Here is a 57,671-nt window from a genome sequence, read left to right on the forward strand (position 1 = left end):
CGGCGCGACCTTTGCTTGCGGTTTGCCGCGACCATGGATGTCAGGGAAGCATCGGATCGAAGAAGGGTCACAGATCTCTCACCCTCTGCCGACGGACGATGAAGATGAAGACCGGCGCGCCGATAAGGGCGGTCACGACGCCGACCTCTAGTTCGGACGGGCGGGCCGCAAGGCGACCGAGAATGTCGCTCGCCGTCAGCAGGATGGCCCCGCCGATGGCCGAGAATGGCAGAAGCCAGCGATGATCCACGCCAACCAGCAGCCGGCAGGCATGCGGGACAACGAGGCCGACGAAACCGATCGGGCCGCAGACGGCTGTCGTCGCGCCACACAGCACGACGGCACCGAGCGTTGCCATGCCTCGTGCCACTGCCACGCGCTCGCCAAGCCCCGCGGCAAGTTCGTCACCGAGCGCCAGAGCATTGAGGCGTCGAGCTGAAAGCAGGCACAGCAGAAACCCGACCAGAAGAAACGGATAGATGTGCTGCATCCGCTCGAAGGTGGCGCCCCCGACGCCGCCGATCTGCCAGGAGCGGATGCCGCCGGCAATGTCTGCACGCGGCAAGACGACGGCAATTACGAGTGATGAAAAGGCGATCGCGGTTGCCGTACCGGCAAGGGCGAGCTTCAGCGGCGTTGCGCCACCGCGTCCCATCGAACCGATGACATAGACGAAGACGGCTGTGGCAGCGGCGCCCGCGATGGCAATCCAGATGAAGGCATCAGCCGAGCTGATGCCGAACCACGCCACCCCCACCACAACGGCAAGCGATGCGCCGACATTGACGCCGAGGATGCCGGGATCGGCGAGCGGATTTCGCGTCACGCCCTGCATCACGGCGCCGGCAAGGCCAAGGGCCGCACCGGCGAGCAGTGCCAGAACGGTGCGCGGCACACGGGTCGCAACTGCGGCGCGGTCAAGCGTCGAGACGTCCCCGGACAGGGCCGCCAGCACCTCCGACAGGGGTACATCGCGGGTGCCGATGGTGAGGGACAGCAAGGCGACGCCGATGCTGACCCCGATTGCCGCGGAGAGCCAAACCAAGCTGCCCTTGGGAGTCTTCGCAAGAGACGGCCGTTGGGCGGAGGAAAGGGAGCGAGCAGAAATCATTCCGTCTTTCGCGCCGCGTCCGCGAGCTTCTCCACATAGGCGGGCAACACCCAGGTGATCGACAGTGGGGTGGGATTGGCGGCTGTTCCCACGGGATCGCGGCCGAGCGTGACGATGGCGTCATGCTTCACGGCCGGCATGTGGGACAGAAGAGGATTGGCCTTCATGGCGTCGATCAAGGCCTGATCGCCATAGGTCACGAGAATATCGACGTCATCGAAGAGATCGATCTGCTCGGCGCTGATCGAACCAGCGAAGCTGCCGGTCGTCGATGCCTGCATCACGCTTTTCGGCATGGAAAGCCCGAGATCGGCGAAGAACCGAACGCGGGTGTCCTGGGTCGTATAGAAATTGACGATGCTGAGGTCGGTCGCGTCGAGATGGGTGACGAACATCGCTCGTTTCCCCTTGAGTTCAGGATACTTGGCCACCTCGGCTGCGATCTTCTGCTCGATATCGGCAATCAACGCTTCACCATCAGGCGCCATGCCCATGCCGGCGCTATCGAAGCGGATCGTTTCACGCCAATCCGTCGACCAGGGCGCCTGCGGATAGGCGACAACGGGGGCGATCTGGCTCAAGGTGTCGTAGTCGGATTGGCTTAAGCCCGAATAGGCGGCGAGGATGACATCCGGTGCCGTCCCGGCAACCGCCTCGAAGTCGATCCCGTCCCCCTCGTCGAACAGGACAGGCGCGTCGGCCCCAAGGGATTTCAGGCGCTCCGAAACCCAGGGCAGCAGCCCGTCGCCGTCATCATCACCGAAATTCGCAGCCGCCATGCCGACCGGTACGATGCCGAGGGCAAGCGGGACTTCGTGGTTGGCCCAGGCGACAGTGGCCACCCTCTGCGGTTTCTGAGGTACAGTCGTCTGCCCGAGCGCATGGCTGATCTCGAGGGGAAAACGAGCCTCCTCGGCGGCGAAGGCCGTCGGGCCGGATACAGAGAGGAAGATGGCTGCAAGAGGCGCCAGGTGATGCAAACTGATCCGCATGGGTCCCAATCATCCCTTGGTTAAGTTGACTGTCCCTCTCAGCTTCAAATCGTCGGGTCAAGCAATTTGGCCCGAGCGGACGACATCGGCTCTTGATTTTCCGGGGAATTTTACAAAAAAGAGAAATTTACAATACTGGATCAAAATTATCCAGTTAAAGGCGTGCAGACCGATCCGATCTCGGTCTGCAGCGGCCGGGGCTCAGGGATAGGGCCGCAGGAGACTGCAGAGCCGGATCCGGTGTCGGTCGACGCCCGACGATGATCCTCTTTGTTCATCGTGCGGGAATGTCGGAACGTCAAATTCTGGAAACAACATGATCAGAACCATTTCCGCCCGGGGTACCACGCGCGTCTCCCTTCGCCATCGCATCAGCATCCTTCTGGGCTGCACGGCATTCGTGGCCCTGATGCCGGTATTTGCCGTCGCTCAGGACGCCGATACCGAAGGGGACACGACCGTTCTGCAGACGATCACCGTCGAAGGGGCCGGCAAGGCCGACGCGGATTCCAAATCAATCGTCGCGACCCAATCGAGCGCTGTCGGCAAGATGCCCGGCGAAATCCTGACGACACCGGCGACCGTTTCCGTCGTCACATCCAAGGAAATCGAGCAGCGCGGTGCCGACAGCATCGAGAAGGTGGTGCAGTACACCGCCGGCGTAACCACCGATTTCTACGGATCGGACGATCGTTTCGATTACGTCACCATTCGGGGCTTCTCGCCCTACACCTACCGCGACGGTCTGGCCCTCGGCAGAACCTGGCTGGGTGTGAAGGAAGAACCCTATGCCTTTGAGAGGCTCGAGATCCTGAAGGGCGCCAATTCCACCGGCTTCGGCGTCTCCGATCCGGGTGGCGCCATTAATTATGTGACGAAGACGCCGCGCAGCGAGCGGTTCGGTGAGGTCTATGGCACGACCGGATCCTTCGCTCACAAGGAGACGGGCTTCGACTTTGGCGACAATCTGACGGAAGACGACACCCTGTCCTATCGCCTGACCGGCAAGTTCCAGCGGGCCGACGGCGAGTATGATTTCTCGGAGAACGACGAGAACTTCATCATGGGCGGTTTGACCTGGCGTCCCACCGACATGACCAGTTTGACTTTCGTCTTCGATCACCTCGACCGCAACGTGACCCCGAGTGGTGGCGGTCATCCGCTCTACACCGATTTCGATCGGGACCGGTTCTTCGGAGAGCCGGATTTCAACTACGATGCGACGAACCGCAACACATACACGATGCTGTTCGACCACGATTTCGGCAACGGCCTGAGCTTCAATTCCAGTGCGCGCTACAGCAATGCCAACCGCGACACCGGCTTTGCCTATATCTATGATGCCAACGGTGCTGCCGACCTTTCGGACACCAGGGCAGACCGCATCTATTCTCTCGGCTCCAGTTCGAGCGAACAGTTCATTGTCGATGCCCATCTGCTGTACGAGACAAATTTCGATCAGGTTGAAAGCCGTACCCTCGCGGGTGTCGACTACAACAGCATCGAATCGAGCAACGAGTCCGGCTATCTCTGGGGCGCTGGCACGCCTTCGATCGATTGGCAAAATCCGGTCTATGCTGGTCTGCCGTCGGCGATCCCGCTCACGACCCGCAAGAGCAACGACCGCAGCACGCGGGCCATCTATCTGCAGCAGGATCTGATCTTCTCGGACCGCGTCACGGCCAGTGTTGGCCTGCGCAACGACTGGCTGGATCTCGAAGAGACCGATCTGGCGACCCGGGTGTCCAAGTCGCGCGACTACAGCGAGTTCAGCAAGCGCGTCGGTCTGAGCTACAAGGTTACCGAGGAGCTGGCAGCCTATGTCAGCTATGCCGAGTCCGTCGCCCCGCCGAGCACGGGCAACGAGCCGCTCTACGGCTCGCAGTACGAGGTGGGCGTCAAATATCGTCCGGACGCCTTCCCCGGCCTGATCACCGCCTCGATCTACGACCTCACGCTCGAAAACATCACCACATCCGAGGGGCCGTTCTACCTGGCGACCACGGTCGAAAAAGTACGCCATCGCGGTCTGGATTTTGAAGCAAAGGTCGAGGTCACGCCGAGCTTCGGGCTGATTGCGGGATATAGCTACATCGACTCGAAGATCGAGGATACGAGCACCACTTCGAGTTCGGTCGATGGCAAGCGTTTCGCCCAGGTCCCCGAGCACATGGCATCAATCTGGGGCACGTACACGCTCGAAGGCAACGGCGATCGCGGCGACATGACCTTCGGGGCAGGCGCGCGCTTCGTCGGCTCCTACTATTTCAACAACGCGAACACCCGCAAATCTGACGGCGCAGTAATCTTCGATGCCTCCTTCACCTATGCGATCAAGGAGAACACGAGCTTTCAGCTGAACGTCAGCAACCTGTTCGACGAAAAGCATGTCGCCAACAATGATGGCGGTGCACTCTACTACAACCCCGGTCGCGCCATCTACGCGACCCTCCGCCAGACCTGGTAAGAAACGGCGAGGGCTCGCAGCGCAAAGCGTAGCGAGCCCTCCGGCCATCTAGATGGAATGGTGTTTGCGCCGCCAGACGGCCGGGGTGTCCCCGGTGATGCTGCGGAACACCTTGGTCAGATGCGCCTGGTCGGAAAAGCCGAGTTGCGCGCTGATGTCAGCGATGCTCATCTCGGTTTCCGAAAGCATCTGCCGCGCCATGTCGATCCGGCGTGACAATTGCCATTGGAGCGGCGTCATGTCGGTGGTCTGACGAAACACCGTGGCAAACCAGCTCTCCGAGAGGCCGACGACATCGGCCATTTCCCGCACGCTCAACCGGCGTCCGCCGCAAGTGGCGAAATAGCTTGAAAGCCGGTTCAGTTGCGCCTTGGTGAGATGCCCGGCATGCGCCGCCGTTCGCCCTTCGCTTCCCCGCAGGTCGAGAAGTCCGGTGACGATGCTGCCCACCAGGTTCTCGACAAAAGCGGGATGCCTGCCATCCGTTGAAAGTTCGTCCACGACCAGCGCCGCAAGGCTGGCCAGCGGGCTGGGATCCTGCAGTTCGACCGGCTGCTTGATGATGGCGCGCGCCGCCGACGAGCCGACAGCCGGCGTGAGATAGCGCATCAGCCGTTCCGTGTGCAGATGCAGGTCGAGGTGGGAAAAGCGATGGCGGCTGCTGAACTTCGTCCACATGGGCATGCCGGCCGGCACATAGATGGCGCGTGCCATGCCCCGCTCGCCTCGGTCCAGTTCCTCCGCCCGGTCCGCCACCCGGATCTGGCTGCTGACATCGTTGAAGAAGAAGACGATCCGGGGATCCGGCGACAGATAATAGCCGTTCGCCCCTGCATGGCCTTCTGCTTCCCAATGGACGCCGACGACGCCGTCAAGGGAACGCCATCTGGGCGGCATGAGAGCGCGAATGCCCTCGATTTCGGACTGCATCGAATGGAGATATGTCAAACCAATGGCCTCTCACCCGGTTTCGGTGACCTGCACATGCGTCATGGCGCGGCGCACTATTGGCCGGATGCAGGCGCCGGGTCAATAAAGATGACTTGATAAATCATATTTTTGATCTCGACTTTTTACTGTGGCTGTTCTGTGCCACGGCTCAGATCGTGACGAAGGAGCGCAGGTCCGCCTTCGACGCGAAGCCGTAGTGTTGTTCGGTGGGCATCAGTCAATGCCAGCCGGATTGACCTCATCTGGAGTAACGATGGCAGACCTAGACTTCCCCCTGACCCGCAGCGACGCCCTTCAACGCCTGGACGATTTTCTGCCGCATGCGGGTGCTGCCTATGCACGCTTGCGCAACAAGGAACACGGGCAGGGGCAGCATGTGCATGTCTCGCGTTTGTCCGCTGCGCTGCGCAGACGGCTGATCTCCGAGCAGGAGGTAGTCGACGCGGTACTGGCACGGCATGGGCTGTCGGCGGCCGAAAAATTCGTTAGCGAAGTGTTCTGGCGCACCTATTGGAAAGGTTGGCTCGAGCAGCGACCAACCGTTTGGGAGGATTATAACGCAGCCGTCGAACGGGCGCTGGAGCAGCTGGACGCAGTCTCGGGACTGCGCAAACGCCATGCCTCGGCAATCGATGGATCGACCGGCATCGACTGTTTCGACGCCTGGACCGAGGAGCTGAATGAGACGGGCTATCTGCACAACTGGGCGCGCATGCAGTTTGCCTCGATCTGGATCTTCACACTCGGACTGCCCTGGGAACTCGGCGCCGCCTCGATGTTCGAGCGCCTGATCGATGCCGATCCGGCATCGAACACCCTGTCCTGGCGTTGGGTGGCGGGGCTGCACACGGCCGGCAAGGCTTACCTCGCCGATGCAGAACGCATCCGCTCCATGACCGATAGCCGCTTTTCGCCTGCCGGCCTGGCACGCACGGCCCGAATTCCCGCAGACAGTGTGCCGACCCCTTCACCGTCATCCATTCGGCCGACCTCTCTGCCGGATCCATCCGCAGCCACTCTGTTGCTGCTGACCACAGAGGATCTGTCCGTCGAGCAGATTGGCGCGATGCGTGCGCTGCCGGTCAAGGCCATCGCGTTTCTTCAGGGTCGCAATAAGTGGGATGACGCTGCCCTCGCCGATGGTCTCGCCCGTGCCGCACAGGTGTGGCCGGATGCGGAAATCTGCGGGGCTCTTATGCCCGCCGAACTGGCCGCGGCAGCCAAGTCGTCAGGCTGCACACAGGTCGCAAACGCTTTCCTGCCAGTCGGGCCGGTCGCGTCCTCCATCGCCCCAGTGAGAGACGAGTTCCACAGGCTTGGCATCGCCTTCACGGAGCATCTGCGCGATTGGGATCGGATGGCTTGGCCGCATTGCCGGAAGGGCTTCTTCGGGCTGAAGGAGAAGATTCCAGCCCTCCTGCAGACTGGGCACCGCTGACATGCGCTCCAATGCTCGGAAGGATAGTGATGAGTGATCGTGATCGATACAGGCCCGTGCCCCAGGGGCGTCTCAGCCGGCTGGCGGCGCTTGGCCAGATTGCCGGTGGTGTCGCCTCGGGCATGGTCGCGGAAGGCTTGAGCCGTCTGGCGAAGGGGGAGCGTCCGCACCTGAGAGACCTGCTTCTGACGCCATCGAACGCGCTGAAGGCTGCAGAGCAGCTGTCACGCATGCGCGGCGCCGCCATGAAGCTCGGTCAGATGATCTCGCTGGAACCGGGTGAATTCCTGCCGCCCGAGCTGCAGTCGATCTTCGCGCAGCTCCGGTCCTCGGCGCATTTCATGCCGCCGAGCCAGCTTTCCGCCTCACTGTCCAGCGCCTGGGGCCCGGACTGGCGACGCCATTTCAACCAGTTCGAGACGACACCGATCGCAGCCGCATCGATCGGGCAGGTGCATCGGGGTGTTCTGTCATCAGGCCGCCCGGTTGCCGTCAAGGTTCAATATCCCGGTGTGCTCCAAAGCATCGATTCCGATATCGACAATGTCGCGACCTTCCTGCGCCTGTCGGGCCTTCTTCCCGCAGGTCTCGACATTGCGCCGCATCTGGCGGAAGCCAAGCGGCAGTTGCGGGAAGAGGCAGATTATCTCCGCGAGGCGGAGGAAATGCGTCGCTTCGGCCGCCTGCTCGCCGATGACGACCGCTTCGTGGTGCCGGCCCCCGTGGAGGAACTCCTGCGGCCGACGGTCCTGCCGATGGATTTCATCGAGGGGGCTCCGCTCGAAACCCTCGCCCATGCACCCCAGACGCAAAGGGATGCGGCCATGCAGGCGATCTCCGAGCTTGCACTGCGCGAGCTTTTCGTCTTCGGTCACATGCAGACGGATCCGAACTTCGCCAACTATCTCTGGAGGCCTAAGGACGGACGGGTGGCCCTGCTCGATTTCGGCGCGGTACGACCGGTCTCCCCGGAAAGCGCCAGAGACTACCATCTCCTCCTGCAGGCGACCCTCGGTGATAGCGTGACGGCGGTGCGCCATGCGCTGATGGAGATGCGCTATCTTTCCCGGGCGCAAACGGAGCGCTACGGACGGACGCTGGATGAAATGACACGCGTCGTCCTGGATCATGTCCTGAAGGCGCCGGAGGGGCTGGTTGATTTCAGCGACCGTGGCCCGCTCGTGGAGATCCGCGAGCGCGCGGTGCCGATCTTTGCCGATCGCGCGCTCTGGGCGCTACCGGCTCCGGACAAGATGTTCCTGCAACGCAAGATCACCGGGCTTGCACTTCTCAGCATGAAGCTTCGCGTCCGCATGCCGCTTTCGGCCATGCTTCGAGACTATGCCTGACGCGGATCTCTGAGAGGCTTCCTTTTGCGCGCCTGTCTGCAGGCTGGGGGCCTGCTGCAGCAATTTTCAGTCTGCCTGCTTTGCGGTTGCCACCGGCGCCGTGACCAGCTTGAATTCCGCCATCTCCTCCGGCGTCAGGTAGTAGAGCCGGTCCGGAGGCGTTTCGAGCGCGTTGATCCAGAGCCCGTTGCCGATGCCCATTTCTTCCAGATGGCGGGCAATACGTGCCGTGGTGCTCTGTGCACCGGACATCGCCTGCTCGGGAGAGGGGCGGTCTTGCCCGGCATTGAAGACCTGGTGCACGCCGAGAATGGCATCCTCTTCTGCCTCGCGGGCCACGCCGCCGGCAAACACCAGAGGACAGGAGGAGGCGCAGAGCGCCTTGCTCGCCACCTTGGTGTTGATGCCTTTCTCCCGGATCAGCTTCGACATGGCCAGGGCATCGTTCACCGAGCCACCCGGCGAATTCAGCGACACGGCCTGAACATATTCGCCGCGAGCAGCGATCTCCTCGGCAAATCGCTCTGCAGCACCAAGGTCGATCGAACCTTCCGCCTTGAGCACGCCGCCCGTCAGCAATTCGAACCGCATCGGTTGGCGCAGGACTTCCGGAGAACTGTCAGGGTCCACCGGGGGTGCCTGAGGCACACCGTCCGTCAGCGCCGGCGGGAGCACGGGCGCGTCCGTCGTCATCGGATCATGGCCGGGAAGGGGCGCATGCGCGAGGCTCATCTCCCGGAGGTCCGTGAACAGGAAGGCACCCGCAGCCGCCAGCAGTCCGAAGAAGGCGCCGCGCATTAGCAAACCGTCGTCGGCACGTACAATGGCTGTCTTGAGGCGCAGGGCGAGCGAAGCTGGTTTCACGCCGGGGGTCCCTTGCGTGGCGCCTTGGCGGCCATGTCGAGGCTGGTGATGTTGGAATCGATCCGCCCACGCTCGTCTTCCGCTTCTGCGGAGTGGAGCGCCTGTTCGACATCGATCCCCTGTCGATTGAGCGCCCGCTGCACCTCGAGCGCCTCCAGCAGTTCGGCTGCGGTGATGCGCTGTGCGAAGGGCATCCGCTCCTCCTGTCGCCGGATCGCTCCGTGCACCACGGTCAGGATGAAGACCAGAACGGCAGGAAGAAGATCGATGGAAATCGCCCCCGCCCAGGCCGGGATGAAATCGCCTGCATACCGCAGAACAGCCTCTGCGGAGGAGAGCGGCACGAAGCGCCGCTCCGCGACCGGCTCGCGTGCGAGGATTTCGTCGGCGGCCTGCGACAGAACCTGCGACTGGGCGGAAACAGAGGTCCGGATCGTCTGCATCACCTGGTCCTGGCGCTCCGCCAGATCGGCTGCCCGACCATCGGCGACGGGCGCGATGAAGCCGAGCGACAGGTCGTCGGCTGCCCGCTTGACGGAGGGCGCAATCGACGTCTGTTCCAGTGATGTGATCACGCCCGAGAGCGCCACGACTTCGGCGGAGAATTCGTCGCTGCGGGGTGCGATTGCACCGGGCGCCGAAACCAGCGTGCGCATGGTCGCCAGATGGGCGCGCCCCTGATCGAAGAGCGTCGTCACCCGCTCGCGCGAGGCGGTGATGCCGGTTTCCAACTCGTCGAGTTGGGCGGACATCTGCGTCAGAAGCTGGACGACACTGCCGGCACCCGTGGTGCCCGTAAGCGCGCCATTTTGCCGTTCGTCTTCGGCAAGCCGCGAAAAGCGCTCCGATGTCCGCTGGATGTCCGGCAGCAGGCTTTGCGCGGCGAGCGCGTTCTGATGCGCCTGATCGAGATCCGCCGTGTAGTCCTGCACCGTTTCGGCGAGATGCTGTTCGAGCGCGGCAGAACCTGCAAGCGCCGCCGCATTCAGCCAGCTCGACATGGCGATGATCATGGCGCAGCCGAGCGCCATCACGCCCATCAGGGCCCCGCGCGAAGCGGCGCCGGTCACATGGGGGTAGAAGCGCGCCATGTAGGACCAGAAGGCATAGATCGCCACCGAGACCGAGGCCGAATAGATGATGGCGGCAAAGAAGACCGCGGTCGGTGAGCCATCGAGAAGGCTGCGGACCCCCAGATAGGTGTAGACACCGGACGCAAGGGCCAGAACGGCGAGCGCAAAGCGGGTCATGGTTTCGACGGCAAGGACGCCATCCTGCAAACGATGCGATGCGCCAAGCGCCATGGAGACCTCCGACAGGAATGAATTCTTAACAAGCTCTTAAGAAGCGGGCGAAATGAAGGCTGAGACTGAGCTGCCTTTCGTTCGGCCAGGGACCTCGTCGTTCATGCAAAGACACCCATAATCGGTGTGATTTGCAACCAATTCGGGCCTGGCGGATGCGTATAGCCGCGATGAGCACATATTTAGGAGTGGTGGATGAGCTGTCTTCTTCACCCACCTCACGAATTTGTGTCACACTAGAAGCGTAATGCGCCCTCTGTCGCGTACCGTGAGGCCCGCAATCGGGTCCCTCGGTACGAGCCCTCATTCTCTCGGTTTTGCTGCATGCGTAAGAATGGCTCGCCGCTTTTTGTCAGTGCCAGGATGGTGGCCGAGCGCGCCGGCGTGTCGCGTTCCGCAGTGTCGCGCACCTTCACCGATGGCGCGAGCGTTTCGGAGGAAACACGTCGAAAGGTTGTCGAAGCAGCCGAGGCACTTGGCTATCACGTCAATCATCTGGCCCGCCAGCTGCGCGAGCGCAGCAACATCGTCTGTCTGATCGTCTCGGATCTGACCACGCCCGTCAGGGCGGCAATGGTCGACCGCTTGACCCGCAAGCTTCAGGCGGCAGGCAAGATCACTGTGGTTCTCAACACGGAGAGTGACGAGGCAAGCATCAATCACGCCTTGAAGCTCACCTTGCACTACCGCGCCGATGCGACGGTGGTCCTGTCGGGAACGCCATCGACGGGACTGGTGAAAACGGCGCTCGCCAATGGCCAGCAGGTCATCCTGATCAACCGCGACGACGGTCTGGAAGGCTGCGACAATGTCGGGCTGGACAATGCAACGGCAGCAAGAGAGGCGCTTTTCCTGCTGAAACGGGCCGGGTGCCGACGTCTCGGGATCGTGACCTCGGCAGCCCGCACCCCGAGCCTGGTGGAGAGAGAAGAGCGCTTCCTCGAGGCGGCCGATGGTGAAGCAATCACGGTGGCCGTCGTCGAGGCGGACGCGACCAGCTATCGCGCCGGTTTCGAGGCCGCCAAACGCGTCTATGCCCGGTCGGAGCCTCCGGACGGCGTGTTCTCGGTCACCGATCTGCTGGCGATCGGCTTCATGGATGGGGCACGCCTCGAATTCGGTCTCAGGATCCCGGAGGATCTCTGCGTCATCGGCTTCGACAATATCGAGCAGGCTGCTTGGGAAGCCTATCGGCTGACAACCTTCGAGCAGCCGCTTGATCGGATAGCGGCGCATGTCGTTGGTCTCCTGACGGAAGTGCAAGACGTAACCGGGTCTCCGCAGGGGGACGGGGCCGTCTTCGAGCCGGTCGCCGTCTGGCGCCGCTCTGTTCGTCCCCATCCTGGATCGACCTGATGCACGCGTGTGCATTCTCCCAGTGTCATCAAACCTTCGTCTAACCCCTGTAGGACGGAAATGCCCGATTGAGCGTGTTGCACGCATGTGCAAGCGCATGGTGCAGACCTGTAGAGGAACCGAGGCGGCGGTCCCTCTGCAGGCGTGCCCGGGCAAGCATTTCGAGAGATGCAGGCTACAGGCCCGTCGGGGTCAATGGCGCGGTGTCTCGGGGTTTGATTGTGAGCCGACGCCGGGTGGCGCGGCAGCCAAGGGAGAAGACGATGAAGCGTCGCGCATTCCTGATTTCCACGGCCGGCACCGTTGCCGGAATGATGATCCTGCCGAAGCTGTCCTTTGCAGCCGAAGGCCAGATCGACTGGTATACCGGTTCGGATGCCAATGTGCTCGATTTCTGGACCAATACGGTCAAGCCGGCTTTCGAAGCGGCGCATGAGGGCGTGAAGCTCAATCTCGTCGATGCCGGTGACAATGCAGGCATCCAGTCGATCGCCGAGCGCGCCATCGCGGCGATGCAGACGAACACCGACCCGCAGGCCGATTACTTCGAGCATACCGATCCGCGGCTGCCGAAGGGCGCTATCGAAGCGGGCCTCTACGTCAACATGAAGGAAGCCGGACTGTCGAACTATTCGAAGGTCAATCCGCTCGCCATCGACAGCGACTACTCGCTTCCATATCGCGGCAGCCAGGTGCTGCTCGCCTACGACACCACCAAGCTGTCGGCTGCCGATGCGCCGAAGACCTGGGATGCGCTCGTTGCCTGGATCAAGGCAAATCCCGGCCAGTTCGTCTACAACCGCCCTGACAAGGGTGGTTCGGGCGGAAACTTCGTGCGTCGTGCCATCCATCAGGCAAACGGCCTCGACCCCAAGGCCTTCACGGTCGATAACTACACTGAAGCCTTCGGCAACGAGGCCCTCGGCAAGGCCTGGGAACTGCTCAAGGACATCGCCCCGTCGCTCTACGACAACGGCGCCTACTCCTCCGGCAACACCCAGTCGATCCAGCTGCTCGCCCAGGGCGTTGTAACCATGACCCCGGTCTGGTCCGACCAGGTTCTCCAGGCGATCGATCAGGGTGTCCTGCCGGAAACGACTGGCATCGTGCAGCTTCAGGATCTGGCTCTTTGCGGCAACTTCTCGCGCGCCGTGGTGCTTGCCAACGGCAAGAACCGCGACGCAGCCCTGAAGCTGGCCGATTTTATTCTGACCGAAGAGATCCAGGGTGCCATCCTCTCCGAACTCGGCGGCTTCCCCGGCGTCAGCTGGGAAAATGTCTCCGCCGATCTGCGCGAGAAGTTTGCCGACATCATCCCGAACAGCATTCCGACCTTCCCGGCAGGCGCCTGGGAAGTCGCGGTCAATGACGGCTGGTACCGTAACGTCGCCCCGACCATCGACCGCAAGTCGTGAGTTCAGGCGTGACATCGTCTGCCATGTCAATCAAGACGTCGGGCAGGGGGCTTGTTGGCCTCCTGCTCGTCGCCCTGCCGGTTTCGCTCGTCGGATGGTTGGTCATTTGGCCAATCATCAGTGCCGTTCTGCGTACGGTGTGGCGTGCCTCGCCCGACGGTGAGGCGGGCTTCGACCTGTCGAGCTACATCTTCTTCTTTTCCGACGCTTACAGCCTCAACAATCTCAGCCTGACGCTCTGGACCACGGCGGTCTGTGCCCTGCTGCTCCTGGTCGTGTCGCTCCCGATCGCGCTTTATCTGCGCTTTGCCCGGGGCGGCATCGCCTCCTATGTGCAGGCGCTTGCCATCCTGCCGATGTTCGTTCCATCGATTATTCTCGCCTATGCCCTGATCCGGGTGCTCGGGCCGAACGGCATGGTCGACCTGCTCCTGAACTTCGCCGGCCTGCCGAAATTGAGAACGCCCTATCTCACGCCATGGGGGCCGGTGATCGGCCTGGTCTGGGACAATATTCCGCTGACGGTGCTGATCCTGCTCTCGGGTCTCGGCTCGGTGAGCAACATGGCGATCGAGGCGGCGCGTGATGTCGGCGCAAGCCGGCTTCGCGTCCTCCGGCATATCATTCTGCCGCAGATCACCAATTCCATTCTGGTGGCACTGTCATTTGCCGTGCTCGGCATCTTCTCCGCCTTCACGCTGCCCTATCTGCTGGGCCCCGCCTCGCCGGAAATGATGGGTCCCTTCATGCAGCGAACATTTAGGGATCTGAATGACCCCGTTAGCGCCATTACCCAGGCTGTGATCACCTTCGGCTTCTGCATTGTCTTTGGCCTGTTCTACGTGCGCTCCGTCGCCCGCAACCAGGGGAGATGAGGCCCATGAACCTACCCATTGCCCCACCGCGCAGGATCGATGGCACCGGCATCCTGCTCGCGCTCGTGCTTTCGATCGTCGTTGTCCTGCCTTTGCTCGTCGTCGGCGTCTGGGCCTTCACCGAGGTCTGGCGCTATCCCAACGTCCTGCCACAGCAGTTCGGTCTGCGGTTCTGGGAGCAGACGCTGAACCGTTCGGACGTGTGGAACGCGCTATGGCTGAGCCTGACGCTCTCGGGCGTGGTGACGCTTGCCTCGGCGATTATCTGCCTGCCGGCGGCTTATGCCTTTGCGCGGATGCGCTTTCCAGGCCGAGACCTGTTGTTCTTCTCGTTTCTCGCAGGCCATGCCTTCCCGAAATTCGGTCTCCTCGTCGCCATCGCCGCTATCTTTCTGCAGCTCGACCTGATCGGCACTTTCTGGGGTGTGGCACTTATCCAGCTGGTCAACACGCTGATGTTCATGATCTGGATCCCGGTTGCGGCCTTCCAGGCGGTTGACCGTCGCATGGAAGAGGCCGCCCGCGACGTGGGTGCAGGCCCGTTCCGTGTCTTCTGGTCGATCACGCTGCCCCAGGCTGCGCCGACAATTGCGGCGGCCCTTCTCCTGACATTCGTCGGCACCTTCTACGAGACGGAAGGCGCCTGGCTGATCGGCGCGCCGGGCATCCGCACCATGCCCGTGCTAATGATCAGCTTCATCAACAACCAGATGGTCATCCAGTTCGGCGCGGTCCTGTCCGTCATGCTCTGGGTCCCGTCCTTCATCGCCCTGATGTTCGCCCGCCGGGTGATCGGCGGCAACGCCTTTGCCAAGGGCTTTGGTGGATGAACAACAGCCTTACAGGAATGCCAAGATGTCCAAACTGAGCATACGGGCGGTCTCCAAGGTCTTCAGGGCCGGAACCACCGCCGTCGACAGCGTCTCGCTCGATGTTGCGGATGGCGAGCTGGTTTGCCTGCTCGGCCCTTCCGGCTCCGGCAAGTCGACCTTGCTGCGCATGGTGGGCGGCTTCGAACAGCCGTCATCGGGCACCATCGCGATCGACGATCAGGACGTGACCCGACTGCCGCCGGAGCAGCGTCCGACGGGCATGGTCTTTCAGAGCCATGCGCTCTGGTCGCATATGAATGTCTTCAACAACCTCGCCTTCGGGCTGAAGTTGCGCAAGCGTCCGGCTGCCGAGATCCGGGACAGGGTCGAGGGCGTGCTCGAGCTGGTCGGTCTGAAGGGCTACGACCGACGCATGACCAACGAGCTCTCAGGCGGCCAGCAGCAGCGTGTGGCACTCGCACGCTCTCTCATTCTCGAGCCGAAGATTCTGCTGCTGGACGAGCCCTTCGCAAGCCTCGACCAGCATCTTCGGGAGCGGTTGCGCGAGGAGGTGCGCGACATCCAGCTACGCCTGAAGATCACGACGCTGTTCGTGACCCACGGGCAGGATGAGGCCCTCTCGATGGCGGACCGGATCGTGGTCATGCAAAATGGCAGGACCGAGCAGGCCGATCGGCCGGAGATCATCTACCGCGATCCGCAAACGCCGTTTGTCGCTGGCTTCATCGGCACGATGAACTTCGTCGAAGGCAAGGTCGAGAACGGCCGTTTCGTGCATCCCGACCTGTCTGTGGATATGCCCGTCTCGGATGGCCCGGTCACTCTGGCGGTGAGGCCTGAGGCACTCGACCTGGTTAGCACGGAAGACGGCGCGGCAGTCGTCCACCGTGTCACCGATTTCGGAACCCATGGTCTCGTCGATCTGCATCTCTCCGATGGCACGCGGCTCAAATCCCTGGTGCGCAGCCCCGAACCCTTCAGTTCCGGCCACGCCGTGGATCTGCGCCCCCGCGCCTTTGCCGCCTTCCGCGACAACGTCAAACTCTACCGGTCCTCCGATGCAGCCTGATCCGATCTTCATCGACCATCAGGGCCAGCGGACCCTCATCAAGTGGCACCGGGCGCGGAGAAAGGCGTCCGATGCCGAGTTTACACCGACCCGCATTCTCGAAGCCATGCGTCTTGGCGCAAGTGTCGAAGTGGATCTCGTGGTGCATGCCGACAAGGGTTTTGCGATCCTGCATGATCTCGAACTCGATCACGGGACCACCGGATCCGGCCTCGTCTGCGAGACATCAGCCGAAACGCTGCGCCAGCTTTTCTTGCGCGGCAACGACGGGGAGCCGATCGCTGACCGGGTGATGTTGCTCGAGGATCTCTGCAACCTGCTGGCTGCAAACCCTGCCCATCCCGATGCCCTATTGCAGCTCGACTACAAGGAAGACCTGTCGCGCCTGTCGCCGGCCGTCATCGCCAATTTCGCGGCGGCCGTCTCCAAGGTAGCGCATACGATGATACTCTCGGGTGGCGATAGCGCCGCCGTCGCGTCTCTGGCTGCCGCCACGCCGGGGCTCAGAACCGGATACGACCCGACCTATGTCGGGGTTCTCGATGACCTGCAAACCAGGGAGGACTTCTCCCGCTTCATAGCGACCGCCCTGAAGACGGCACCGGAAGCGGCGATGATCTATCTCGATTACGAGCTCATTCTGGCGGCGGATGCAGCGGGCGTCGATCTGATCGGCGCAGCCCATGCCGACAACCGGCGTGTCGATGCCTGGACCATCCGGTCGATCACGCCTGTCATGCTTGCAAAGGTCCGCCGTCTCCTCGACCTGTGCGTCGACCAGATCACCACGGATGACCCCGAGGGTCTTCTTCTTGCATTGGCCGAAGGAGCCGCTTGATGTCGATCGATCCCGCAATCGTTCTGGCCGACATGATCGAGGCCGCGCGGCGCGCCGGCGCACTGACGCTCGAGCATTTTCATCGCAGGGAGACGCTCGAAATCGGCGTGAAGGGACCGGGCGATTTCGTCAGTATTGCCGATGAGCAGTCCGAAACGCTGATCCGCGATCACCTGCTGACGCGCTATCCCGACTGGAGCCTGAGCGGGGAAGAATTTCCGCCGGTCAAGGGTGTCGATGACACCTACCGCTTTCTCGTCGATCCGATCGACGGAACCACCAATTTCCTCTGGGGGCTCGACTACACGATCACGATTGCCTTGCGGCGGGCCGGTGAGACGATCTGCGGTCTTGTCTACAACCCGGTGACCGACGAGATGTTCACGGCCCTCAAAGGGCAGGGTGCTCATCTCAATGGCAAGCGGCTCGAAATGCGCGACAGCGCCGATGTCAGCCATATGGTGGTCGGAACCGGTCTTCCCACGCCGAACCTCTCGATGCATCCCGGGGCCTATGCGCGGCTGGATGCGATCCGCGCACCGATCGGCGCTGTCCGCGTCCAGGGCAGTGCCGCCAATTGTTGCGCCTATGTCGCTTGCGGTCGCTTCACCGGCTACTTCGAGCAGACCGGTTTCGTCGATACCGCGGCCGGCATTCTCCTGGTGGAAGAAGCCGGGGGGGTCGTGACCGACTGGTGGGGGCGGGGGCCGGAGTATTTCGAGAAATCCGGTTTGCTGATCGTCGCCAATCCCGGCACGCACCGGTTTCTCTTGAGCCACCTGTCCAGCGTCGAACGGGCGGACTGAGGTTTCGGATCCTGTCAAGCAACCATCGAAGCGGGGCCGGAAGGCCCCGCTGATGTATCGAACGGATGGTCTCAGTTGAGACGCGCGCCGTCTGCGTCGAAGTAGTGCAGGTCCGATGCCTTCGCGCCGATCTGCACCATGTCGTCCATCTCGATCCGCGAGCGACCCGCCACGCGGAAGACGATGTCGCTGCCATCGGCAAGCGTACCATGCACGTAGCTCTCCGCCCCGACCAGTTCGACAGCAGCGACCTTGACGCTGGCGGTGAAGATCTCATCCCCCGGCACGTCCGTGATCAGGTGGAGGTCTTCCGGGCGGATGCCGAGGGTCGCGGTGCCTGACGGAACCGACGCTTCCGACGTCATCGACCAGCTACCGGTCGCCGTCGTCATCTGCAGCAGGTTCATCGAGGGTGAACCGATGAAGGTCGCCACGAAAGTCGTTGCCGGACGCTCGTAAAGCTCGATCGGCGTGCCCACCTGTTCGATTCTCCCGGCATTCAGCACCACGAGCCTGTCGGCGAGCGTCATCGCTTCCATCTGGTCGTGGGTCACGTAGACGCTGGTTGTGGCGAGCGACCGCTGCAGCCGCTTGATCTCGACGCGCATCTGCACGCGCAGCTTCGCATCAAGGTTCGACAGCGGTTCGTCGAAGAGATAAGCCGCCGGCTCGCGGACGATGGCGCGACCCATGGCAACGCGCTGACGCTGGCCGCCGGAAAGCTGGCGGGGCTTGCGCTCCAGGAACTGCTCGATCTCCAGTGCCTTGGCCGCCTGCTCGATGCGACGATCAATCTCGTCCTTCGGCGTATTACGGTTCTTCAGACCGTAGGCCAGGTTCTGGCGGACGGTCATATGCGGATAGAGCGCATAGTTCTGGAACACCATGGCAATGTCGCGCTCGGATGGTTCCAGCTCGTTCACCACCCGGTCGCCGATTGCGATCTCGCCGCCTGAAATGCTCTCGAGGCCGGCAATCATGCGCAGCAGCGTGGACTTGCCGCAGCCCGATGGCCCGACGAGAACCACAAGCTCGCCATCGGCGATATCCAGAGACACGCCTTTGATGGCTTCGACATTGCCATACATCTTGCGGACATCGTTCAAAACAATCTGGGCCATTACTTTTCTGTCTCCACAAGACCTTTGACGAACCATCGCTGCATCAGAACGACAACGATGATGGGAGGGATGATGGCGAGGATCGCCGTAACCATGACGTAATTCCAGGGCGTGGAGGCGTCGGTAAAATCGACCATGCGGCGAAGGCCGATGATGATGGTGTTCATCTTGGCATCGTTCGTGACCAGAAGCGGCCAGAGATACTGGGTCCAGCCATAGATGAAGAGGATCACGAAGAGCGCTGCGATGTTGGTCGTCGACAGCGGCAGCAGGATGTCCTTCATGAAGCGGAAGGGGCCGGCATTGTCGATGCGCGCAGCTTCAACCAGTTCGCCCGGTATCGTCAGGAAGAATTGCCGGAACAGGAAGGTTGCCGTGGCCGACGCCATCAGCGGGAGTGTGAGCCCCGCATAGGTGTCGATCAACCCGAGATCCACGATGACCTTGTAGGTGGGCAGAATGCGCACCTCGACCGGTAGCATCAGGGTGATGAAGATCATCCAGAAGAAGAACATCCGGAACCGGAAGCGGAAGAAGACGATCGCGAAGGCCGACAGGAACGAGATGATGATCTTGCCGACGGCGATCGCGATCGCGACGACGAAGGAATTGAACAGCAGCCGTTCGAGGCTCACACCGACGACGCGCTCGACGCCGCCGGACATCGCTTCGGTGTAGTTGTCGACCAGGTGGTCGCCGGGCAGCAGCGACATCGGCGGCCGAATGATCTCTTGCGAGCTCATCGAGGACGCGATGAAGGTGTAGTAGATCGGAAAGGCAACGACGATGATGCCGATGACGAGGATCAGGTGGCCAATCAGATTGGCGATGGGGCGTTTTTCAATCATGTCCGGTCCTCAGCCGTAGTGAACCCGCTTCTCGACGAAGCGGAACTGGAAGGCAGTCAGGCCGATCACGATGATCATCAGGATGACGGACTGCGCTGCGGATGAGCCGAGGTTCAGGTTGACGAAGCCGTCGTTGTAAACCTTGTAAACCAGCGTTTCGGTCGCCTTGGCCGGGCCACCACCGGTGACGGCATGGATGATGCCGAAGGTGTCGAAGAAGGCGTAGACGGTGTTGACCACCAGCAGGAAGAAGGTCGTCGGGGCCAGAAGCGGGAAGATGATGGTCCAGAATCGTCGGCTGCCGCGGGCCCCGTCGATGGCGGCCGCTTCGATCAGCGATTTCGGGATCGCCTGAAGGCCGGCAACAAAGAAGAGGAAATTATAGCTGATCTGCTTCCAGGCGGCGGCGAAGACGATGAGCGCCATGGCCTGGTCGCCCTTCAGAAGCGGATCCCAGTCGAAGCCCGTCGAGCGCAAGAGATAGGCGAGCGTTCCCATGGCCGGGTTGAACATGAACAGCCACAGCATGCCGGCAACGGCAGGTGCCACGGCATAGGGCCAGATCAGCAGCGTGCGGTAGAAGGTCTGCCCGCGGACCACCTTGTCGGCCGCCGTGGCCAGAAGCAGCGCGACCGCCATCGAGACGAGAGCCGTCAGCGCGCTGAACACGATCGTCACCTGGAACGCGTGCAGGTAATTCGGATCCGACAGAATGTTGGAAAAATTGGCAAAGCCCACGAAGGTGCTTGAGAGCCCGAACGGATCCTCCCGCAGCATCGATTGGTAGATCGCCTGGCTTGCGGGCCAGAAGAAGAACACCAGCGTCAGGATGATCTGGGGTGCGAGCAGCAGGTAGGGCAGGATTTTGTTCGGGAAGTGAACCGTGTGCAAGGTGAAGCTCCTCAGCCGGCCAGAGAAAAAGCACTGCCCGCACCTTGCGATGCGGGCAGTGTCGTCATTCGGTCAGATCAGTTGCTGGAGACGGAAGCGATGGCGGCGTTGCCACGATCGACGATCTTGTCGAGCGTCGTCTTGGCATCCTGCGAGCCGGCCAGCATGGCTTCAAACTCTTCGTTCATGATGTCGCGAACCTGCGGTAGGTTCGGCAGGCGCACGCCCTTGGAGTTTTCGGTCGGTGCCTTGCCGGTCATCTGCAGGATCGGCGTCTCGCGGGCCGGGTTCTTCTCGTAGAAGCCCGAGGCCTTGGTCGCCTCGTAGGCTGCATTGGTGACGGGCAGGTAGCCGGAAACCTGGTGCAGGCGTGCCTGGATTTCCGTCTGCGACAGGAAGTTGAAGAACTGGGCGATGCCCTTGTATTCTTCGTCGCTCTTGCCACCGAAGACCCAGAGGCTGGCGCCGCCCGGAATGGTGTTCTGCGGGCCATTGCCTTCGTAGTAGGGAAGCTGGCCGATACCGTAGTTCATGCCCGACTTGACGATGTCGCCGAGGCCACCGGAGGACTCGGTCATGATGGCGCATTCGCCCGAGAGGAACAGCTGCTTGGCTTCCGAAGTGCGGCCGCCGTAGCGGAACGCGCCGTCCTTGGCCAGATCGGCGATCGACTGGAAGTGCTGGACGTAGAGATCAGAATTGACGTTCAGCTCGACGGTGCCGCCGGCAAGGCCGTTTTCATTCGTGCCGTAGGAGACGTTGTTCCAGGCGGCGAAGTTCTCGGTCTGGATCCAGGTCAGCCAGGTCGACGTCATGCCGCAGGGAGCAGCGCCGCTGTCCTTGATCTTGCGTGCGGCTTCGAAGACTTCCGGCCAGGTCTTCGGCGGGTTTTCGGCGTCAAGGCCGGCCTTCGTGAAGGCGTCCTTGTTGTAGTAGAGGATCGGCGAGGACGAGTTGTAGGGGAAGGACAGCATGGTGCCGTCAGGCTTCGAATAATAGGCAACGATGCCGGCCAGATAGTCGGACTTGTTGAACTCGAAGCCACCCTTCTGCAGCACCTCGGCGACAGGAAGGACAGCGCCTTCAGCGCCCATCATCACGCCCGAGCCAGCGTCGAAGACCTGAATGATCGCCGGCGGCTGCTTGGAGCGGAATGCGGCGATGCCGGCATTCAGCGTTTCCGGATAGGTGCCCTTGAAGACGGGCGTTATCTTGTACTCGCTCTGGCTTTCGTTGAACTCCTTGGCCAGCTGGTCGACCACTTCGTTGTTTGCGCCGGTCATGGCATGCCACCACTGCAGTTCCGTGGCAGCAAAGGCAGAAGAGCCGAAAGAAAGCGAAAGCGCGAGGGTCGCCGCGGATGCAGCGAAACGTTTCGTGGACATGGTGCCTCCCTGATGTTCCACCTGGCCCAGCGACAGGCTGGCCAAGACTTGCCCTACGTCAGATCCTCCCAGATCTGCGTGAGCGCGCTTCGTTTGAAGCGTCCTGCATTCAAAACGAAAACATATGAACCTGCAACGAAATTGTGACAGTCGGTTGTCCGGGGCTGTGTACAATCAAAGATCGCGATCTGATGCTATTGAAAACGTGGGCGGAGAGCGGATCTGCACGGCACAAGGCTGGCCTTCTCGATCGCTCGCGGCCGCTTTCGCAAAGGCCAGATGACCTGCATCTCGATCACATACACGTGAAAGCGCGACCCATCGAACCGACAGCCGTCCTAAGACGAGCAGTCCGACAATAGAGGAGGCTCGAGCTTGCCGGCTGGAAATGTGCTTTCGAATGTGTCACATCCATCCCCGGAAGGATGGTCATGGACGATCAAGACTTGAGGCATCATGCGCCGCTTCGGCACCGCGCTCACCTCAAAGCCGTCATTGCAAGTCTGTTTGCCTCGCTGCTCCTGGTGTTCGGCGGCGATGCTTTCGGTCGTCTTCAGCACGGATCCTCCAACGCAAGGGTTCTGACCCTCTCGGATGCCGGACAGCTCGTCGCCGGCGCCACAAGTGACACCCGCTATCTCAGCGCATCCGAACGGTCCTCGCGACCGAAGCTGAGGCCGGGCGACGCGGGTGATGGCTTTGTTGTCCCCGAGATCCACGCTTTCCAGACGAGCCGACACAGCGATCTCGTTCAACGGATCCTTTCCGACCGCGCCGTCATTCGCCCGCCGCTGGCCTATCGCTCGCGTGCACCTCCAACGATCCAGCCCCTCGCCTGACCGTTTTGCCGCCATCTCCGTGATGGCTCGAACCGCTTGCGCCACTGCTCGTCAAGCAGCGGCCGCATAATGCTGGATTGTCCAATGAAGAACTCTATCGCCAAGGTGATGGGCTATATGCTCGTCATCGTGCTCGGTCTGCTCGTCGCTCTGCCAAACGTGCTCTCCGACGCAACCCTGTCCCGCTTTCCTTCCTTCCTGCCCCATCAGCGCGTCTCTCTCGGCCTCGATCTGCGCGGCGGATCCCATCTCGTTCTGGAGGTGGATCGTCCTGCCATGGTCGACGAATGGCTTCAGAGCCTGACCCAGGAGGCGCGTACCACCCTGCTCGAAGCCCGCATTCAGACGCGCAGCATCCGCCGCGACGGGGACGCCCTTGCTGTCACGCTGGCCGACCCCGCCCAGCTTGCTGCGGCAAGACAGGCGCTTTCGGTGCTCAATAATCCTGCCATCACAGTGACCGGGACCGGCCTGCCGGAGCTCGACGTCTCCACAAGCGGCGGCGACACGGTCCGCATGGCGCCGACCGAACAGGGTATCACGGCGCGCCTCGGCCATGCCGTCGACCAGAGCCTCGAAGTCATCCGCCAGCGTGTCGACCAGGTCGGTGTGGCCGAACCCACCATCCAGCGTGTCGGCGGCGATCGTGTTCTCGTCCAGCTTCCGGGAGAGCAGGATCCGTCACGGCTTCGGGCGCTTCTCGGCACGACCGCGAAAATGAGCTTTCATCTGCTCGGCGAACCGGGTGCTGCAGGCGTCAAGACGCTTAGGGATGACGAAGGTCGCAGCTATCCGGTGCAGGCAACGGTCCTGCTGGCCGGTGACAGGCTCACCGATGCGCGCGTCCAGTTCGACCAGCAGGGCAGCCAGCCCGTCGTCTCTTTCCGCTTCGACGGCGTTGGCGCGGAGCGCTTTGCCCGCATCACGAGCGACAGTGTCGGCCGCCCCTTCGCCATCGTCCTCGATGATAAGGTGTTGAGCGCACCGGTCATCCGCGAACCTATCACAGGCGGCGCCGGGCAAATCTCCGGCGACTTCTCGGTCGATGAGGCCAATACGCTTGCGGCACTCTTGCGCGCCGGTGCTTTGCCGGCCAAGCTCACCGTCATCGAGGAGCGCACCGTCGGCGCCGACCTCGGTGGCGATGCGATCGAGATGGGTATCGTCTCGGGTCTTGCCGGCTTCGGCCTCGTCGTTGCCTTCATCGTCGCGCTCTACGGTGCCTGGGGCCTGCTCGCCGTGCTCGCTCTGACGCTGAACGTCATCCTCACCTTTGCAGGGCTGACCATTGTGGGTGCGACGCTGACCTTGCCAGGGATCGCCGGGATCGTGCTTGGCATCGGTCTTGCGGTCGATGCGAACGTCTTGATCAACGAACGTATCCGCGAGGAGGCCGCCAAGGGGCGAGGGGCTTTCGCGGCCATCGACCACGGCTTTGCCAAGGCCTATTCGACGATCATCGACAGCAATGTCACGGCGCTGATCGCAACCGTGCTCCTGTTCTGGTTCGGCTCGGGCCCGGTCCGGGGCTTTGCCGTCACCATGGGCCTCGGCATCGCAATCTCGATGTTCACCGCTGTCTCGGTCGTCCGCGTCGCCATGGTCGCCATCGCCCGCCGCTGGAAGCTGAAGACAATCGCCATCAAGCCTCTGTTGCCGTTCAAGCTGATCAAGGACGGCACCAGGATCGACTTCATGAAGGCGCGCCTGTTCGGCATTGGCGTTTCGGCCTTCCTGTCGATCTCGTCGATCATCCTGTTCATCACGCCCGGCCTCAACTACGGCGTCGATTTCAAGGGCGGCATCCAGCTCGAACTCTCGACAATCGGGCCGGCCGACCTTGGCCGTCTGCGCTCCGGCATCGAAGGGCTGAACCTCGGCGAAGTCGCCTTGCAGGAATTCGGCGACAGCAACCACGTCATGCTGCGCCTCGAGCGGCAGCCGGGGGGAGAACAGGCCCAGACGGACGCGGTCACCAAGGTCCGCCAGACGATCCAGACGATCGACGCCTCGGCCAGGATCGAGCGGACCGAGGTGGTCGGCCCCAAGGTCAGCGGCGAACTGGCAATGGCGGGACTGACCTCCGTCATTCTCGCTTCGCTGGCGATGCTCGTCTACATCTGGGTGCGCTTCGACTGGCCGTTTGCCGTCGGTGCGATCGCGACCCTGATCCTCGATGTCACGAAGACGATCGGCTTCTTTGCGCTGACAGGGCTCGACTTCAACCTGACGGCGATCGCGGCACTGCTGACGCTGGTCGGCTACTCCGTCAACGACAAGGTGGTGGTCTATGACCGAATGCGCGAGAACATGCGCCTCTACAAGGCAATGCCGTTCCGGGACCTGATCAATCTCTCGATCAACGAGACGCTGGCCCGAAGCCTCTACACGTCTGCGACGGCCTTCCTCGCCATGCTGCCCATGGCGATCTGGGGTGGTAGTGCGGTCGAGAGCTTTGCGGTGCCAATGGTCTTCGGCATCTTCATCGCGGCGTCGTCTTCGGTCTTCATTGCCGCGCCGATCCTGTTGTTCCTCGGAGACTGGCGGAGCCGCAGACAGATCCGCAATCAGGAGGCTCTGCAGGTAGAGCCTGTGTGATCAATGCACGAGGCGGGCTGGTTTTATAGCTCGCCTCGTCTAGGCTTCAGGCTGAGAAGAGCAGAAGATGCCGGGAGAACCATTCTCGCTGGTGAAGCGGAGGCCTGCCTTCTCGAAGGCCAGTTTCAGCTGCGCCTCGGTCGATCGGTGCACGCCATGGCGCTGGCCTTCATAGTCACGGATGGTGCTACGGGAGACAAGCGACTGCAGCGCCAGCTCCTCTTGCGTCCAGCCCAGGTAACCACGGGCCGCACGACAGAGGGCAGGCGAAAAAACAATGTGGTGAGCGGATTGAACCATCGTCATAACTGACCATATAAGCGGATATTGACCATTTAGGGTGATTGCAGCGGGTTTTCCAGTCTGCGCTTTGTGTCATCCGCGCAGATTTCGTCGGGGGATATGGATTTGGGATAACGCTGGACGCTTCGAGCCTTTTGCTTCTGCTGCTGGTCCTTCCGTTCGTCGGCAGCCTTGGCTCGGCTTTCATTCTGAATACGACGTCCCGTGATCTTCCGGTCTTCGTCGCGGGCGCCACAACGCTCCTGACCCTGATCCTGACGGCATCGGCCTATCCCTTCGTGACGCAGAACGGCGTCCTCCGCTTCACGGCCGAGTGGCTCCCACAGGTCGGGCTGAATTTTTCATTGCGGCTCGATGGCTTCGCCTGGATCTTCTCCATGCTGGTCACGTCGATCGGCTTTCTCGTCATCCTTTATGCCCGCTACTACATGGGCAAGGATGACCCCATCCCGCGGTTCTTCTCCTTCCTGCTGGCCTTCATGGGGGCGATGCTCGGCATCATTGTTTCGGGCAATGTCATCCTGCTCTCGATCTTCTGGGAACTGACCAGCATTTTCTCCTTCCTCCTGATCAGCTACTGGCACACCAATGCTGCAGCCCGCGATGGCGCGCGCATGGCGCTGACGATCACCGGTATCGGCGGTTTCTGCCTGTTGATCGGCATGCTCCTCCTCGGCAAGATTGTCGGCAGCTATGATCTCGACGAGATCCTGGCATCCGGCCAGATTGTCCGTGAGCACCCGCTCTATCTGCCGACGCTGATCTTCATTCTGCTCGGTGCCTTGACCAAGAGTGCCCAGTTTCCGTTTCATTTCTGGCTGCCCAATGCGATGGCAGCCCCCACGCCGGTCTCCGCCTTCCTGCATTCGGCGACCATGGTGAAGGCTGGCGTCTTCCTGCTCGTGCGCTTCTGGCCGGTGCTTTCAGGGACTTACGAGTGGTTCATCATCGTCGGGCTTACGGGCATATCGACCCTGCTCCTCGGCGCATTCCTGGCGATGTTCCAGCGTGATTTGAAGGGCCTGCTGGCCTATTCGACGATCAGCCATCTCGGCCTGATCACGACGCTCCTCAGTCTCGGGAGCCCGCTGTCGACGGTCGCGGCGATCTTCCACATGCTCAACCACGCGACCTTCAAGGCCTCGCTTTTCATGGCGGCTGGCATCATCGATCACGAGACGGGCACGCGTGACATGCAGCGGCTAGGCGGGCTTTACCGCTTCATGCCGGCAACGGCCACACTGGCCATGGTCGCGAGTGCCGCCATGGCCGGCGTGCCACTGTTGAACGGCTTTCTCTCCAAGGAAATGTTCTTTGCCGAAGCCGTCGAGACCCATGCGGATTCCTGGCTCGACGTGATCTTGCCCTATGTAGCGACACTCGCCGGCCTCTTCAGCGTCGTCTATTCACTCCGCTTCATCCATACGGTCTTCTTCGGCCCACTGCCGAAGGACTTGCCCATAAAGACCCCGCATGAGCCACCGCGCTGGATGCGCGTTCCCATCGAGATCCTCGTGGTGGTCTGCCTCATCGTCGGCATCGTGCCCGCAATTTCCATCGGCCCGTTCCTGCAGACGGCCGTCGAGAGTGTGCTGGGTGACCAGACCCCGGAATACAGCCTCAGCGTCTGGCATGGCATCAACGTGCCGCTGCTCATGAGCCTGATCGCCCTTTTCGGCGGCTTCGCGCTCTATGTGGTGATGCGGGACTACCTGTCCCGTAGCGAGGATGGGCCGCCCTATCTCCGTCGTCTGCGTGGCCAGCGCCTGTTCGAACGGGTCCTGGTCACAGTCTCATGGCGCTGGGCGCGCCTCGCGGAAAGCCGCCTCGGCACCCGCAATCTGCAGCCGCAGCTGCGATGGATCGTGGTCAGCGGCTTCGTCGCGGCAGCCCTGCCGCTCTACTTCTCGGGTTTTGAACGCAGGCCGATCGTCTTCTCCGCCATCGATCCGGCCTTTGGCCTTCTCTGGCTGGTCGGCATGGCGCTCGCGGTCGGCGCTGCGGTTTCCGCCAAATACCATCGCCTCGCAGCCCTCATCATGCTCGGCGGCGTCGGGCTGATCGTCTGCATGACCTTCGTCTGGCTGTCCGCGCCTGACCTTGCGATCACCCAGTTGCTGGTCGAGATCGTGACGACGGTTCTGATCCTTCTCGGCTTGCGCTGGTTGCCGAAGCGCAGCCCCGGCCGGGGTGAGGCCCTGACCCTGAAAAACCGTTTCCGACGCTTCCGCGATCTTTCACTGGCGATCGCCTGCGGCATCGGCATGTCGGTCGTTGCCTTCACGGTGATGACCATGCCGGTGCCGGATGCTATTGCCAGCTACTTCCTTGAGAACGCCTATACCCAGGGCGGCGGACGCAATGTCGTCAATGTCATCCTGGTCGACTTCCGGGCCTTCGACACACTGGGAGAGATTGCCGTGCTCGGGATTGTCGGCCTGACCGTCTATGGTCTGTTGCGCCGTTTCCGTCCGGCTGATGACAGTATGGCGCTGCCGGAACAGCAGGTGAGCCAGAACCGCTTCGATGCGGACCAGCCGGAGCGGTCGCCGGGCGACATGATGCGCGACTATCTGCTCGTGCCCTCGGTGCTGATGCAGTGGCTCTTTCCGGTCATCATCACGCTTTCCGTCTATCTCTTCATGCGCGGTCACGACATGCCCGGCGGCGGCTTTTCGGCTGGCCTCACACTGTCGATCGCCTTCCTGCTGCAATATCTGGCGGGCGGCACGCGCTGGGCGGAAGATCGAATCCGTATTCTGCCGTTGCGCTGGATGGGAGCCGGCATCCTCACGGCATCGGCAACGGGGATCGGGGCGTGGCTCCTAGGCTATCCTTTCCTCACCTCGCATTTCCGCTACCTGGAGCTCCCGCTGATCGGCAAGGTGCCGGCCGCATCCGCGCTTCTCTTCGATCTCGGCGTCTTTTCGCTGGTGGTCGGCGCGACCGTTCTGATTCTGACGGCGCTCGCCCACCAGTCGATCCGCATCAACCGCTTGAGAGCATTGGAAGCCAAGGGGGAGAAGCGCTGATGGAAATCATCCTGTCGCTCGCCATCGGACTGATGACCACCTGTGGCGTCTGGCTCATCCTGCGTCCGCGCACCTATCAGGTGATCATCGGATTGTCGCTCCTGTCCTACGCAGTGAACCTCTTCATGTTCGGCGTCGGTGGGGTAAAGAGCAACATGCCGCCGATCCTCGAGGATGGCGTCGTGTCGACGACGCTGAGCGATCCCGTGCCCCAGGCCCTGGTGCTGACCGCCATCGTCATCGGCTTTGCCACCACGGCTCTTTTCCTCGTCGTGCTGCTCGCCGCCCGTGGACTGACCGGCAATGATCATGTCGACGGGAGGAACGAATAGCTGTGATCGACTGGAGCCACCACCTCATCGTCACGCCGATCCTCTTGCCGATGATGACGGCAGCGATCCTGCTGTTCATCGACGAACGCAACAGGACGACCAAGGCGCTGGTCAGCCTGACGGCGACGGTTCTCCTGCTCGCGAATGCGCTCGTTCTCTTCCTGATCGAGAGCGGACCGAACAGTTTCGACAATGTCTATCTGCTCGGCAACTGGGCCGCCCCCTTCGGCGTCGTGCTCGTCATCGACGGGCTTTCGGCGATGATGCTGTTGCTGACCGCGGTCCTCGCCATCGCGGCCTTGGTCTTCTCAATGGCCAAGTGGCATGCCGTCGGAGCCCATTTCCACACCCTGTTCCAGCTCTTGCTGGTCGGCGTCAACGGCGCGCTGCTGACCGGCGACCTGTTCAATCTCTTCGTCTTCTTCGAAGTCATGCTGGCAGCCTCTTATGGATTGCTGCTGCACGGCACGGGCACGCTGCGCGTCAAGTCCGGGCTCCACTACATCGCCGTCAATCTGGTCGCTGCCCTCTTCTTCCTGATCGGGGTCAGCCTCGTCTACGGAACCGCCGGCACGCTGAACATGGCCGACCTTGCCCTGCGCATGCCGGAAATGGAGCCGGACCGCCTGATCCTGATGGAAGCTGGCGCTGCGGTGCTGGGCGTCGCCTTCCTGATCAAAGTCGGCATGTGGCCACTCTGCTTCTGGCTGCCGACCGCCTACAGTGCTGCTTCCGCCCCGGTGGCGGGCATGTTCGCAATCCTCAGCAAGGTCGGCATCTATGTCATCCTGCGCCTGACCATGCTTCTCTTCGGTGATGGTCCCTCGGCCGGTTTCGGGGCGGAGGTCCTGCTGCTCGGCGGCATGGCGACGCTCGTCTTCGGAACCATCGGCGTGCTTGCATCCCAGGCCCTGGGGCGTCTCGCCGCCTATTCGGTCCTCGTCTCGTCGGGCACGCTCTTGATGGTGCTCGGCATCAATGACGGCGTCGTCTCCTCCGGCGCCCTGCTTTATCTCGTCAGTTCCACCCTGACGATCAGCGCCTTCTTCATGCTGATCGAACTGGTGGAGCGCGGACAGGATGCCGGCGCCAACGTCCTGGCGGTGACGATGGAGGCTTATGGTGACGGCGAGGAGGCCGATATCGAGGATGGCGAGGGCACGACCATGCCCGGGACCATGGCGATCCTCGGGATCTGCTTTGCCGCCTGCGGCATTCTGCTTGCCGGCCTGCCGCCGCTTTCGGGTTTCATCGCCAAGTTCGCCATGCTGTCTGCCATGATGGGCACGGGCTCGATCGGCACGACGCCCGATATCGCCGTCTGGACCCTGATCGTGCTGGTCATTCTCTCAGGCGTCGCGGCCCTGATCTCCATGACCCGTGCGGGCATACGCACCTTCTGGGGATCGATCGAAGGGGCCGTGCCACGGGTGCTCGTGGTGGAACTCGTTCCTGTGATGTTACTGCTGTCGATCACGCTGGGTCTGACCATCAAGGCAGGACCGGCGATGACCTATATGGACACGACAATCCGGACACTCTCCAACCCGTCCGCCTATGTCGATGCGGTCCGCAACGCCTATGTGGTACAGGACGAGAGCCCTTCCGGCACGAAAGCTGAGGGAGGAAGCACGCCATGATCCCTCATCCGCTTCTCAGCCTTGCACTCTTGCTGATGTGGCTGCTGCTCAACGATTTCACCCTTGGTCATCTGCTGCTCGGATCGGTCGTGGCAATCTTCGGCGGCTGGGCCATGGCTTCGCTCAGGCCCGATAAGCCGAAGATGAAGAAGTGGTATCTGCTGCCCAAGCTTTTTCTGATCGTCTTCGTCGACATCATCCGCTCGAATGCCGCCGTCGCCCTGCTGATGATCAGCGGCAAGCGCCGGAAACAGACCTCGGGCTTCATCACGGTCCCTCTCGAAATCGAGCATCCGACCGCGCTTGCCATCATGGCCGTCATCCTGACCAGTACGCCGGGCTCGGCCTGGCTTGCCTACGACGAACGCAGGAAGACCGTCCTGATCCATGTTCTCGACCTGATCGACGAGGAGCAATGGATCGAAAACATCAAGCATCGCTACGAACGCCTGCTGCTGGAGATCATTGAATGAGTGCCATCATTCTTTTCACCGCCGTCTCGATTGCCACGGTGTTGCTCGGGCTCGCCCTGATCATCGCGGCCGTGCGCATCTTCATCGGCCCGCGTGCCCAGGACCGCATCCTCGCCCTCGATGCATGTTATGTGATCGCCATGCTGATGCTCGTCACCTTTGGGATCGGCAGTGGCCGCTCGGTCTATTTTGAGGCGGCCCTGGTGATCAGCCTCCTGGGCTTCGTGGCAACCGTGGCGCTGGCCAAATTCCTCATGCGCGGTGAGGTGATCGAGTGACCATGCCAGTCTCCGATCTTCCTCTGTGGGTGGTGATCGCGGTCTCCACCTTTCTGCTCCTCGGCTCGGGCCTGACGCTGCTCGGTGCCATCGGGCTGTTGCGCCTGCCTACCTTCTATCAGCGGATTCACGCGCCGACCCTCGGCACGAGTTGGGGCACGGGCGCAATCATGCTGGCCTCGATCCTCTATTTCTCGATCGTCGGCTCGCGCGCCGTTTTGCACGAGATCCTGATCGGTGTCTTTGTGACGCTGACGACCCCGGTCACCCTCATCCTGCTGGCGAGGGCAGCGCTGCACCGCGACCGCACCGAAGGCAATACGTCCGTTCCTTCGGCCAATCCGCCGCAAGACCAGCCCTGACCCTCGCGGAGAGGGGGCGGGCTCCGCTGCTTCCGTCGAAAGTCCCTTTGGGAGCTCCGAACACAGCACTTGTGATCAGTTATTATAGTTGATAGTTCCATTCATCTTTTGGAGGCGGTCGCGTCTTGCGATCCGATCCCCCTTGTTTGGAACTTCACATGCGCCTGTTCTTCATTGCGGTCCTCTCGCTGTTTTGCCTTTCCGGCCCTTCGGCCGCACAAGACCCCGGTTGGGACCCGCGCATTGCGACCGGGACGCTCGACAACGGCCTGCGCTACTTCCTCCATGACAGCGGCAAGGAGGCCGACCCCTTCAACATTCGCCTGATCGTGCATGCAGGCTCTGTCGACGAACCTGTGCCGAGCGGGATTGCCCATATCCTAGAACACATGGTGTTCCAGACGAACGCGGCGCGCGGGCGCTCCATGCACGAGGAAATCGAGGCGCTCGGCTGGCGGACCGGGGTGCAGATCAATGCGGTGACGCGGGAGGCGGAGACACAGTTCATGCTGCGCACCCGCCCTGATGATGCGCTCGACCTCGCGGGATCGCTGCAGTTCATGGCCGATCTGGTGATGAAGCCGGCACTGGAGGCTGAGGACTGGGAGAAAGAACGCTTTGTCATTCTCGAAGAACTGCGTCAGACAGTAAGCGTCGCAGACCGGGTCAGCCGCCTGAAGAAGGCCGCCCTGCGCGCGGGCTCGCGGTATGTCGACCGGCCGACAATCGGCACGCATGCCGGCATATCGCGCACCTCGATCGAGGAGATCCGCAGCTTTTACGAAAGCTTCTATCGCGCCTCCAACATGACGCTGATCGTCTCCGGCCGTATCGACAAGGAAGCGGCACGTAAGGCCCTTGAGAGGGCCTTCGGTGCGGCACCGAGGCTGCCCGCACCGGAGCGCGACTACCGTATCTTGCCCCTGAAGCAGGGTCTGAACGTCAACTTGGTCCAGGACGAGCAAGGCTCGAGCTCGCAAGTGACCTATGCCCTGCGGCTCCCCATGCCGAACCGGCTGACGGATGCGGGCCAGATCGCCTATCTGCAGCAGTATTTCCTGACGCGGCTGATCCGCGACGCCGTGCAGGCTGAGGCACCGTATCATGCGGCGGTCACTGACAGCCTTGGCTTTGCGGCGCAGGAAACGACCGAGGAGCGGCTGATCCTCGCTTTTAACGCCCGCACCGACAACCACGCAGCTGCTATACCCGTTCTGATGGAAACAGTCGAACGGCTGCGGCGTGACGGTGTGGCGCGCGACGGGTTTGAAAGCCTGATGACGCGCGCCCGAGCCATCAACGAGAACAACAGAAAAGCAGCCGAGAACCGAACCTATGCGGAATGGGAGGACCGGATCGCCTCTGCGGTTCTGACCGGCTCGGTCGTCGATGATCCCGCAACCCGCACGACCCGCACGGCCGCTCTCCTCAATCGCATCGCGTTCGAGGGTCTCAATACGCGCCTGCGGGAGATGCTGGCAGCCGAGGATCAGGTCCTGTTCTACCAGGTGCCGGGCGGCGTTTCGGTGACGCTGCCGACGGTTGCCACCGTGGAAGCGGAACGCGCGCGCTGGGCGGCCATGGCTGACCTTCCGCCACGCCAGCCACGGACACCAGAACCTGAGATTGCGACCGCCGCACCCGTATGGCCAGCCGATCGACAGGTGGCTCGATCCGGCCGCATCTCCGCCGAGCGCCGCATCGGAAATCCCGATGTCATCGAATGGACGCTGTCGAACGGGGACGCGGTGGTCTGGCTGGTGCGGGATACGCCGGATGGCAAGGTCTATCTCTCGGGCCAATCGCGTCCTGGCTACAGGAATAGCCTCTTCGACAGCCAGGCCTCCCAGGCGGCGGTCCAGCTTTTTGATCAGAGTGGCTTCACCTTCTGGAGCCAGACCGAACACGATCTCTGGGTAAAGGAGCAGACGCGGCAGTGGAGCATCGCGCTCAAGGAAGGCGATCTCGACGCCGGCATCGCTGCGGCCCCGGGCGATCTCCCGGCCCGCCTTGAGACCTATGCCGCAATCATTGCTTTCGGCGGCGTAAGGCCGGAAGCCGTCGAGGCCCTGCACGCGCAGATAAACGACCAACGTCCGGATGAGGTTGCCACTCGGCGCACCGAACTGCTTTACGGCGAAGCAGGTGCCGTCGATACCTTGCAGGACCTGAAGCAGGTGGATGCGGAAGAGTTGAGCCAAATCGCCCGCACCCACTTTCTCCAACCGGTGACCTGGTATGCCGTCGGCCCCGAGCCCGGCTCTGAGATCCGCGACAGCTTCGCCTCCGTGATCGGCGCCGTCCCGCGTGCGGCCTCGATGACGACGGAGGTTGCCCTGCAAAGGGCCGGGCGGCATGCGGCACAGGTCGAAGTCTTTCCTGACGATCGCGCTCGCGTCGAGATTTCCTTCTTCGCCGGGCTCGATTGGACGCCCGAGGCAAGCTTCGTCATCTCGACGCTGACACCGATTGCCCAGCAGAACCTGAAAAAGGAACTGCGCAATGTTCTCGGTGGCATCTACAGCCTCGAATTCGAGCTGCAGGCCGATCCCGATCAGGACCGTGTTCTCGGCACGCTCGCCTTTTACTGCGCGCCGGAACGCACGGAGGAACTGACGCAAGCCGCTTTTGCCGTACTCGATCGCATGCCGGAGATTGCCAGACAGGCGGATGTGGAGAAGATCCGGTCTGACATTGCCTTTGCCGAGGGTAGTCGTCTGACTGATCCCAACACCTGGCTGCGCCGCCTTGTTCTCAGCCACCGCCGCTACGGCGACGCTGGCTATCTGCGGCGCATGCAGGGTCTCGGCGAGCGGGTCACGGCGCAAAGGCTTGTCGCTCATGCGAAGCATATCTTCCGCACCGGGAATGTCGCTGTCCTCACCAAGTTGCCGCTTGGCGCAGCCGCCATGGCGGAACGCGAAGTAGAATGACGGGGGTGAAGGCTCTGGCGGAGCCATTGCGCGCTTGGCCGTGGCCGGCGTCTGCGCTCGTGTGCTTCGGCAAGGGCTCACAATGACCGGCGACACCCAGAGATTGGACGACGCCTTTCTCGGCATGCGGCAGTCGCTCTACCGGGCGATCCTGCGTATTGTGCGCGACGCGGCCGAGGCCGAGGAGTTGACGCACGACGCCTACCTGAGAGCGCGCCGGGCGTTCGACCAGGGCACGCCTGGCAATATCGAGGCCTTTCTCTGGCAGACCGCTCGCAATCTCGCCCTCGATCATCTTCGCCGGCGCAAGGTGCGGGCCCTGCATGAGGAGCAGGAATTCCAGGCGGCGGATACCGTTGTTGTCGCCGATCCACAGCCGAGCATCGAGGATCAGGCCATCCAGCGCGACCTGGTCAAGGCCTTCAATCGAGCCCTGCTGACGCTTCCGCCGCGCGCCCGTTCGGCCTGGTGCCTCAACCGGCTGGAAGGCCTCGCCTATCCCGAGATCGCCAAAAGGCTGGGCGTGTCGCCCAACACCGTGTTCAACGACATGAAGATGGCCATGGCCGTCCTCATGGAAATCCGGGAGAAGATGGAGCGATGAGCCGCGTGCACGGGCGCGAATCTGCAATTTTTGGGAGGAGAACTGATTTGAAACGTCATCTATTAACATGCACCATTTCCGCGGAAGACCGTCATGCACGCAGTGACTGACAACGAGGATCAAGCGCGCTATCGGCATCCGGAGCCGGTCGTAGACCAGGCGCTCGAATGGGTGTTGAAGCGTCAGGCGGGGGAGGTCGACCAGGAGGCGCTCAATGCCTGGCTGGCCGAAGGTGCGGACAGGGGCGCGGCCTTGGCGCGGGTGCTGGCGCTCTATGAATGTCCCGCATTGACCGTGGCTTCCGCCCAGACGGCGACGGCATCGCTGCTGCCGGTCGAGGCCATCAGACACTCGCCGGCTATCACCCGGCGCTCTCCGCATCTGTCGCTCGCGCTCGCGGCCTCGATCACCGCCGCCATCGTCGTGCCGCTGATTGGAAGCGACTGGCTGCTCGGCTTGCAGGCCGACTATCGGACCGCTGCCGGCGAGATCGTCGCGGTCGATCTGCCCGACGGCTCCCGCATGCAGATGAACAGCCAGACGGCAGTGCGCCTCGATTTCGAAAATGGCAGGCGGGCCGTGCGGCTTCTCGAGGGTGAGGCCTATTTCGAGGTGGCGCATGACGCTGCCCGGCCGTTCAGCGTGACAGGGGCCTATGGCACTGTGACGGTGACCGGTACGGCATTCGACGTGGCGCGCGGTGATGCAGAAGACGTCGTGCATCTGGCAAGCGGTCGCGTTGTCTTGACCCGCGATGGCGAGCAATCGAGCCCGGTTGCCATGACGCCAGGCCAGACGGCGGCCGTCGATCGCACACGGATCTCATTCCTTCCTCAGGGAGACGATGAAAGCCGGCTTGCCTGGCGCGAAGGCTGGATCCAGCTTTCCGCCATTCCCTTGCGGGACGCCCTCGTCGAGATCGGACGCCATACGGATCTCACCATTATCACCCTGCCGGCCGCTGCCCTTGAAACCCCCGTCAGCGGCAGCTTCCGCATCTCCGAGGCGGATGCCGCACTCGACAGCGTCGCAACCGCTGCAGGGGCACGCATCGAGCGATTGCCGGGCGGCATCTTATTCATTCGCTAAAGTCTCAGGTTTTTTTGTGAGACCGGCCGAGCTGACACGTCATCTCCATCAGAGCCGACGCGCATGATGCGCGGCGGCGGGGTGACAACAGGGTGAGAAGGGCTTCCGGCCCGGGATCAAGATGGCAGAGCGTAGAGTATCTCTCGGCAAGCGCAGGTTTGCCATGTTCATGGTGTCCACAGCACTGGTTTCGGCTTTGGCCGGTGTATTTGAGGTTCGAGCGCAGGATGCCGGGACAAGTCCGACGACGAATGCTCCCCGGGCGATCTCGATCCCTGCGCAGCCGCTCGATGCAGCCCTCAGGGCCTTCACGCGTCAGACGGGCTGGCAGGTCGGCTATGCCGCAGCCCTCGTGTCTGGACGGACTTCAGCGGCCGTCGCCGGTGAAACCGATCCTCTCGTCGCACTGCGCGCCCTCACCGCCGGTGCCGGCATCGAAATCCGCGTGACCGGCGCCCGCACCGCATCGCTGGTTGCCGAAGGCACGATCGACGAAGCCGCTGCCGCCGGCACGACCGTTCTTGAGGAAATCACGGTGTCGTCCTCCGGCGGCGGCGTGAAACTCGGAACCGAGAGCGCGGCAGATACGGGCACCACCGTGATGGATTCGACCCAGGTCGGAATTCGCACGAGCAGCGGGGATGCCAACAGCTTCCTGCGCGGTTTGCCGAACGTGCAGTATCAGGACGATACTAACGAGAATGCGGGCGTTGAGAGCCAGGCACTCCTCAACACCAAGCCGCAGGAAGTCTCGATTTCTGGGGGGCGAACCTATGAGAACAACTTCATCCTGAACGGTATCGGCATCAACACGATCACGGGAACTGAGGAGCCTTACAACACCGGCAACCGCGGCGAACTGTCTGACGATGACACGGCCTATAATGCCGACCGCATCTACGGCTTGCATTCGCAGACAGTGTTCGTACCCACGGATTTTGTTCAATCCGCAACGGTCATCGACAGCAATGCGTCGGCCCGTTACGGAGCCTTCCAGGGCGGCGTCGTCGAATACAAGCTGATGGAGCCCGCGACCGACAGGCTGAGAGCATTGGCCTCGGTGGAATACGAGAGTGATGACCTCGTAAAATACAATCTCGCGACCGAGGACGGTCTCAATCCGAATGCCATAGGTGAGCCGGAATTCTACAAGAAGAAGAAAGCCTTCTCGGTCACCGGTCCGATCACGGACAATATCGCCGTCATCGGCCAGTACAGCGTGACGGATGCCTGGACCAACAAGGCGAAGAACTACATCTATGGCGAAGAGCTTGTGCAGTCGGAGTCCAAGAACGAGTTCTACCGGTTCCAGGCCAATGCAGAGACGGACTTCGGCTTGTTCAAGCTGGAAGGCATTCACACCGATTACTATCAGGATTTCGAGTCGGACAATTATCGGGCACTTGAGATTGACACTGCGACCCGGACCTATGCAGGCAAGCTCGAGAACTTGTACGAGTTGGAGGATTTTTCGCTCGGTGGCGTAGCGCTTTCCAACGTTTCTCTGACCAGCAAGATCACGGCTTCGAAATCCGACGCACTCAACCTCGGTGGCGACAACACGATCCGAAACTGGATCTCGACCTACTGGCGTACGATCTCGGGGACGAGAACCAAGGTCTTCGAATCGAGCATGCTCGACTGGTGCCGCGTCGATCCGACCTCGACTACAACCACATCTTGCCGGGAAGGCGGAATGGGCAAGGAGCGCGGTCAGGGCCAGGAAAGCTACACCTGGTCCCAGGCGCTGGCGGGAGATGTCTGGAATGGTACTTTCCAGACCGGCTACGAGTTCGGCTATACTGAGGCTCACCGTTGGCGGGCAGAAGACTACGTCAGCTACACCTACAACGTCGCTCAGGCCTATACGGCCTTGAGGGCTGCGAACATATCGACCTTTACCTGCAACACAACGGAAGAGTGCTACGGCGAACAGTTTGCGTATAGCAAGACGGTCCATAAGGCATTTGATATTCAGGCGCAGATCATGCAGGCAAATGCCTACCTGCAGTTCGATCAGACCTTCGACTGGCTAAAGATCCGTCCCGGCATCCGTATCGACTATGACGATTACCAGGGCAACCTGAACATATCTCCGCGTTTCGTGGCAACGGTAACGCCAATAGAGGATTTCAGCATTTCCGGTGGTTTCAACCGATACTACGACGCTGCCAATCTTTCTTACGCAATTCGTAACCAGCAACCGCGCATCACGACCTTCTCCAGGACGCCGAGCTCCACAGGTGTTGTCGGCGATTTCACCACGACGCCGACGCAAACCTATTACACCCTTGATGCGGCGGATCTGAAGACGCCTTACACAGACGAGTTCACTGCCGCGATCAACTTCACCGATCCTTTGACCGATGGCGATTGGCGCTTTCGCTATCTGCACCGTAGTTCTCGTGACCAGTATTCGTCGCAGACGCCTACAAATACGTCCTACGTGCTGACCAACAATGCCAAGGGCTCGTACGATTCCTTCACGGCCGAATATGCCAAGGAACTGCCGACGGCTTCCTGGAACCCGGCGGACAACTCTCTTCTTGCCGCCTCGATTACTTGGGCAGACAAAAATGTCTCAGCCGACAGCTACTTCTTCGACGAGGAGGATCTGGAAAACCGGATTTCGTACAAGGGAACATCCTACACACAGGCCGGCTTCAAAGCCGTCACCGGCAACATGGACATTCCGCTGCGCGCCCAGGTCGGTCTTTCCGGCAGTTTCTTCGACGAGCGGCTGACGCTTGGGCTCTCCGCCAACTACAACTTCGCATATGAAGGCGTCGAGGACACCGATGACATCGAGAGCATAGATGGAGTGCTGCACGACATCTGGGATGACAAGGCTTTCGCTGCCGTGCTGACCGTCGATTTGAGTGGCTCTTACAAGTTCGCGTCCGTGGACGACCATGGAATGACCCTGAACTTCAAGGTCGTCAATCTCTTCAACGAGCTTGGCAACGCAAAGTCATCCAACGGCAATCCCTGGGTCATCGGCCGCACTCTCTGGGTGGGCGCCTCTGCGGAGTTTTGAGCCGCGGTCGACGTATTGAACAGTGCCGCGACCCACGCAGCGCGGCACTGCATCTTCGACCCGTCGCGTTTTCGATTACGCCGGACGCCTCAGTTGTCGTCGGGGCTGATGTTCAGGCGTCGCATCTTTTCCCACAATGTCGTTCGCGACACGCCTAGCGCTTCGGCGGCTTCCTTGGGCGATCCGTCCGCGCGCGCCAGTGCCGCCTTGATGTGAGCCCGCTCGGCGGCGTCACGCACGTCCGCGAGTGTGGCATTCACGTCTGGAGTGCTGCCAAGACCCGTGTCCGTTGCGACCAGACCTTCGGGAAACAGCTCCGCCTCGGACAAGACATGACCGTCACCCATGGCAACGGCGCGGTCGACGCGGTTGATCAGTTCGCGGATGTTTCCAGGCCAGCGGTGGCGCTTGGCAGCCTCATGTGCCGCTGCGTCAACGACGATATTGCCGTGACCAAGCCTCGCTGCTGCGGCAGATGCAAAGCTTTCGAGCAGTGACGGCAGCTCTTCCTGTCTTTCTCTGAGTGGCGGCAGCTTGCAGGCAATGACATTGATGCGAAACCAGAGATCTTCGCGGAACTGGCCCTCGGCCACCATGGCGCCGAGATCCTTGTTGGTGGCGCAGACGAGGCGTGCTCCGAATTTGCGGGTCTCGCTTCCGCCGAGCCGACGGAACTCCCTCGTTTCCAGAACGCGCAGCAACTTCACCTGCAGGACAGGGGACAGGTCACCAATCTCGTCCAAAAACAGTGTGCCCTCGTCCGCCTCTTCGAAAAAGCCGCGATGCATGCCCGAGGCACCGGTAAAAGAGCCGCGCTCGTGACCGAAAAGCAGCGAGTCCGCGAGCTCTGCCGGCAAAGCTCCGCAATTGACGGGGACAAAGGGCAGGGTCTTGCGCGATCCGGCCTCATGCACATAGCGAGCCGCGACTTCCTTGCCCGTTCCCGTCTCTCCGAGGATCAGAACCGGAAGATCGATGTCTGCGGCACGCATCAATGTCGCGCCGATCTTGCGCATCGCATCGCTGCCGGAAAACGCAGCACCGACCTGTGGCCCGCTGCTCGTGCGGCGGCTGATACCCTGCAAGGTCTCGACAAGCCTGTCGAGATCGAAGGGTTTACTGACGTAGTCGACCGCGCCGTCCCGCACCAGCCGAACGGCCTGGTCGATGTCGCCATAGGCCGTCATGAAGATGACTGGCACCAGTCCGAAACGTTCGAAATGCCGGCGCATGATGGTCTCGCCGTCGCCATCCGGCAGTCGGATATCCGAGAGGATGATGTCGGGTGCCGCACCCTTGAGCGCTGCATCGGCTTCAGCTGCCGAACGCGCCCATCTGACGGTGAAGCCTTCCAGGACCAGCCTCTGTTGCAGCGACAGGCCAAGCGTCGCATCGTCCTCGACCACCAGTATGCGACCTGCCGTCATGATGTCATGTCTCCGCTCCGCCCTTCTGCGCCGTCACCAGCGTCAGCTGGACATTGGTTCCCGTGCTGTCGCTGCGGATCGACAAATCGGCTCCCATTCGCTCCACCAGGGAGGCCACGATCCAGATCCCGATGCTGCGCTCCACGGGGATGTCGTTGACACGGCCGGAAATCATCGCGGCGACGATCTCGGGCGGCATCCCCGGTCCCTCGTCGGCGACGCTGAGCACCACCGTCTGGGCATCCTTGCGCGTGAGAGAAACGGTGACAGTCGATCCGGGCGGCGAGGCCCTGACCGCATTCAGCATCAGGTTGATCAGGATCTGGCGCAGGGCATCGACGTCGACCCAGAATTCGGTCGGCTCCTCGAAGGTCCAGGCAAGCCCAACGCCGGCACGGCCGGCTTCCGGAGCGATCAAGATCTCGAGGTCGCGAATGTCCTGGGCCGTGATCATTCTGGATCCGGACCGCCGGCGATAGGTGGAAAGCGTCACGTCGACCACGCGACCGATGCTGTCGAGCCCGTTCTCCAGAAATGCCAGCGTTTCCTTTCGCACATCCTCTCGGTCGCCGAAGCGCTTCAGCGTGGATATGCCGTTCTTCAGTCCGGCCAGCGGATTGCGCACCTCATGCGCGATGCTGGCCGCCATGCGTGCCAGCAGCCCGTCACGTTCCTGCTGTGCCATCTGTTCGAGGATGGTGACCCTTTGGGCTTCCGATTGTTCGCGCATCGCCAGAGCCGCTTCCAGCTGGCGCAATTCGTTGCCGCGGCGCCAGTCGGCCCCATTCGTCGAGGAGCCCGCCGCATCCGCCAGTCGGTCAATGAACCCGTCGAGCGGTTTGAGCGAGCGCCTTGTCACGGCGTAAGCCGCAGCCGCAGCGATGATGGCCACAAGGATATCGATGCCCAGTGCGGCGTTGGACGCTGCATCGCTGGCGGCCTCGAGCGGCTGCGTGTCGAATGTCGCGGCGAGATAAAGACGCCCCTCGGCCATTCCATAACTGCGTGCAACCAGAAGAACGGATCTGTCCGGAACCAGCTGCGCGCTGACATCGTCGGGGTCGCTGGCTTGCGCCTCGGTCAAGGCGGCGTCGAGGAGATCCCCATCGCTCTCGGCGAGCGCCACCGTGATCGCCTGTCCGGATGGGTCGGTCCAGCGTGCGGCGATGCTTTCTTCGAGAAGCGCGGTGCGAAACTCGAGCGACGCTGCCAATGTCCGCTGCACAGATTGCCGAGCATCGGTCTCCTTGATTTCGGCCGCGATGTTGCCGGCGACGGCATCGAGGAAAACCAGCGCCTGATCGCGCAGACCCGTCTCGTTGCTCGACCGCAGAGCCATGATGCCGATCTGCGTCGTGCCGACCGCCACCAGGAACATCGCGACTGCCACGAACAGTGGCAGCGCGACGGAGAGAGGCAGTTTGGGACGCGAAAGTGAGGACATGCAGATTGATTAGACCAAGTCGCGCTTTGCCTGCCAGCACTTAATTCTCGAGCGAGCCCTCAACGTTCCATGATCAGGACTTCACCTGCCATGTCCGGTGTGATGCGGTTCAGCCAGGGCGCGCCAAACCAGTTCGTTCGCAGCGGCCGTGGTGTTCGGCCCAGGACGACGGCGCGCAGACCGACGATGCCGGGCGGTATGCCGCAGACGCTGTCCGGCGCGGCATGACGCGTGTAGCCGCAGCCGAAACGATCGGCGACCTCGGCCACACCGCTATCCTTGATCTGCGTCTCCGCAACATGGACGATGTCCGTCACCTCCCAGAGATTGTTGAGAAGTGCCCATTCCACGAGCGGGGCCAGGTGATCTTCGCCGCAGTCGCGCACCACGAGCGTGCGTGCCGTGTCGGGCAATGGTGTCTTGCCGACGAAGAGCACCGGACCGCCATGGCAGCTCGGCAGACGCAATAGACCATCCGGATCCCAGGTCGTGCGGTCCATCCGGGCTTCGACCTGATGATGGAACCAGCCCTGGCAGGGCAGAACGAGGAGGGTCTGGCCCGGTTGCGTCTCACAGCGGAGAATGGCTTCGGGATCGCCTTCATCATAGTGCAGGATCGAAGCCACGTCCGTTCCTGCGGTGGCGGATTTGAGATCGCTGATCGCGTCGCTCGCTCGCTCCCGGATCAACCGGCGCAGTCGGGCCTGATCGGCTGCGGCATGGATCGCATGCGTGTCGATGATGGTGTAGGCCGAAAGGCTCGCCCCGCTTCTCTTCGCGATTGCGCCCGCGCGTTCCGCAACATGAGCGACCTGCCCGTCGATGACGGCGAACCGGACGGCCTCGAGCGCCGGCAGCACCGGCATGTCGTTGCGCGGCGCCGGTTTCGGCTGGGGCGCCTTGTCCCTGTTGTCGGTGGCCTGCACTTTCGGAGCCACGGAGATCCAGTCGCTCCGCTTGCCGAGCGATTGGTCGGCTCGTGTCAGCACACCGTCAAGGGCGTCATCGCCCGAGAGGGTCAGCTGCGCACCCGAGACATAGGCGGCGCGACCGAGCAGATGGCCGGCGACCGGCACGGTGAGCAGCAGGAAGACGACGGTCAGGATACCCATTACCGTAGCGTCCAGCGCTCCATGGGCGATGACACTGCCGATGATCACCAGGCCTGCGCCCAGGGTTCCCGCTTTTGTGGCGGCATGCATTCGCTGAAACGGATCGGCAAGCTTGATGACGCCGAGAGCGGCGATGCAGAGAAACACCACGCCGGCAAGCTTGAACAGAATAGACAGGATTGCGAGCATCACGCATCCTCCTTTTTCTTCTCGAGAAGAGCAGACAGCGAACACGTCGCCAGGAAACCGATCAACGCGATCCCGAAAGCGACGTCGAGGAACTCACGTCGGCCGGTAACGATCATCGTCAAGGCGGCGATCGCGACGGCAATGCCGGTCAGCATGTCCAGCGCAATGAAGCGGTCGGCATAGCCGGGCCCGGTCACCATGCGAACGGCGGCAAGCAGCAGCGGTACCATCAGGACGGCGATCATGATGGCGGCGAATGTTGATAGAAACCCATCCAAAAGCGCAATCATCCTTCGATCTCCTTTATGCGTGTCTCGAACGTGTTCTTGATGCTGTCCACCACAGCCTCGGGCTGTGGTGCATCCAGAACGTGAACATAGAGGGTGCTTAGATCCTCGCTGACATGCAGCGAGGTCGTGCCCGGTGTCAGGCTCACGCAGTTTGCAAGCGTCGTAACGCCGGCCCTGCTGCGCAGATCAAGCGGCACGGCGAGGATGGCGGGCTTGAGCTGCGAGCTGTCGCCTAGCACCTGGCGGGCGACGGCAATGGACGAACGGACGAGTTCGCCGATGAAAACCAGTCCCAGTGTCATGGATCTGCCGATACGCGTGACGATGGTCATGGCGACACTCCTGCTGTGGTGTTTTGGTCAATGATGGCGCTGATCAGCTCGGTACGGTTGCCGATGCTGTCGGCGGCGAGGTTTGAGAACGCGACCAGAGGTTCCGGATTGATGCCGATGGCCAGCGTGATGGCTCCAAGCACCACGATGGGCGCCATCATGGCAGCCGGCACACGGCGGACCCGGGTCTTGCGCACGGGCTCTTTCCAGAAGGCCTCGATCCAGATCTTGCTCATCGAGAAGATCGTCAGGAGGCTGACAAAGAGCGCGATGCCTGCCAGCCACGCCTCATCGCCCTGGAAGGAGGCGTCGACCACCATCAGCTTTGCCCAGAAGCCGGAAAGCGGCGGAATGCCCGCCAGAGACAGGGCAGGGATGGCGAAAAGTACCGCCAGCCATGGCGAGGACTTCATCAATCCGCCGGACTTGCGCAGATCGAAGGACCCGGTCGCCCGGTGGATGGCGCCTGCGATGAAGAACAGGTTCGCCTTCACCACGATGTGGTGGATGATGTAGAAGACCGCGCCTGCCATGGCGAGCGGCGTGGCGATCGCGAGGCCGAGCATGATGTAGCCGATCTGGCTGATGATGTGGAACGACAGAATGCGGCGGACATCCCACTGCACGGCCGCACCGAAAACGCCGAACAGCATGGTACCTGCGGCAAACACGCCGATCAGTGGCTTCAGTGTCCCGTTGTCCACTTCGAACAGGAGGGTGAAAACGCGGAAGAGGGCGTAGACCCCGACTTTGGTCAGGAGGCCTGCGAACACAGCGGATACGATGATCGATGCTGTGTGGTAGGAGGCCGGAAGCCAGAAGAACATCGGGAAGAAGCCCGCCTTGATGCCGAAGGCGAGCAAGAACAGCATCGCCGACAGGGTGAGGGCAGCCGACGATTCCGTCTGCGGTAGCACCATGGCCAGATCTGCCATGTTCAAAGTACCGGTCGCGCCGTAGAGCAACCCGATCGCCATCAGGAAGAGGATGGTCGAAAAGAGATTGAGGACGGCATATTTGATCGCCCCGTCGATCTGGGCGCGAGTCCGGTCCAGCGTGATCAGGCCGAGTGTTGCGATCAGCATCACTTCGAACCACACATAGAGGTTGAAAATGTCGCCGGTCAGAAAGGCACCGTTCACGCCGATCATCAAACCGAGGAACAGCGGATAGAAGCCCGCACGGACCTGGCGCTGGCGAAGGTCTGCGACCGAGAAGATCAGGGCGCAGAGCGCCAGAAGGCTGGAGATCACCACCATCGCGACGCTGAAGCGGTCTGCGGCGAATACCACGCCGAAGGGTGGCATCCAGCTGCCGAATACCTTGGTCAGGATGCCGCCTGCCATGACCGCATTGGCGAGGATGAGGGAGGCGCCGAATGTCAGGATCATGACGGTGAGCGCGATGATGCGTTGTACCTCCGGCCGCGAATGAAAAGCGGCAGCCAGCGCCGCGCCGATGAGCGGTAGTATGACGGGCCAGAGGAGAAGCGTGTCAGCCATTGCGGATGGCCTCCTTTTCGAAGGGCGAGCCGAGGTCTTCGGCATCGTTATGCTCGTCGGTAAAGACGGAGCCGAGCGTGTAGTAGGCCTTGAGCACCAAGGCTGCAGCGAACGAGACGAGCGCAAACCCGATGACGATCGCAGTCAGGATGAGTGCCTGGGGCAGGGGATTTGCAGCCCCTTCGCCCAGCGTCTGCGATCCCTGTTCGATGACGGGGGGCGCCGTGAACTGCAGGCCGCCTGCGACGAAGATCAGAAGGTTCGCTGCGGTGGACAGCAGCACGACCCCGAACAGGATGCGCATCACATGGCGCGACAGGAGGAGGTAGATGCCGGCACCCATCTGGGCGGCGACGGCAAACGCGTAGATCAGGCTCACTGTTCTACTCCTTCATAAAAACGGAAAACGAGGGAAAGCACGCCGCCTATGACGACCATGAACACGCCGATATCGAAGGCGGTTGCGGTGCCGAGATGCGTGGAGCCAAGCTCGAACCACCAATGCGTCAGGAACGATCGATCCGAGATGAGGCCGGGGAGGCCGCTGACAAAGGCGAGCACGAGACCCAGGCCGATCAGCACGACCGGGTGGATGATCAGCGCCTTGCGAGCCTTTGCCACGCTGTCGGAGAGAGCAAGCAATGCAAAAGCGAGAGCCGCGAACAGCCCGCCGATGAAGCCGCCGCCCGGTTCGTTATGGCCGCGAAACAGCATGAAGACAGCCGCGCCAAGCAGAAGCACGAAGAACAGGCGGGACATGGTGGAAAAGATGACGGACATGGTCGGTCACTCCTTGTTGCGGGCGGGTTTGAGGGAGCCGCGCAGCAGTCCCCAGGCGGCAATGGTGGCAATGGCGACGACCACGATCTCGCCGAGCGTATCGATGGCGCGGTAGTCGACGAGGATGACGTTCACGACATTGCGGCCATAGGCTTCGAGGTAGCTCGTCTCGCCGAAATAGTCGGACAGGCGCAGGTCAATGGGCGTGACGCCGATGGAGGCAAGCGCGATGAACATCATCCCGGCAAAGCCCACCGCGATCATGCCATCACGCCTGCGCTCGGACAGCGTGCGCGAATGCCGGCGTCGGGACGGCAGCTTTAGAAGTACGGCTGTCATCAGGATCACGATCAGGGTCTCGACCGCCATCTGCGTCAGCGCCAGGTCCGGGGCACCGTTCAGCATGAAGATCACGGCCGAGCCGAAGCCAACGATGCCGACGGAGACAAGACCGGCAATCAGCGAGCGGACGATGATCGTCGCGAAGGCACCGACGACGGTCAGCATCAGGACGAGCGCCACCGAGATACGGATGCTGCCCTCCGAGGCGAGGAAGTCGGCCGATGGTGCAGCCAGGAAGGCGATGGCCAGACCCAGGGTGACCACCAGGACGACTGCTGTGGTGTAGCGATGCTGATCGCCGTTCTGGAGCACCCTCGTCGACAGGCGTGCGGTCGCCAGAACGCCGTTCAGGGCCTTGTGGTAGAAGCGATCGCCGAGGAAGGCATACAGCTTGTCGTAACGACGGAGCGCGTTGTGGATGCGGGTCCACTGGATGACGATGACGGCGCCGATGGCGACGACGAGCATGGACAGCACCAGCATCGGCGTCAGGCCGTGCCAGAGCTTGAACGAAACGTCGACCGGCTGACCGAGCAGTGCCGAGGCGGCCGGACCGATGATCCACTGTCCAGCGGGCGCGGGGATGAGACCGATCAGGATGCCACCGGCTGCGAGCAGCAAGGGTCCTGCCAGAAGGCCTGATGTCTCGCCATGATGGATCTCACGTGTGGTCTCGGACTTGAGGTAGAAGGGTCGGATCGACACGACACCTGCCACGCCGACCATGACGGCATTGACGAGAACCGCAGCCGCGATCGGCAGGATGTTCCAGTCATTGGCGAGCTGCGCCTCGAACAGATATTCCTTCGAGATGAAGCCGACGAAGGGCGGCAAGCCGGCCATCGATAGGCTGGCAAGCACGGCAGCAACGGCGGTGACCGGCAGGAAGCGGGCGAGGCCGGCCAGCTTGTGCAGACGGGTTTCGCCGGTCGCATGGATGGCGGTGCCGGCGCAGAAGAACAGGGCCGCCTTGTAGAGCGCATGGCTGAGGATGAAGCCGACGGTGGCAACAGCGGCCACTTCGCCCGTCAGGCCGATCAGCATCACCAGAATGCCGAGCGAGGCAACGGTGGACTGGGCGAGAACCGCCTTGAAACCTTCGGCACGCAGCGCCTGCAGGGCGGCAATGATCATGGTCAGAGATCCGAAGACCACCAGCGTGTGTCCGAAGCCCGGCATGCCGGCAAACACACCGTCGAAGCGGGCGAGCAGAAAGACGCCGAGCTTCACCATGGTCGCCGAATGCAGATAGGCGGAGGCGGGCGTCGGCGCGGCCATGGCATTGGGCAGCCAGAAATGGAACGGGAACTGCGCGCTCTTGGTGAACGCCCCGATCATGATGAGGATTGCGATCGGGATGGCCCAGGTGCTGGCGACCAGCTCGTTCGAGCGTGCCAGCACTTCCGTGAAGGAGAAGGTGCCGAGCGTCATGCCGATGAGAAGGATGCCGGCAAACAGCGCGAGACCGCCGCCACCGGTGACGATCAGCGACTGTAGAGCCGACTTGCGCGCCGCTTCCTTGTGACCGTCGAAGCCGATGAGGAGGAAGGAGGCGAGGCTCGTCAGCTCCCAGAAGACGAACATGACAATGAGATTGTCCGAGAGCACGGTTCCCAGCATCGCGGTCATGAACAGCATGATGAGGCTGAGGAAGCGTCCGATCTCGCCGCTCGGCTTTTCGGCGAAGTAAGCCCCCGCATAAATCACCACCAGCGTTCCGATGCCGCTGATCAGCAAGCCGAACAGCAATGAAAAGCCGTCCAGACGGAATGCGAGTTCGACGCCGAGCGAGGGCACCCAGGCCAGTTGGGCAATCAGGGCCTGTCCGTCTGCCACCGGCGCGACATGCATGAGTAGCGAGGCGAAGATGAACAGAGGTATGAGGCTCACCACCCAGCCGGTGTATCGCCCGAGCAGCGACGAGGCCGGTTTGGCGATGATTGCCCCGGCCAGTGCGATTAGTATGGTCCACTCAAAGTTCACGGTACGAGTTCCTCTTGTTGTCCACTCTCAGACAGCAAGAGGCGTGCCAGTTTGAAGTCGTATGAAAATCAGTGATTTATGACGCATCGTCCTTTCTGCGTGTTCGGAATTCCGAATAGGGACCTGTCGGAATTCGGAATTCCGAACATGTTTTCCCTCCGGCAAGCGTCCCAATCCGACGACGCATTGCGACAGTGCCGAACCGCCGTCCGGACTTGGTCGAGGGAACCATCTGCCTTCCGAGACAATTCCCCAGACATCAAGCCAGGATGACGAAAGCGGTAATGAAACGGAAGGAACTATCATGACATCCAAGCGTATCATCGCGGTGCTGACCATGGTCGCCTGCGGCGCTGCGGCCTCCCCAGCTCTGGCGCAATCCTCACCATACCCTGGGGACGACCCTGCCGAACTCTTTGGATACGACATCGAGGTCAGTGAAACGGATAGCGAGCGTGTCGCCGAGAACGCTTTGCGGGCCGTGCAGCGGGCGGGAGAAACGGCCGAAGAAATCAAGATGGTCTTCGGGGCCACGCGTTTCGAGTTCGTGGCGCTGAAGCCGGACAGCATGAAAGTTGTCGAGCCGGAACTTGCCAAGAGGCAATCCGACGTGTTGGAGCTGCAGGCAGCCGTCGAGAGCAGCTCCTTGTTCTATACGGCGATGCGAAGCGAGGGCGTCGCGGCAAGCGACGTCATCGGTGCGGATCTCGCAGACGGTGACAGCGGTCTGACGTCCGAAAAACGAGTGACGATCTATCTTGCGCCGTGAAAGGGGATGCGCTACGCGCATCGGCCCTGTTCCGGCAAGTGGGTCGAGCTGTCGGTGGTCGGCCTCACCGCGATTGGCGGTTCCAGAAATGCTGGGCGACCGCAAACAGAAGACCGACCGCGACCGCCGGGACCAGATCATCCAGCATGACGCCCCAACCGGATGGGACTTGCTCGACATAGGCAACCGGCCAGGGTTTTATCCGGTCGAAAAACAGGAAGAGAGCCGCAAACGGCACCAGCATCCGCCAGCCCGCCTGACGGATCAGCGAGGCACCGATCAGGAAAGCCGCTACTTCGTCGATAACAATCCGGCGGTCATCCTTTATGCCGGTCGCCAGATCGATCGCTGACGACACATGGACGCCGAGTGCGAAGATGAGCACGGCAAACACCGGAACCACGAGCCTCGGCAACTTGATCGCCAAGACCAGCAGCGGCAAGAGCGCGAATACCGCAAGCCCCGCACGGAGCGGAACGACCAATCCTGTTCCGAACCAGGTGGCCATCAGCCACTGCCACGTCGGAACCAGACCTGCGCCTAGCGGTTCGAGAACGTAGAATTCGACCATGGGCTCCCCGAAGCGGTTGCCGCGATTGGCGCTTGTCCCCCCGCAGGACGCGAGCGGTGTAGCCACCCACTGGGCGGAGGGCTCAGACTACCTTGTCACATGCATCATAATTGCCTTGAGTTCATCCATGGTAAATGGCTTTGAGAGCTGCAATGCGTCCGTGATGCCGGACGCCGACTTCGCGGCATTGTCGCCGCTGGCGAAGACGATCCTGACGGAAGGCCATCGTTCGCGAACGATCCTTGCCAGGTCGGTGCCTGCCATGCCGGGTAGCCCCACATCCGTCAAGAGAACGTCGATGCTCTTCTTGTCCAGAATCTGGATCGCCTCTTCAGCCGATCTGGCCTCGTCGACGGCGTGTCCGAGTTCTTCGACCATGTCGACGGTCGACATCAGGATGAGAGGCTCGTCTTCAACAATCAGTATTCGCATCTTCTCAAACGTGGTTCGGTTCGTTGGCTCGGGCGCCGAGGCGGGCGAGTTTTCAGCGGCGGCTTGATGCTCGCGTGCCATCCGCTCAACGGCAATCTGATGCTGCTGCGCATTTCCCAGCACGTGGCGTACCTTGCGCGCCAGGGCTTCCCGCGTATAGGGCTTGGACAAAAGCTCGACCCCGGCATCAAGCTTGCCGCCATGCACGATGGAGTTCTCGGTATAGCCGGAGGTGTAGAGTACGGCCATGCGTGGAAAGAGCGCCTTGGCCTTCCGGGCGAGTTCGGTGCTCCGCATCGGACCCGGCATGACCACATCGGTGAAAAGAAGATCTATCTGCACGCCGCTGTTGACGATGGCGAAAGCCGCTTGGGCATCATGCGCCTTCAAGACGCGATATCCAAGATCAGCCAACAACGCGACAGATGTCTCGCGTACACCATCGTCGTCTTCCACGACAAGAACCGTTTCGGTGCCGCCCTTTGCCGGCGCAGCGCTTAGATCCGTGAGGCTGTCCTCGACCTGGTTGGTGCGCGGCATGTAGAGCTTCATGGTCGTGCCATGCCCGGCTTCGCTGTAGATCTTCAGGTGGCCTCCGGATTGCTTGATGAAGCCGTACACCATCGACAGTCCAAGACCACTGCCCTTGCCATCCGATTTGGTCGTGAAGAAGGGCTCTAGGACATGCTCGATGATATCAAGGGGTATACCCGATCCGGTATCGGAGACCGCAACCATCACATATTGGCCAGCGCGCACATCGTCATGTGTGCGGGCATATTCGTCATCGAGGACGGAGTTCGCGGCTTCGATCGTCAACCGTCCACGGCCTTCCATCGCATCGCGCGCGTTGATCGCCAGGTTCAGGATCGCATTTTCGAGCTGGCTGGGATCGATCAAAGTGTTCCACAGGCCCCCGGAAACCACAGTCTCCAGTTCGATTTCCTCGCCCAGCGCACGGCGAAGCATGTCATCCATGTTCTGGATCAGCCGGCGTACGTTGACGACTTTTGGCTCAAGCGGTTGCCGACGTCCGAAGGCCAGTAGCTGTGACGCCAGTTTCGCGCCTCGCGTGACGCCGGACAAGGCATTCTGCAGGCGCTGTTCGGCGCGCGCATTGCCTTCGACATCCTTGGACAGAAGCTGCAGATTGCCGCCGACGACCTGAAGGAGATTGTTGAAGTCGTGGGCGACACCGCCTGTGAGGTTGCCAAGTGATTCCATTTTCTGTGCCTGCCTCAACGCGAGTTGCACGGTTTCGCGTTCGACAGTTTCCTTCTCCAGCTCCAGAAGCGCCGTTCTCAGCTCATAAGTACGCTGCTCCACTCTTTGCTCGAGTGTATGGTTGAGGGTTTTGAGCTGCTCCTCCGCCCGCCGCTGATCGGTCACATCGAAACCATCGACAAAGATGCCGGTGACATGACCAGCCTGATCAAGGATCGGCTGATAGATGAGGTTGAGGAACCGCTCTTCGGGGCTCGTCGCGTCCTCGCGCTGAAGGTGAACCTTGAGGTTCCGTCCGATATAGGGTTTGCCGGACTGGAAGACGCTGTCCAGCAACTCGAAGAACCCCTGTCCCTCCACTTCCGGAAGCGCATGGCGGACAGTCAGCCCGACCAGCATGCGGTTCCCCACGAGTTGGAGGTAGGCGTCGTTCACCAGCTCGAACACATGTTCGGGCCCGCTGAGAATGCACATGAAACTCGGAGCCTGCTGGAAGAGTGCCCGCATGCGGTCGCGCTCGGCCGTTCGAAGCTCCACTTCCGAGGAAAGCTGACGATTGACCTGCTCCAGGGCGATGGCCGCCTTCTCGCGCAGATCGGCAGCCTCAGCAAGCGCCGCCGAGCGTCGCTTCTCCGACTCGAATGCTTCGGCACTGGCAAGGCGTGAACTGATCTGGCCGGCAATCAGCCTGAAGAAGTCCAGGTACTCGTCGCTGACCGTACGATACGGATTAAGCCCGCTGATCAGAACGCCCCGTGCCTTTTCACCGCCTTGACCGATCAGTGGAACGACCGCTGCCTGCTTCGGTGCGGTTTGCCAGACCCCGTGCGGGACGTCGTGAGCGCCCGCGAGGTCCACCAGCTCGACCGCCTGCTTGTCCCAGACTTGTCCCATACGCCATATCGTTTCTGATCGGCAGACCGCTGCGGGAAGCAACGCATCACAACCTTCGGCGCCGCAGACCCATTGGCGGCGCGCATTCCCTTCATCGTCGAAGATGTAGAGAGCGCTGAAGGGCAGATCATGCAGATTTTCGCGTAATGCGATGTGAGATGCCTCTAGAACCTCGCTTTCGATGTCGGCGGCGGCAAGGCCAGATGCGAGCGTTCGCAGTGTCGCCATGCGGCGCTCGCTTATGACCCGCTCGGTCTCTTCCGTGACGGCGCAGAAGACGCCTTCCACCTTGCCGGTATCCCCGATCAGCGGACTGTACGAGAAGGTGTGATAAGTCTCTTCGGGATATCCACCGCGCTCAAGCAAAAGCAGAAGCGCCCTGTCCCAGGTGGCCTCGCCAGTATCATAAACGGTCGCCAACCGATCCTTGATGTCATCCCAGATCTCCGCCCAGAGAACGTGCGTAGGGACGGCAAGGGCATTTGGATGCTTGATGCCCAAAGTCGGCCGATAGGCGTCATTGTAGAAGAAGGCGATATCAGGTCCCCAGCCCAGCCACATCTCGAATTTCGAGGTCAGAAGCAGGCGGATTGCCACCTTCAGAGCCTCCGGCCATCGATCCGGCGAGCCAAGCGAACTTGCTGCCCAATCATGCCGTCGCATCAGTTGCGACATTTCACTGTCGCCGATGAAAATGTCCTGATGCGAATCCGAAATGTTGAGGGTCATGCTGCTTCCGTCAAAACTCGCCGCACATTTCGGCTTCAATGAACGTCCGGGGCGCCGACAGGTTCCATGGCAAGGTCGATTTTCTTCACGTCTTGAATAGATCTCGTCCAGCGTTGCGTGAGTCAGGCGGACAATAGCGTCCACAGCGGAGATGCACCGACAAAGGACGCCGAATACCTTTTGGGAACAGATCTCCCTCCGAAGGGTTTTCTCTATTCATCAACAACAGGAGGAAATCATGGACCACAGCAATCACGTCCGTCTTGCCGCGACCGAACTTACTCCAGCAGTCCTGGAAGGTGCGACCGTATATGGTGCCGACGACCACAAGGTCGGTAAGGTCGATCATGTCCACGGCGCCGGTGCCGGTAGTCAGGCGATCATCGATGTCGGTGGTTTCCTTGGAATTGGAGCCAAGCCCGTTGCCGTACCGCTGACCGATCTGGACTTCATGCGTGACGAAGATGGCGACGTCCATGCCGTAACAACCTGGACCAAGGACCAGCTTAAGGACATGCCTGAGCACCGCCACTGAGATGTCCGCATCAGTGTGATGCGACGGATAGGTGAGGCCCGGCCACTGCGTCGGGCTTGATTGTCTTCGCGCTTGAGCCGGGTATGGAGCCCTCGTGTCATTCTCATCTCAGTCCCCGGACTCCACCTGTCGGAATTTCGGTTTCCGCAGAGGGAGAGGCCGCCCTCGCTGTTGGCGCCAGAAGGACGCACCGGTCCGCAAAGCGGGAACCATTGAGACAGAGAAAGGTTGGGCACTTGATACTTCACAACGTTTGAATGGAAATCCAATGGCTACCGAAAAGACTTTGTCCGACCTGTTCCTTGATACGCTCAAGGACATCTATTTCGCCGAAAAACAGATTCTGAAGGCGTTGCCGAAGATGGCGCGGGCAGCCCAGTCCGAAGAGGGCAAGGCTGGCTTCCTGCAGCACCGCGACGAAACCCAGGGCCAGATCGAGCGCCTGGAACAGGTGTTCGAATTGCTCGGCAAGTCGCCGCGCGGCAAGACCTGCGAAGCCATCCAGGGCATCATCGCCGAGGGCGAAGAGATCATGGAAGACTACAAGGGCACGGCTGCCCTTGATGCGGGTCTCATCTCATCGGCACAGGCTGTCGAGCATTATGAAATCGCCCGCTACGGCACGCTCAAGGCCTGGGCCAAGCAGCTCGGTCTGAAGGAAGCAATCCCGTTGCTGGATGCCAATCTCCAGGAAGAGATTGCAACCGACGAGAAACTGACGGCTCTCGGCGAAGCCTCAGCGAACGTCAAGAGCATGAAGAAGGCCAGCTAAGCCGCCTTCAGTGACTGAAAGACCGCCCTTTGAGGCGGTCTTTTGTTTTTCAAGCCATCCCCAATCCAAGCAGGGATTTCAGGAGTTCTCTATGGCCAAGACATCTACCCGTGGGTCCGCGGGGCCCAAAACTTCAACGGTCAAGATCCACGACCAGACCATGCAGCGCGGCGAAGGCGGCGAGTTGCATCAGATCGCCGAAGGTGATGCGCCCCTGCTGACGACAGCTCAGGGCGGCCCGGTTTCCGATGACCAGAATTCGCTGCGCGTTGGGCCACGTGGTCCGCTGGTGATGGATGATTTCCATTTCCGCGAGAAGATGTTCCACTTCGACCATGAGCGCATTCCGGAGCGGGTGGTGCATGCCCGCGGTTATGGTGCGCACGGCTATTTCGAAACCTACGAGTCCCTTGCCGACTACACCAAGGCCGATCTCTTCCAGCGTCCCGGAGAGAGAACGGAAGCCTTCGTTCGTTTCTCGACCGTTGCCGGCAACAAGGGCTCCGCCGACCTTGCCCGCGATGTCCGCGGCTTTGCCGTCAAGCTCTATACGAAAGAAGGCAACTGGGATCTCGTCGGCAATAACATCCCGATCTTCTTCATCCAGGATGCCATCAAGTTCCCGGATCTGATCCATGCCGCCAAGCAGGAGCCGGACCGGGCTTTCCCGCAGGCGCAGACCGCCCATGACACCTTCTGGGATTTCATCAGCCTGACGCCTGAGAGCATGAACATGGTCATGTGGATCATGTCGGACCGGACAATCCCGCGCTCCTTCCGCTTCATGGAAGGTTTCGGCGTTCACACGTTCCGCTTTGTCAACGCAAAGGACGAATCCACCTTCGTCAAATTCCACTGGAAGCCGAAGCTGGGCCTCCAGTCGGTGGCCTGGAACGAGGCCGTCAAGATCAACGGCGCCGATCCGGATTTCCATCGCCGCGATCTCTGGCAATCCATCCAGTCCGGCAATTTCCCGGAATGGGAATTGCAGGTTCAGCTCTTCGATCAGGAGTTTGCCGACAGCTTCGATTTCGACGTGCTCGACCCGACAAAGATCATTCCCGAAGAGCTCTTGCCACCCGTCGCCATCGGCCGGCTGGTGCTCGACCGCATGCCCGACAACTTCTTTGCGGAGACCGAGCAGGTCGCCTTCATGACGCAGAACGTGCCGCCGGGCATCGATTTCAGCAATGATCCGCTGCTGCAGGGCCGCAATTTCTCCTATCTCGATACGCAGCTGAAGCGTCTGGGTGGGCCAAACTTTACCCATCTGCCGATCAATGCGCCCAAATGTCCCTTTGCGACCTTCCAGCAGGATGGCCACATGGCGATGCGCAATCCGGTTGGGCGGGCGAACTACCAGCCCAACTCCTTTGGCGAAGGGCCGCGGGAATCGCCGACGCGCGGCTATCGCCATTTCCCGGCTGAAGAGCAGGGCACCAAGGCACGTCTGCGTCCCGAAAGCTTTGCCGACCACTATAGCCAGGCGCGGCAGTTCTACATCAGCCAGACGCCCCCGGAGCAGCGCCATATCGCTACGGCCCTGACCTTCGAACTGAGCAAGGTGGAAACCGCCGTAATCCGTGAGCGCATGGTCTCCCATCTCCTCAACATTGATGAGACGCTGGCCAATACCGTGGCCCAGAAGCTTGGGTTCAAGTCGATGCCGAAAGCGGCGGATGCAGCGATGCCCACGCGCCAAGATCTGGAGCCGGCACCGTCGCTCAGCATCGTGGAACGCGGGCCGCAACGCTTCGAAGGCCGCAAGCTCGGCATCCTGATCACCGATGGCGTCGATGCGAAGCTGCTAAAGGGACTGACGGCGGCGATCACTAAGGAAAAGGCAGTTGTCGAACTGATCGCGCCGAAGGTCGGCGGCGTCAAGGCGTCGGATGGGAGCTGGATCGAGGTCCACCACATGATCGATGGCGGGCCATCGGTTCTCTTCGATGCCGTCGCGCTGCTGACATCGCCCGAAGCAATGGACGACCTCGTCAAGGAAGCAACTGCACGGGATTTTGTGGCGGATGCCTTCCAGCACTGCAAGTTCATCGGCTTCGACCCATCAGCCATGCCGCTTCTCGAAAAGGCCGGCATTGCGGAGACCCTCGATGAAGGCGTGATCGAATTGCCGGGTGAGGAGGGGCTGGATGGGTTCGTATCGTCCCTTGGCAAGCTCAGGGTCTGGGGACGAGAGCCGTCCGTGAAGCTGGGCAAGGCTTCCGTACCGAAGTAAGCGGTTCGGCCCCCAGTTGATGGGGGCCAGCCATTGTCTCTGCTTCAGAACGACCGGGCCTTCGGGTCGTCGCTCGCAAGCAGGCGCGCCATTGCTTCGGTGATGGTGAGGTCATCATAGGGCTTGGAGCAGATGGCGGCTACGCGCTGGAAACCTGGAAAGACGCATCCGGCCGCGATGCCATCGAGCACTACCGCATCGTCGGAATGGGTCACGGAACACCCGTCGATGCAGCCTCCGGATACGGCCGGCCTACCGCCCATATGCTCGATGCCGGGATTTCCTCGACCGTGCATATCGCGCGAGCTTGGGGCCTGACCCCGTCTTTCGAGCGGAGAGAAGCGCCTGCAGCGTCAGAGGCACCGGGCGCTCCGTCGCAGCCTGGTCAACCACAGACGCCTCAGGGGATTCAAGAGGTCATCGAGAACGCATTGCGGGCGGCAGGACTGATGAAGTGAAGCCCATCATACACATCGGGCTTTGCGCCGAGGCTGCCTCATGGTGCCCGTTTTGAATCAGAGACGGCTTGAACACTGCTTCTATGCTTATGCCGAAGAGGACTAATTTCCGGAACTTCCTGCCTCCCCAGAGGTTGCCCCATAACCTCTTGCGAAATCAGCCGCTACCAGTGTGCCGGTGGTCCGCTATTGAAGGATAAGTCCATGATCAGTTTTT

General features: G+C 61.6%; 50 protein-coding genes (2 of these 50 only partly in view). 27 read left to right on the plus strand and 23 right to left on the minus strand.

The genetic code is table 11. The annotated features are described in order from the left end of the window. From D4A92_RS10735 to D4A92_RS10745, 3 genes are all read right to left on the minus strand, one after another. On the minus strand, positions 1–35 hold the 5' portion of the coding sequence (locus D4A92_RS10735) for a FecCD family ABC transporter permease (protein WP_203019919.1). The gene continues 979 nt to the left of window position 1, outside the view; only the first 35 of its 1,014 coding nucleotides appear in the window; it begins with the start codon at positions 33–35; the stop codon falls past the left edge of the window. A 32-nt stretch (positions 36–67) separates the two neighbouring features. After that, positions 68–1,045, minus strand: a complete 978-nt coding sequence (locus tag D4A92_RS10740) for a FecCD family ABC transporter permease (protein WP_425958188.1) — start codon at positions 1,043–1,045, stop codon at positions 68–70. Positions 1,046–1,107: 62 nt separating this feature from the next. Next, positions 1,108–2,103 carry an iron-siderophore ABC transporter substrate-binding protein gene (locus D4A92_RS10745; RefSeq protein WP_203012860.1) on the minus strand — a complete coding sequence of 332 codons (996 nt, stop codon included), beginning with the start codon at positions 2,101–2,103 and terminating at the stop codon, positions 1,108–1,110. 316 nt (positions 2,104–2,419) lie between these two features. On the opposite strand from D4A92_RS10745, the gene D4A92_RS10750 reads away from it, so the two are divergent. Then, the gene (locus D4A92_RS10750) at positions 2,420–4,570 is read left to right on the plus strand and encodes a TonB-dependent siderophore receptor (RefSeq protein WP_203012862.1); all 2,151 of its coding nucleotides are present in this window, start codon (positions 2,420–2,422) and stop codon (positions 4,568–4,570) included. Between the two features lie 48 nt (positions 4,571–4,618). Here D4A92_RS10750 and D4A92_RS10755 read toward each other — a convergent pair whose 3' ends face one another. Continuing rightward, positions 4,619–5,518: a helix-turn-helix transcriptional regulator gene (locus D4A92_RS10755; RefSeq protein ID WP_203012864.1), complete on the minus strand. Its 900-nt coding sequence runs from the start codon at positions 5,516–5,518 to the stop codon at positions 4,619–4,621. A gap of 256 nt (positions 5,519–5,774) precedes the next feature. Here D4A92_RS10755 and D4A92_RS10760 point away from each other — a divergent pair, with 256 nt between their 5' ends. Then, positions 5,775–6,959, plus strand: a complete 1,185-nt coding sequence (locus D4A92_RS10760) for an FAD-binding domain-containing protein (protein ID WP_203012866.1) — start codon at positions 5,775–5,777, stop codon at positions 6,957–6,959. A gap of 29 nt (positions 6,960–6,988) precedes the next feature. After that, complete coding sequence (locus tag D4A92_RS10765) at positions 6,989–8,308, plus strand: ABC1 kinase family protein (RefSeq protein WP_203012868.1); 1,320 nt, start codon at positions 6,989–6,991, stop codon at positions 8,306–8,308. Between the two features lie 66 nt (positions 8,309–8,374). Here D4A92_RS10765 and D4A92_RS10770 read toward each other — a convergent pair whose 3' ends face one another. Both D4A92_RS10770 and D4A92_RS10775 read right to left on the minus strand, forming a co-directional pair. Next, positions 8,375–9,106 (minus strand): hypothetical protein, encoded by a 732-nt coding sequence (locus D4A92_RS10770; protein ID WP_203019921.1) that lies wholly within the window; start codon positions 9,104–9,106, stop codon positions 8,375–8,377. Positions 9,107–9,168: 62 nt separating this feature from the next. Further along, positions 9,169–10,476, minus strand: a complete 1,308-nt coding sequence (locus D4A92_RS10775) for a hypothetical protein (protein WP_203012870.1) — start codon at positions 10,474–10,476, stop codon at positions 9,169–9,171. Between the two features lie 324 nt (positions 10,477–10,800). Here D4A92_RS10775 and D4A92_RS10780 point away from each other — a divergent pair, with 324 nt between their 5' ends. From D4A92_RS10780 to D4A92_RS10810, 7 genes are all read left to right on the plus strand, one after another. Further along, entirely contained in the window at positions 10,801–11,832 is a 1,032-nt protein-coding gene (locus D4A92_RS10780; RefSeq protein ID WP_203012873.1) for a LacI family DNA-binding transcriptional regulator, read from the plus strand. A gap of 263 nt (positions 11,833–12,095) precedes the next feature. Further along, positions 12,096–13,247, plus strand: a complete 1,152-nt coding sequence (locus D4A92_RS10785) for an extracellular solute-binding protein (RefSeq protein WP_203012875.1) — start codon at positions 12,096–12,098, stop codon at positions 13,245–13,247. Positions 13,248–13,270: 23 nt separating this feature from the next. After that, on the plus strand, positions 13,271–14,122 hold the full coding sequence (locus D4A92_RS10790; protein ID WP_203012877.1) for an ABC transporter permease: 852 nt from the start codon (positions 13,271–13,273) through the stop codon (positions 14,120–14,122). A gap of 5 nt (positions 14,123–14,127) precedes the next feature. Then, positions 14,128–14,952, plus strand: a complete 825-nt coding sequence (locus tag D4A92_RS10795; protein WP_203012879.1) for an ABC transporter permease — start codon at positions 14,128–14,130, stop codon at positions 14,950–14,952. Between the two features lie 25 nt (positions 14,953–14,977). Continuing rightward, positions 14,978–16,024 (plus strand): ABC transporter ATP-binding protein, encoded by a 1,047-nt coding sequence (locus D4A92_RS10800; RefSeq protein ID WP_203012881.1) that lies wholly within the window; start codon positions 14,978–14,980, stop codon positions 16,022–16,024. Next, entirely contained in the window at positions 16,014–16,862 is an 849-nt protein-coding gene (locus D4A92_RS10805; RefSeq protein ID WP_203012883.1) for a glycerophosphodiester phosphodiesterase, read from the plus strand. The genes D4A92_RS10800 and D4A92_RS10805 overlap by 11 nt, the downstream gene beginning before the upstream one ends. Then, positions 16,862–17,668 (plus strand): inositol monophosphatase family protein, encoded by an 807-nt coding sequence (locus tag D4A92_RS10810; RefSeq protein ID WP_203012885.1) that lies wholly within the window; start codon positions 16,862–16,864, stop codon positions 17,666–17,668. Before D4A92_RS10805 ends, D4A92_RS10810 begins: the two co-directional genes overlap by 1 nt. Positions 17,669–17,739: 71 nt before the next feature. Here the strand turns inward: D4A92_RS10810 and D4A92_RS10815 are convergent, their stop codons facing one another. The 4 genes from D4A92_RS10815 to ugpB all read right to left on the minus strand — a co-directional run bounded on the left by D4A92_RS10815 (position 17,740) and on the right by ugpB (position 21,913). Continuing rightward, a complete protein-coding gene (locus tag D4A92_RS10815; protein WP_203012887.1) occupies positions 17,740–18,789 on the minus strand; it encodes a sn-glycerol-3-phosphate import ATP-binding protein UgpC in 1,050 nt (349 codons plus the stop codon). After that, positions 18,789–19,637 carry a sn-glycerol-3-phosphate ABC transporter permease UgpE gene (ugpE, locus tag D4A92_RS10820; protein WP_203012890.1) on the minus strand — a complete coding sequence of 283 codons (849 nt, stop codon included), beginning with the start codon at positions 19,635–19,637 and terminating at the stop codon, positions 18,789–18,791. The genes D4A92_RS10815 and ugpE overlap by 1 nt, the downstream gene beginning before the upstream one ends. Positions 19,638–19,646: 9 nt before the next feature. Next, positions 19,647–20,528, minus strand: a complete 882-nt coding sequence (gene ugpA, locus D4A92_RS10825) for a sn-glycerol-3-phosphate ABC transporter permease UgpA (RefSeq protein WP_203012892.1) — start codon at positions 20,526–20,528, stop codon at positions 19,647–19,649. A 77-nt stretch (positions 20,529–20,605) separates the two neighbouring features. After that, the gene (gene ugpB / locus D4A92_RS10830) at positions 20,606–21,913 is read right to left on the minus strand and encodes a sn-glycerol-3-phosphate ABC transporter substrate-binding protein UgpB (protein WP_203012895.1); all 1,308 of its coding nucleotides are present in this window, start codon (positions 21,911–21,913) and stop codon (positions 20,606–20,608) included. Positions 21,914–22,344: 431 nt separating this feature from the next. On the opposite strand from ugpB, the gene D4A92_RS10835 reads away from it, so the two are divergent. Further along, a complete protein-coding gene (locus D4A92_RS10835) occupies positions 22,345–22,752 on the plus strand; it encodes a hypothetical protein (RefSeq protein WP_203012898.1) in 408 nt (135 codons plus the stop codon). An 84-nt stretch (positions 22,753–22,836) separates the two neighbouring features. Beyond that, positions 22,837–25,350: a protein translocase subunit SecD gene (secD, locus tag D4A92_RS10840; protein ID WP_203012901.1), complete on the plus strand. Its 2,514-nt coding sequence runs from the start codon at positions 22,837–22,839 to the stop codon at positions 25,348–25,350. Positions 25,351–25,389: 39 nt separating this feature from the next. Here the strand turns inward: secD and D4A92_RS10845 are convergent, their stop codons facing one another. After that, positions 25,390–25,650: a helix-turn-helix domain-containing protein gene (locus D4A92_RS10845; protein WP_425958197.1), complete on the minus strand. Its 261-nt coding sequence runs from the start codon at positions 25,648–25,650 to the stop codon at positions 25,390–25,392. A gap of 113 nt (positions 25,651–25,763) precedes the next feature. On the opposite strand from D4A92_RS10845, the gene D4A92_RS10850 reads away from it, so the two are divergent. The 10 genes from D4A92_RS10850 (at position 25,764) to D4A92_RS10895 (ending at position 39,433) form a co-directional block, all read left to right on the plus strand. Continuing rightward, entirely contained in the window at positions 25,764–28,685 is a 2,922-nt protein-coding gene (locus tag D4A92_RS10850) for a monovalent cation/H+ antiporter subunit A (RefSeq protein WP_348649895.1), read from the plus strand. Continuing rightward, the gene (locus D4A92_RS10855; protein WP_203012906.1) at positions 28,685–29,017 is read left to right on the plus strand and encodes a Na+/H+ antiporter subunit C; all 333 of its coding nucleotides are present in this window, start codon (positions 28,685–28,687) and stop codon (positions 29,015–29,017) included. The genes D4A92_RS10850 and D4A92_RS10855 overlap by 1 nt, the downstream gene beginning before the upstream one ends. Before the next feature lie 2 nt (positions 29,018–29,019). Further along, on the plus strand, positions 29,020–30,657 hold the full coding sequence (locus tag D4A92_RS10860; protein WP_203012907.1) for a monovalent cation/H+ antiporter subunit D: 1,638 nt from the start codon (positions 29,020–29,022) through the stop codon (positions 30,655–30,657). Beyond that, complete coding sequence (locus tag D4A92_RS10865) at positions 30,654–31,130, plus strand: Na+/H+ antiporter subunit E (protein ID WP_203012908.1); 477 nt, start codon at positions 30,654–30,656, stop codon at positions 31,128–31,130. The genes D4A92_RS10860 and D4A92_RS10865 overlap by 4 nt, the downstream gene beginning before the upstream one ends. Continuing rightward, positions 31,127–31,408 (plus strand): K+/H+ antiporter subunit F, encoded by a 282-nt coding sequence (locus tag D4A92_RS10870; protein WP_203012909.1) that lies wholly within the window; start codon positions 31,127–31,129, stop codon positions 31,406–31,408. The genes D4A92_RS10865 and D4A92_RS10870 overlap by 4 nt, the downstream gene beginning before the upstream one ends. Positions 31,409–31,410: 2 nt before the next feature. Next, a complete protein-coding gene (mnhG, locus tag D4A92_RS10875; protein ID WP_203012910.1) occupies positions 31,411–31,770 on the plus strand; it encodes a monovalent cation/H(+) antiporter subunit G in 360 nt (119 codons plus the stop codon). Positions 31,771–31,928: 158 nt separating this feature from the next. Then, the gene (locus D4A92_RS10880) at positions 31,929–34,703 is read left to right on the plus strand and encodes a M16 family metallopeptidase (RefSeq protein ID WP_203012912.1); all 2,775 of its coding nucleotides are present in this window, start codon (positions 31,929–31,931) and stop codon (positions 34,701–34,703) included. Between the two features lie 82 nt (positions 34,704–34,785). After that, entirely contained in the window at positions 34,786–35,307 is a 522-nt protein-coding gene (locus D4A92_RS10885; RefSeq protein ID WP_203012914.1) for an RNA polymerase sigma factor, read from the plus strand. A 93-nt stretch (positions 35,308–35,400) separates the two neighbouring features. After that, positions 35,401–36,396 carry a FecR family protein gene (locus D4A92_RS10890; protein ID WP_203012916.1) on the plus strand — a complete coding sequence of 332 codons (996 nt, stop codon included), beginning with the start codon at positions 35,401–35,403 and terminating at the stop codon, positions 36,394–36,396. Between the two features lie 121 nt (positions 36,397–36,517). Next, positions 36,518–39,433 (plus strand): TonB-dependent receptor, encoded by a 2,916-nt coding sequence (locus D4A92_RS10895; protein WP_203012919.1) that lies wholly within the window; start codon positions 36,518–36,520, stop codon positions 39,431–39,433. An 89-nt stretch (positions 39,434–39,522) separates the two neighbouring features. On the opposite strand, the gene D4A92_RS10900 is transcribed toward D4A92_RS10895, so the two are convergent. The 9 genes from D4A92_RS10900 to mbhE are packed head-to-tail and all read right to left on the minus strand — an operon-like array spanning position 39,523 to position 48,834. Beyond that, complete coding sequence (locus tag D4A92_RS10900; protein WP_203012923.1) at positions 39,523–40,860, minus strand: sigma-54-dependent transcriptional regulator; 1,338 nt, start codon at positions 40,858–40,860, stop codon at positions 39,523–39,525. Positions 40,861–40,864: 4 nt separating this feature from the next. Further along, positions 40,865–42,304, minus strand: coding sequence for a sensor histidine kinase (locus D4A92_RS10905; protein ID WP_203012925.1), 1,440 nt, complete (start codon positions 42,302–42,304; stop codon positions 40,865–40,867). 59 nt (positions 42,305–42,363) lie between these two features. Continuing rightward, entirely contained in the window at positions 42,364–43,605 is a 1,242-nt protein-coding gene (locus D4A92_RS10910; protein WP_203012926.1) for a monovalent cation/H(+) antiporter subunit G, read from the minus strand. Continuing rightward, the gene (locus D4A92_RS10915; RefSeq protein ID WP_054150741.1) at positions 43,605–43,895 is read right to left on the minus strand and encodes a monovalent cation/H+ antiporter complex subunit F; all 291 of its coding nucleotides are present in this window, start codon (positions 43,893–43,895) and stop codon (positions 43,605–43,607) included. The genes D4A92_RS10910 and D4A92_RS10915 overlap by 1 nt, the downstream gene beginning before the upstream one ends. After that, positions 43,892–44,227, minus strand: coding sequence for a Na+/H+ antiporter subunit E (locus D4A92_RS10920; protein ID WP_006726496.1), 336 nt, complete (start codon positions 44,225–44,227; stop codon positions 43,892–43,894). The genes D4A92_RS10915 and D4A92_RS10920 overlap by 4 nt, the downstream gene beginning before the upstream one ends. Next, on the minus strand, positions 44,224–45,729 hold the full coding sequence (locus D4A92_RS10925) for a Na+/H+ antiporter subunit D (protein ID WP_203012928.1): 1,506 nt from the start codon (positions 45,727–45,729) through the stop codon (positions 44,224–44,226). The genes D4A92_RS10920 and D4A92_RS10925 overlap by 4 nt, the downstream gene beginning before the upstream one ends. Next, on the minus strand, positions 45,722–46,108 hold the full coding sequence (locus D4A92_RS10930; RefSeq protein ID WP_006726498.1) for an NADH-quinone oxidoreductase subunit K: 387 nt from the start codon (positions 46,106–46,108) through the stop codon (positions 45,722–45,724). The genes D4A92_RS10925 and D4A92_RS10930 overlap by 8 nt, the downstream gene beginning before the upstream one ends. Further along, on the minus strand, positions 46,105–46,509 hold the full coding sequence (locus D4A92_RS10935; protein ID WP_203012930.1) for an MnhB domain-containing protein: 405 nt from the start codon (positions 46,507–46,509) through the stop codon (positions 46,105–46,107). The genes D4A92_RS10930 and D4A92_RS10935 overlap by 4 nt, the downstream gene beginning before the upstream one ends. 6 nt (positions 46,510–46,515) lie before the next feature. Further along, on the minus strand, positions 46,516–48,834 hold the full coding sequence (mbhE, locus tag D4A92_RS10940; RefSeq protein ID WP_203012932.1) for a hydrogen gas-evolving membrane-bound hydrogenase subunit E: 2,319 nt from the start codon (positions 48,832–48,834) through the stop codon (positions 46,516–46,518). Between the two features lie 304 nt (positions 48,835–49,138). Here mbhE and D4A92_RS10945 point away from each other — a divergent pair, with 304 nt between their 5' ends. Beyond that, complete coding sequence (locus D4A92_RS10945) at positions 49,139–49,603, plus strand: hypothetical protein (protein ID WP_203012934.1); 465 nt, start codon at positions 49,139–49,141, stop codon at positions 49,601–49,603. A 64-nt stretch (positions 49,604–49,667) separates the two neighbouring features. On the opposite strand, the gene D4A92_RS10950 is transcribed toward D4A92_RS10945, so the two are convergent. Beyond that, positions 49,668–50,174, minus strand: a complete 507-nt coding sequence (locus D4A92_RS10950) for a phosphatidylglycerophosphatase A family protein (protein WP_203012936.1) — start codon at positions 50,172–50,174, stop codon at positions 49,668–49,670. 87 nt (positions 50,175–50,261) lie between these two features. After that, positions 50,262–53,399: a hybrid sensor histidine kinase/response regulator gene (locus D4A92_RS10955; RefSeq protein WP_203019923.1), complete on the minus strand. Its 3,138-nt coding sequence runs from the start codon at positions 53,397–53,399 to the stop codon at positions 50,262–50,264. A gap of 292 nt (positions 53,400–53,691) precedes the next feature. Here D4A92_RS10955 and D4A92_RS10960 point away from each other — a divergent pair, with 292 nt between their 5' ends. The 3 genes from D4A92_RS10960 (at position 53,692) to catE (ending at position 56,996) form a co-directional block, all read left to right on the plus strand. Beyond that, positions 53,692–53,988, plus strand: a complete 297-nt coding sequence (locus D4A92_RS10960; protein WP_203012938.1) for a PRC-barrel domain-containing protein — start codon at positions 53,692–53,694, stop codon at positions 53,986–53,988. 268 nt (positions 53,989–54,256) lie between these two features. After that, positions 54,257–54,760, plus strand: a complete 504-nt coding sequence (locus D4A92_RS10965) for a ferritin-like domain-containing protein (RefSeq protein ID WP_203012940.1) — start codon at positions 54,257–54,259, stop codon at positions 54,758–54,760. A gap of 91 nt (positions 54,761–54,851) precedes the next feature. Beyond that, positions 54,852–56,996: a catalase gene (catE, locus tag D4A92_RS10970; RefSeq protein ID WP_203012942.1), complete on the plus strand. Its 2,145-nt coding sequence runs from the start codon at positions 54,852–54,854 to the stop codon at positions 56,994–56,996. 44 nt (positions 56,997–57,040) lie between these two features. On the opposite strand, the gene D4A92_RS10975 is transcribed toward catE, so the two are convergent. Continuing rightward, positions 57,041–57,211, minus strand: a complete 171-nt coding sequence (locus D4A92_RS10975) for a hypothetical protein (protein WP_203012944.1) — start codon at positions 57,209–57,211, stop codon at positions 57,041–57,043. Positions 57,212–57,658: 447 nt separating this feature from the next. Between D4A92_RS10975 and D4A92_RS10980 the strand changes: the two genes are divergently transcribed. Then, a protein-coding gene (locus D4A92_RS10980) for a hypothetical protein (protein ID WP_203012946.1) crosses the window boundary here: on the plus strand, positions 57,659–57,671 show its 5' portion. 503 nt of this gene lie beyond the right edge of the window; the window shows 13 of its 516 coding nt (coding positions 1–13); the start codon lies at positions 57,659–57,661; the stop codon falls past the right edge of the window.

Origin of the sequence: Rhizobium rosettiformans (assembly GCF_016806065.1) — a bacterium.
Lineage (GTDB): Bacteria > Pseudomonadota > Alphaproteobacteria > Rhizobiales > Rhizobiaceae > Allorhizobium.

Bases quoted from the DNA above. Each gene is read 5' to 3' on its own strand.
- D4A92_RS10745 (WP_203012860.1), bottom strand. From the start codon at position 2,103: ATGCGGATCAGTTTGCATCACCTGGCGCCTCTTGCAGCCATCTTCCTC.
- D4A92_RS10750 (WP_203012862.1), top strand. From the start codon at position 2,420: ATGATCAGAACCATTTCCGCCCGGGGTACCACGCGCGTCTCCCTTCGC.
- D4A92_RS10760 (WP_203012866.1), top strand. From the start codon at position 5,775: ATGGCAGACCTAGACTTCCCCCTGACCCGCAGCGACGCCCTTCAACGC.
- D4A92_RS10765 (WP_203012868.1), top strand. From the start codon at position 6,989: ATGAGTGATCGTGATCGATACAGGCCCGTGCCCCAGGGGCGTCTCAGC.
- D4A92_RS10770 (WP_203019921.1), bottom strand. From the start codon at position 9,106: ATGCGCGGCGCCTTCTTCGGACTGCTGGCGGCTGCGGGTGCCTTCCTG.
- D4A92_RS10775 (WP_203012870.1), bottom strand. From the start codon at position 10,476: ATGGCGCTTGGCGCATCGCATCGTTTGCAGGATGGCGTCCTTGCCGTC.
- D4A92_RS10780 (WP_203012873.1), top strand. From the start codon at position 10,801: ATGCGTAAGAATGGCTCGCCGCTTTTTGTCAGTGCCAGGATGGTGGCC.
- D4A92_RS10785 (WP_203012875.1), top strand. From the start codon at position 12,096: ATGAAGCGTCGCGCATTCCTGATTTCCACGGCCGGCACCGTTGCCGGA.
- D4A92_RS10790 (WP_203012877.1), top strand. From the start codon at position 13,271: ATGTCAATCAAGACGTCGGGCAGGGGGCTTGTTGGCCTCCTGCTCGTC.
- D4A92_RS10795 (WP_203012879.1), top strand. From the start codon at position 14,128: ATGAACCTACCCATTGCCCCACCGCGCAGGATCGATGGCACCGGCATC.
- D4A92_RS10800 (WP_203012881.1), top strand. From the start codon at position 14,978: ATGTCCAAACTGAGCATACGGGCGGTCTCCAAGGTCTTCAGGGCCGGA.
- D4A92_RS10805 (WP_203012883.1), top strand. From the start codon at position 16,014: ATGCAGCCTGATCCGATCTTCATCGACCATCAGGGCCAGCGGACCCTC.
- D4A92_RS10810 (WP_203012885.1), top strand. From the start codon at position 16,862: ATGTCGATCGATCCCGCAATCGTTCTGGCCGACATGATCGAGGCCGCG.
- D4A92_RS10815 (WP_203012887.1), bottom strand. From the start codon at position 18,789: ATGGCCCAGATTGTTTTGAACGATGTCCGCAAGATGTATGGCAATGTC.
- ugpE (WP_203012890.1), bottom strand. From the start codon at position 19,637: ATGATTGAAAAACGCCCCATCGCCAATCTGATTGGCCACCTGATCCTC.
- ugpB (WP_203012895.1), bottom strand. From the start codon at position 21,913: ATGTCCACGAAACGTTTCGCTGCATCCGCGGCGACCCTCGCGCTTTCG.
- D4A92_RS10835 (WP_203012898.1), top strand. From the start codon at position 22,345: ATGGACGATCAAGACTTGAGGCATCATGCGCCGCTTCGGCACCGCGCT.
- secD (WP_203012901.1), top strand. From the start codon at position 22,837: ATGAAGAACTCTATCGCCAAGGTGATGGGCTATATGCTCGTCATCGTG.
- D4A92_RS10845 (WP_425958197.1), bottom strand. From the start codon at position 25,650: ATGGTTCAATCCGCTCACCACATTGTTTTTTCGCCTGCCCTCTGTCGT.
- D4A92_RS10855 (WP_203012906.1), top strand. From the start codon at position 28,685: ATGGAAATCATCCTGTCGCTCGCCATCGGACTGATGACCACCTGTGGC.
- D4A92_RS10865 (WP_203012908.1), top strand. From the start codon at position 30,654: ATGATCCCTCATCCGCTTCTCAGCCTTGCACTCTTGCTGATGTGGCTG.
- D4A92_RS10870 (WP_203012909.1), top strand. From the start codon at position 31,127: ATGAGTGCCATCATTCTTTTCACCGCCGTCTCGATTGCCACGGTGTTG.
- mnhG (WP_203012910.1), top strand. From the start codon at position 31,411: ATGCCAGTCTCCGATCTTCCTCTGTGGGTGGTGATCGCGGTCTCCACC.
- D4A92_RS10880 (WP_203012912.1), top strand. From the start codon at position 31,929: ATGCGCCTGTTCTTCATTGCGGTCCTCTCGCTGTTTTGCCTTTCCGGC.
- D4A92_RS10885 (WP_203012914.1), top strand. From the start codon at position 34,786: ATGACCGGCGACACCCAGAGATTGGACGACGCCTTTCTCGGCATGCGG.
- D4A92_RS10890 (WP_203012916.1), top strand. From the start codon at position 35,401: ATGCACGCAGTGACTGACAACGAGGATCAAGCGCGCTATCGGCATCCG.
- D4A92_RS10895 (WP_203012919.1), top strand. From the start codon at position 36,518: ATGGCAGAGCGTAGAGTATCTCTCGGCAAGCGCAGGTTTGCCATGTTC.
- D4A92_RS10900 (WP_203012923.1), bottom strand. From the start codon at position 40,860: ATGACGGCAGGTCGCATACTGGTGGTCGAGGACGATGCGACGCTTGGC.
- D4A92_RS10905 (WP_203012925.1), bottom strand. From the start codon at position 42,304: ATGTCCTCACTTTCGCGTCCCAAACTGCCTCTCTCCGTCGCGCTGCCA.
- D4A92_RS10910 (WP_203012926.1), bottom strand. From the start codon at position 43,605: ATGCTCGCAATCCTGTCTATTCTGTTCAAGCTTGCCGGCGTGGTGTTT.
- D4A92_RS10915 (WP_054150741.1), bottom strand. From the start codon at position 43,895: ATGATTGCGCTTTTGGATGGGTTTCTATCAACATTCGCCGCCATCATG.
- D4A92_RS10920 (WP_006726496.1), bottom strand. From the start codon at position 44,227: ATGACCATCGTCACGCGTATCGGCAGATCCATGACACTGGGACTGGTT.
- D4A92_RS10925 (WP_203012928.1), bottom strand. From the start codon at position 45,729: ATGGCTGACACGCTTCTCCTCTGGCCCGTCATACTACCGCTCATCGGC.
- D4A92_RS10935 (WP_203012930.1), bottom strand. From the start codon at position 46,509: ATGTCCGTCATCTTTTCCACCATGTCCCGCCTGTTCTTCGTGCTTCTG.
- D4A92_RS10945 (WP_203012934.1), top strand. From the start codon at position 49,139: ATGACATCCAAGCGTATCATCGCGGTGCTGACCATGGTCGCCTGCGGC.
- D4A92_RS10950 (WP_203012936.1), bottom strand. From the start codon at position 50,174: ATGGTCGAATTCTACGTTCTCGAACCGCTAGGCGCAGGTCTGGTTCCG.
- D4A92_RS10955 (WP_203019923.1), bottom strand. From the start codon at position 53,399: ATGTCGCAACTGATGCGACGGCATGATTGGGCAGCAAGTTCGCTTGGC.
- D4A92_RS10960 (WP_203012938.1), top strand. From the start codon at position 53,692: ATGGACCACAGCAATCACGTCCGTCTTGCCGCGACCGAACTTACTCCA.
- D4A92_RS10965 (WP_203012940.1), top strand. From the start codon at position 54,257: ATGGCTACCGAAAAGACTTTGTCCGACCTGTTCCTTGATACGCTCAAG.
- catE (WP_203012942.1), top strand. From the start codon at position 54,852: ATGGCCAAGACATCTACCCGTGGGTCCGCGGGGCCCAAAACTTCAACG.